Source organism: Rhodococcus sp. NPDC059179 (genome assembly GCF_042754885.1).
Taxonomy (GTDB): Bacteria; Actinomycetota; Actinomycetes; order Mycobacteriales; family Mycobacteriaceae; genus Rhodococcus_G.
The window spans coordinates 646,543-704,213 of record NZ_JBHZBV010000001.1 but is presented as its reverse complement, the minus strand read 5'-3'; the positions used below and the strand labels follow the sequence as shown (position 1 = coordinate 704,213).

The following is a 57,671-nucleotide window of genomic DNA, read 5'->3' as shown; positions in this document are numbered from 1 at the left end:
CGCGCCGCTTCCTGCCCCGGCACTGGCTGCGCTTCACCGCCGTCGACGGCCTGGTGGTCGGCACCCTCGCGCTGTGGCACTTCATCGGGGCGAACACCTCCGACGACGGCTACCTGCTGAACATGGCCAGGGTGTCGGAGAACGCCGGCTACATGGCCAACTACTTCCGCTGGTTCGGGGTCCCCGAGGCCCCGTTCGGCTGGTACTACGACGTGCTCGTGGCGATGGCAAAGATCGGCACCGCCAGTACCTGGATGCGGCTGCCCGCGCTGATCGCCGGAATCCTGTGCTGGATGGTGATCAGCCGCGAGGTGATCCCCCGCCTCGGGAACGCGGTGCGCCGCAACCGGATCGCGATCTGGACCGGCGCGCTGGTCTTCCTCGCGTTCTGGCTGCCCTACAACAACGGTCTGCGGCCCGAGCCGATCATCGCGCTCGGCGCGCTGCTGACCTGGTGCTCGATCGAACGCGCGATCGCCACCGGCCGGCTGCTGCCCGCCGCGGTCGGCGTGCTCATCGCGGCGTTCTCGCTGGCCGCCGGGCCGACCGGCGTCATCGCCGTCGCGGCGCTGATCGTCGGCACCCGTCCGATCGTGGCGATCCTGGTCACCCGGGCCCGCGAGGTGGGTTGGCTGCCGCTGCTGGCGCCGATCGCCGCCGCGGGCACCGTGGTGCTGGGCGTCGTCTTCGCCGACCAGACCCTCGCGACCGTGCTCGAGGCGACCCGGGTCCGCACCCTGGTCGGCCCGAACGTGAAGTGGTTCGACGAGTACCACCGCTACGACGCACTGATGAACGTCTCCCCCGACGGATCGCTGGCCCGCCGGTTCGGCGTGTTCACGATGATTCTCTGCCTGGTCGTCTGCGCGATGATCATGCTGCGCCGGGGCGGGAAGATCCCCGGCGCGGCCGCCGGGCCGTCGCGACGCATCCTCGGCATCGTGTTCGGCTCGCTGGTGCTGATGATGTTCACCCCCACCAAGTGGACGCACCACTTCGGCGTCTACGCGGGCCTGGCCGGCTCCATCGCCGCGCTGACCGCCGTCGCCGTCGCCGCGGCCACCCTCCGCTCGCGCCGCAATCGCACGCTGTTCGCGGCGGGTGTGCTGTTCCTGCTCGCGCTGGCCTTCACCGGCTCGAACGGCTGGTGGTACGTCTCCAGCTACGGCGTGCCGTGGTGGGACAAGCCGCCGTCCATCGGCGGCAACGCCTTCTCCACCGCCCTGCTCGGGCTGGCGGTGCTGGCGCTGCTGCTGGCGGGCTGGCAGCACGTGCGCGCGCCCTACCGACCGGAGGAGCCCGCGGCGCCGTCGCGCGGGCTGCGCGCGCTGCTCGACTCGCCGCTGACGCTGGCCGCCGCGTTCGTGGTGCTGTTCGAGGTGCTCTCCCTCGCCAAGGCCGCGGTCGCGCAGTACCCGGCCTACTCGGTGGCCCGCTCGAACTTCGAGACCCTCGCGGGCAACACCTGCGCGCTCGCCGACGACGTGCTGATCGAATCCGACGCGAACGCCGGGATGCTCACCCCGGTCAGTGCGTCGGACAACCCGCTCGGGGCGGACGCGGACGCCGGCTTCACCCCCAACGGGGTCGCCGCCGACCTGACCGCCGACGAGGAGAACAAGGCCGCGGGCGGCGCGAACACCACCGACAGCGACGCCACCACGACCACGTCGGGCACCGCATCGGGCACCGGTGGGGGCACCGGGAGCACCGGCGTCAACGGCAGCTCCGTCGCGCTGCCGTTCGGCCTCGACCCGGCCCGCACCCCCGTGCTCGGCAGCTACCAGACCGGCGAGCAGGCCACCGCCAGGCTCACCTCCGGGTGGTACGGGCTGCCGGATTCCGGCGCAGCCGGGACGTCGACAGAGCGAAGTGACGCGGCCCCCATCCTCGTCGTCACGGCGGCGGGCCGGATCAAGTCCGTCGACGCCGACGGTGTCGTCACCTACGGTCAGGACCTGGTCGTCGAGTACGGCGTCCCGGCCGCCGACGGCACCGTCGAGGCACGCGGCAGCCTGCTGCCCATCGACATCGGCCCGTCGCCGTCCTGGCGGAACCTGCGCATCCCGATGGCCGACATCCCCGCCGACGCCACCGCGGTGCGGCTGGTCGCGAACGACCACGACCTCAGCCAGGGGCAGTGGCTTGCCGTGACGCCGCCGCGGGTGCCGCAGCTGCGGACCCTGAACGACGTCGTCGGGTCCGCGGCGCCGGTGCTGCTGGACTGGTCCGTCGGCCTGTCCTTCCCCTGCCAGCGCCCGTTCGGCCACGAGTACGGCGTCGCCGAGGTGCCCGAGTACCGGATCCTGCCGGACCGGGTCGGCGCCGACGCCACCAACGGCTGGCAGGACAGCCTCGGCGGCGGCCCGCTCGGCTGGACCGACCTGCTGCTCACCGCGCAGACCATGCCCAGCTACCTCGACCGCGACTGGGACCGGGACTGGGGTTCGCTGGAGCGGTACACGCCGCTCGACGACTCCGCGGTGCCGTCGCGGGTGGACACCGCCACCGTCACCCGGTCCGGGCTGTGGACCCCGGGCCCGATCCCCGCGCGGTGACGGCGGTGGTGGGCCGGCTCACTTGCGCGGTGACCTCGGCCGATCTGCTCGGCCCGGCCGGCAGGCCGGGCTGCTGAGCTGGGGCTGCTGAGCTGGGCCGCGGCCGTCGGTGCCGCGGCCTCCGGAGATTATCCGGAGCGATGTGAACGCCGACCCGCCCTCGCCTACCATCGTGAACCGTGCCCGACGCCGTGACAGCCCCCGATCCAGTCATTCCCGCACCGCCCCCGGTCGACTTCCGAGCGAAGTACCGCACCGCGCGGCTGCTCGCGCTCGTCACCGGGCTGCTCGGTGCCCTGTTCGCGCTGGCGACACCGTTCCTGCCGGTGAACCAGACGACGTCCACCCTGAACTGGCCGCAGGCGGGCGTCACCGGCAACGTCGACGCGCCGCTGATGGCGCAGGTGCCGATCGATCTGCAGGCGACGGTGCCGTGCCGCCTCGTGCGCGAGCTGCCCGAACAGGGCGGCCTGCTGCTGGCCACCGCGCCGCCGCAGGGCACCGACGCCCCGCTCAACGCGATGTTCATGCGGGTCACCGCCGAGAGCGTCGACGTGCTCGACCGGAACGTCGTGGTCGCGTCCGCTCCGCGCGACCGCGTCGAGGCCGGCGGCTGCTCGGCCATCACGTTCAGCTCGGACATCGACAGCACCACCGCCACGTTCGAGGGCCTGTCCGTGGACGGCAACCCGGTCACCGGCACCCTCACCGGTGACCTGCGGCCGCAGGTGGTCGGCGTGTTCACCAGCCTGGACGGCCCCGCGCCCGCCGGGCTCTCGCTCACCGCGAACATCGACTCCCGGTTCACCTCCTCGCCCACCCTCGTCAAGAGCGCGGCGATGGTGCTGGCGGTCCTGCTGACGATCGCCTCGCTGGTCGCGCTCGCCCGCCTCGACGGCACCGACGGCCGCGGCCACCGCCGCTTCTTCCCCTCGCACTGGTGGCAGTTCAAGCCGGTGGACGCCGTGGTCGTCGGCATCCTCCTGCTGTGGCACTTCATCGGTGCGAACACCGCGGACGACGGCTACCTGCTGACGATGGCCCGGGTCTCCGAGCACGCCGGCTACATGGCGAACTACTTCCGCTGGTTCGGCGTCCCCGAGGCCCCGTTCGGCTGGTACTACGAGGTGCTGGCCACGATGGCCAAGATCTCCACCGCCAGCCCGTGGATGCGGCTGCCCGCGCTGCTCGCGGGCATCCTCTGCTGGCTGGTCATCAGCCGCGAGGTGATCCCCCGCCTCGGCCGCGCGGTCCGGCACAACTCCGCCGCCGTGTGGACCGGCGGGCTGGTGTTCCTCGCGTTCTGGCTGGCCTACAACAACGGCCTGCGCCCGGAGCCGATCGTCGCCCTCGGCGCGCTGCTCACCTGGTGCTCGGTCGAGCGCGCCATCGCCACCGGGCGACTGCTGCCCGCCGCGGTCGCGGTCCTGATCGCGGCGTTCTCCCTCGGCGCCGCACCGACCGGCCTGATGTGTGTGGCCGCGCTGCTGGCCGGCGCCCGGCCGATGGTCCGGATCCTGGTCCGCAGGCATCGCGATGTCGGTGCCTGGCCGCTGATCGCCCCGCTGACCGCGGCAGGCACCGTGGTGCTCGTCGCCGTGTTCGCCGACCAGACCTTCGCGGGCGTCCGCGAGGCCACCCGGGTGCGCACCCTGATCGGCCCGAACATGAACTGGTACGAGGAGTTCCTCCGGTACTACTACCTGTTCGTCCAGACGGTCGACGGTTCGGTGGCCCGACGGTTCGCGTTCCTGGTGATGATCCTGTGCCTGTTCACCACCCTGTTCGTGCTGTTGCGCCGCAAGAAGATCCCGGGCGCGGCGGTCGGTCCGTCCTGGCGTCTGCTCGGCGTGGTGTTCGGAACCATCTTCTTCATGATGTTCAACCCCACGAAGTGGACCCACCACTTCGGTGCGTACGCGGGCATCGCCGGCTCGCTGGCCGCGCTCACCGCGGTCGCGGTCTCCGCGTCCGCACTCCGCTCACGCCGTAACCGCACCATGTTCGCGGCGGGACTCCTTCTGGTGCTTGCCTTCTCGTTCTCCGGCATCAACGGCTGGTGGTATGTCTCCAGCTACGGCATCCCGTGGTTCGACAAGACCGTCTCGCTCGGCGGCAGGGAGCTCAACTCCGCGCTGCTCGCGCTCTTCGTCGTCGCCGTGCTGGTGGTCGGCTGGCAGTACTTCCGCGAGGACTTCATCGGCACCGAGGTGAAGGCGTCCAGCGAAAAGGGCAGGCGCATCAAGAAGTTCGCCGCCATGCCGCTGACCGTGGTGGCCGCGCTGATGGTGCTGTTCGAGGTGCTCTCCCTCGCGAAGGGCGCGGTCGCGCAGTACCCGGCGTACTCGCTGGCCCGCTCCAACATCGACGCCGTCACCGGGTCGCCGTGCGGGCTGGCCGACGACGTGCTCACCGAGGCGGACCCGAACGCGGGCCGACTGCAGCCGGTGATCGACCCGGCGAACCCGCCAGCCGACCCGAACGATCCACTGGCGGGCGGCGATCCGAGCGGGTTCAGCCCGAACGGTGTGCCCACCGACCTGTCCGCGGACTACACCGAGGTCAAGCCCGGCCAGTCGAACACCGACGGCCCATCGGTCGGCCCGAACTTCGCCACCGGCGCGGGCGCGGGCACCGAGGGCGGCACCGGCGCGGTCGGCGTCAACGGCAGCAACGTCAAGCTGCCGTTCGGGCTGAACCCCGCGACCACCCCGGTGCTCGGCAGCTACCAGACCGGCGTCCAGGAGCCGGCCACGCTCACCTCCAGCTGGTACGCGCTGCCCGCGCGCAGCGAGCAGTCGCCGCTGGTCGTCATCTCCGCGGCCGGGCGCATCTGGTCGGAGAGCAAGGACGGCGAGGTCACCTACGGGCAGTCGCTGCTGCTCGAGTACGGGCACCGAGAACCGAACGGCACCGTCACCGTCCAGGGCTCCTACCTGCCCAAGGACATCGGGCCCGCGCCGTCCTGGCGCAACCTGCGGGTGCCGCTCGACGAGCTGCCCGTGGACACCGACGTGGTGCGGATCCGAGCACACGACCCGAACCTGACCGGCGACCAGTGGCTGGCGTTCACCCCGCCGCGGGTGCCGCAGCTGCAGACGCTCAACGACTACATCGGCTCGAGCCAGCCGGTGCTGCTCGACTGGGCGGTCGGGCTGCAGTTCCCCTGCCAGCGACCGTTCGACCACAAGTACGGCGTCGCGGAGGTGCCCGGCTACCGCATCCTCCCGGACCGTCCGCTCGCGGTCAGCTCCACCGACACCTGGCAGTCCCACGAGAACGGTGGACCGCTCGGCTGGACGGAGATGCTCGCGGAGGCCTCCACGGTGCCGACCTACCTGGCGGACGACTGGGGCCGGGACTGGGGCGCGCTGGAGCGGTACACGCCGTTCTTCCCGGATGCTGAGGCCGCCGTCGTCGACACCGGCGAGGTGCGCCGCTCCGGGTTCTGGAGCCCCGGCATGATGCGGGTGTACGAGCGCTAGCCGCCTGGGGCGCCCCCCTCCCCTGATCTCCCCGTGATCTCCCCAATGTCACACCGGTTCGTCTGGGCCGACTAAATGTGACATTGGGGAGGTCGGGCGAGGTCTAAGACTCCCGCAGTCCCGGTTGTCCACAGGCCGACATCCATCCACAGGCGGATGCCGTCGGCACCGTTCGGCCTCCCGTGTCGGGCACTCTGAGCTTGTGAAGCGAGGAACCTGGGCATCCGACTACGACGCACTCGTTCGGCACGGGCTCAACGGGGTCATCCGCTCCAGCACCCTGAAGTCACTGGGAGCGGCCCCGTCGACCATCTCCAGCTGGTGCCTGCCCGGAGGCCCGTGGCAACGAATGCTTCCCGGCGTCGTGTTGCTGCACAACGGCTTCCCGACACAGTTGGAGCGTGCGACCGCCGCCCTGATGTACGGCGGACCCGCGAGCGTCCTCTCGGGGCACGCGGCGCTTGCGGCACACGGCTACCGTCATTCCTCCTCGATGAACGACGTGCTGCTGCTCATTCCACCCGAGCAGCACCGCGCATCGTGTGGCTTCGTACGGGTCGAGAGGACATGGCGCATGCCGGAGCCACCGGTCGTGCGCGGCACGCTCCGGTGCGCCCCGGTAACCCGCGCCACCCTCGACGCGGCTCGTCGTCTGCGTCGCAGGGACGACTGCCAGGCACTCCTCGCTGCCGCCATTCAACGGGGCGAGACCTCAGTGGAGGAACTGGCCATCGAACTGTCCGAGGGTTCGCGCCGGGGCACGGCGCTGCCCAGATCGGTTCTGCGCGACCTCGGTGGTGACGCACATTCCGTCGAGGAGATATTTGCCCAGAAGCTCTACGCCCGAAGTGGGCTGCCGCCCATGGTGCACAACCGCGAAATCGAAACGGCTGCAGGTGAGTTCATCGCCATGCCGGACGGCTGGATCGACGACGTCGCGATGGCATGGGAGATCGACTCACTCGACCACCACTTCACACCCCGCGACCACCAGGCAACCCTCGAACGGCGTGCCCGGATGCAGAGTCAGGGCATCGTCGTGCTCGCACACCTGCCGCGGACGTTGCACGACAACGAGAACCTGGTGATGGATCAACTGCGGCAGAACTACCGGCAGGCCGAACTGAGGCCGCGTCCGGACGTCCGCCTTCGTCCAGCGCCCTGATGCATCTCCCCAATGTCACACTCGGTCGCGTCAGTCGAACCGGTGTGACATTGGGGAGGTACGGGGGAAGTCAGAACGGGATCAGCGAGTGCTTCCGCGGGTTCTTGGGGAGCTCCTTGTCGCGGAGCAGGGTCAGCGCCTTGCGGATCTCGAGGCGGGTGGTCGCCGGCTCGATCACCGCGTCGATGTACCCACGCTCCGCGGCGACGTACGGGGTCGCGACGTGCTCGTTGTAGAAGTTGATCAGCTCCCGGCGGACGGCGGGGGCGTTCTCGCCTGCCGCCTCGATCTGCCTGCGTCCGATCACCGCGACCGCGCTCTCCGCGCCCATCACCGCGATCCGGGCGGTCGGCCAGGCGAAGTTCACGTCTGCGCCGAGCTGCTTGGAACCCATCACCGCGTACCCACCGCCGTACGACTTCCGCACCACGACGGTCACCTTCGGCACGGTGGCCGAGACGTAGGAGAACAGGAACCGGCCGCCGCGCTTGATGACACCGACCTTCTCCTGCTCGACGCCCGGCAGGAACCCCGGGGTGTCCACGACCAACACCAGCGGGATGTTGTACGCGTCGCAGACCTGCACGAAGTGCGCGGCCTTGTCGGAGGCCGCCGCGTCGAGCGCGCCGGACAGGTGCATCGGCTGGTTCGCGACCACGCCCACCGGACGGCCGTCGACCCGGGCGAACCCGGTGATGATGTTCTGCGCGGTCTGGCTGCGGACCTCGTGGAAATCGCCGTCGTCGAAGATCTTCAGCAGCACGTCGTGCATGTCGTAGCCGGCGTTGTCGGCGTCCGGCATGAAGGCGTCCAGCGAGAGGTCGTCCTCGGTGATCTCCGGCTCGAGGCCGGGGTTGACGATCGGGGGCCGCTCGGTGCAACTGGACGGCATGAAGCTCAGGTACTTGCGGGCCCACTCGAACGCGGCCTTCTCGTCAGCCGCGACGTGGTGCACGTTGCCGTACTCGGCCTGCTTGCGGGCGCCGCCCAGGTCGTCGAGGCTGACGTCCTCGCCTGTGACGGACTTGATCACGTCAGGCCCGGTGACGAACATGTACGACTCTTCGGTGGCGATCACGACGTCGGTGTTGATCGGCGCGTACACCGCTCCACCGGCGCACTTGCCGAGGATGATCGAGATCTGCGGGCACAGGCCGGACAGCGGCTCGTGCCGCCGACCCATCTCCGCGTACCAGGCCACCGACGCGACGGCGTCCTGAACGCGGGCGCCCGCGGACTCGTTAATCCCGATGACGGGACAGCCGATCTTGATCGCGAAGTCGAGGATCGCGGAGACCTTGCGGCCGAAGATCTCGCCCGCCGCCCCACCGAAGACGGTCTGGTCGTGCGCGAACACCGCGACCGGACGGCCCTCGACCGTGCCGTGCCCGGTGACGACGCCGTCGCCGTACGGGTTGGCGGGATCGCCCGCCATCCGGGCGAGCTGACCGACCTCGACGAAGCTGCCCGGATCGAGCAGCATGTCGATGCGCTCGCGCGGAGTCGGTAGACCCTTCTCCTTGCGCCTCGCGATCGCCTTCGGGTTACCCGGGGCCTTCGACAGCTCGAGCTTCTCGCGAAGGTCCGCCAGCTTCTCGGCCGTGGTGGTGCTCACTCAGTTGCTCCGCTTCTCGGCCTCGATATCGGCCAGCTTCTTGGTCAGGTCGGCCCCCACCTTGGCAATGTACGGCTCGTCCACGATCTGGATGTGGTCGCCACCGACATGGATGATCTCCAGGTTCGGGGCGGCCTCGCCCCAACCGCCGTCGGGCTTGCGCGTCTTGAACGCGGGCTCGAGGTCCATCACGTCGTCGTGATAGCGATCGGCCAGGTACAACACGACATCGCCCTCGTAGGTCTCGAGCTCCGCGGTCTGGATGGCCCGGTTGTCCAGCCACGAGGTGCGCTGGTGCTCGATGATCCCGCCGGGGATCTTGGTCCCGCTCATCTTGAGCAGGTCCATCAGGATCTTGATCTGGCCGTCGTCGTCGGTCGCGGCCAGCTTGTCGAGCGGAAGCGGAGCGTCGACATTGTACGTCTTCTTCGCGAACGCCGCGTACCGCTGCCAGCGCTTGCGGATCTCCTCCGGGGTGTCGTCCACCTTCTCGCCCGCCATGACGGTGTCGATCAGGCCGACGATCCGGACCTCCGCGCCCTCCTCGCGCAGCAGCTTGGCCACCGCGTACGCCAGCACGCCGCCGAGGGACCAGCCGTACAGCACGTACGGACCGTCACCCTGGATCTCGCGGACCAGCGGCACGTACGCCTTCGCGCGCTCGTCGATCGGACCCTCGGTGCGCTCGAGGCCGTACATCGGGGTGCCCGCGGGCAGCCGCTTGAGCAGCGGCTCGTAGGCCACCGTCGAGCCGCCCGCCGGATGGAACACGAACACCGGCACCGCGGTGGATCCCTCGGGACGGGTGCGCAGGGTGCGGACCAGCCCGTCGATGCGGACGGCGTCCTCGAGGTGCTCGCGCACCTTCTCCGCGAGCTGTTCGATGGTCTCCGAGTCGAGGATGTCGTCGAAGTTCACCTCGCCGCCCGCGCGTTCGGTCAACCGGGCCGCCAGCTTCTCGGCGGTGTCGTCGTCGAGCACCGGCAGGGTGTTGAAGATGCCCTTCGCGGACTTCCCGGTGATCACCGCCCAGGTGGCGAACGTCAGCCGCTCGGCGGCGTCGCGCGGCGGCACGTCGGTTCCGGTCGCCTCCGCCGTCGCCTGCTGGTCCAGCGGGCCCGGCGCCTCGGCCTGCACCGGCGCCGCGGCCGCGAGAATGGCCTCGGCCTCGGCGACGGGCGTGGTGTCCTCGTCGGCCAGCGCCGCGTCCTCCGCGGCGGCAGCGGCGGAGGCCTCCTTCTCGACGCGCTGCTTCTCGGCGAGCGCCGCGACCTCTTCGCGGTTGTCGATGGCGTAGCGCAGGTACTTCTCCACCTCGCGCAGGCTCGCGTCGCGGACCGCCTGCAGCTGGAGCTGCGGGATGTCGAACTCGTACTCGACGCGGTTCTTGATCCGCACCGCCATCAGCGAGTCCAGTCCGAGTTCGATGAGCGGGATCTCGGCCGGAAGGTCCTCGGGTGCGTAGCCCATGGACTCGGCGACGATCAGCCCCAGCCGCTCCTCCATGGACTGCGAGCTGGTCGGGTCCCAGCGGTCGCCGAACGACTCGACCACCTCGGGCAGCTCCTCCATCGGCGAGCTGGAGCGCGGCTCGGGCGCGGAGACGACCAGCTCGGGCAGCGGCTCGCCCGCGGTCACGACCGCGTCGAGCAGCAGCGCGAAGCCGTCCGCGCCCTTGGCGTGCACCTGCAGCGACGCGCCACCCGGGTGCGGATTCAGCGTCGTGGTCAGCGTGCCGGCGGCCGGGACCTCGCCGTGCGCGACGGCTGCGGTCAGCGCGACGTCCGAGAGCACCTGGGCGGCGGCGTCGGCGGCCAGCGCGTTCAGGTCGGTGACCGCGGCGGCCTCGACCTCCCACACGTGCCTGCCGTCGGGCAGCGAAACGTGCGCGCCGGGCACCCGGGCATTGCCGCCCGAGGAGATACGGATGTCGAGCCAGTGCTCCTTGCGCAGGAACGCGGTCCGCGGCAGGTCCGCGTAGCCGCCGTCGGAGAACAGCGACGGCAGGTTCACCGGGTGCCCGTTGACGTAGAGCTGGGCGAGGGCGCTGAGCACGCCGAGCTCCTCGTCCTCCTTGCGCTTGAGGGTCGGGATCAGCTGAGCGTCGTGCAGCCCGGCATCGAAGGCGGTGGCCGCGACCGACATCAGCGTCGCCGGGTTCGGGGCCAGCTCGACGAAGGTGGTGTGACCGGCGTCGACGGCCAGGCGAACGGCGTTGGTGAAGTACACGCTGTGCCGCAGGCCCTTGGTCCAGTACTCGACCTGGTGGACCGGGTCATGGCCCGCGCGGTAGAAGGTCTCCTTGTCCACCGAGGAGTACAGCCCGACCTTCAGCTTGCCCGGCTCGATGCCGGCCAGCTCGGCAGCCAGCTCGCCGAGCAGCGGGTCCACCTGGGAGGTGTGGCTGGCGCCCTTGGTCTGCAGCACCCGGCCGAGCTTCTCCTCGGCCTCGGCGCGGGCCACGATGGCCTCCACCTCGGGCTGCGGGCCGCCGATGACGGTGTGCGTCGGCGCGGCGTACACGCAGACCTCGAGGTGCGGGAAGTCCCCGAGCACACCCTCGATCTCGGCGGCGCTGTACTCGACTAGCGCCATCAGCCGGATGTCGTCGCCCTCGAGCGTCGACTCGGCCTCGCCCATCAGGCGGGAGCGGGCGCAGATCACGCGCACCGCGTCCTCGAGCGGGAGACCCCCGGTGACGTACGCGGCGGCCGCCTCACCCATCGAGTGACCGACCGCGGCCTCCGGCTCGGCGCCGTGATGGCGGAGCAGGGCGGCCAGCCCGACCTGGATCGCGAAGATGCCGACCTGCGCGGTCTCGACGTCGTAGTCCACCGCGTCGTCGACGAACTTCTCGGCCATCGAGTAGCCGGCCTCGTCCACGATCAGCGCGTCGACCTCGTCGATCGCCTGCTTGAACACCGGGTTGCCGAGGTAGAGCTGCTTGGCCATCTTGCGGTGTTGCGAGCCGAAGCCCGAGAACACCCAGACCGGACCGTTGGACGCGGGTGCGTCCGCGGACAGCACGCCCTGGCCGGGCTTGCCCGCGGCGACCGCGCGCAGGCCGGTGATGGCCTCGGCGCGGGTGCGCGCGAGCACCACGGCGCGGGACCGGCCGTGGTTGCGGCGGGCCAGCGTGCGGCCGACGTCCTCGAGCAGCGTCGTGCTGCCCGCCTCGGTCTCCAGCCAGTCGGCCAGGTCCGCGGCGGCGCGACGGCGTCGGGAGGGCATCGAGGCGGAGACCGCCAGCAGCACCGGCATCGGCTCCGCGTCGGTCTCGGCAGGCTCGGCGGCGACGGCGGGCTCGACGCCCATCGACTCGGCGGCGTCGGCGAGCACGCCCGCGGCCTCATCGAGCAGCTCCGCTGCCTGTGAGTCCTTCTGGTCCCCGTCCGGGCCAGAAGCGCTCACGGGCGGCGTAGCCGCATACTCGCGGACCACGACGTGCGCGTTGGTGCCGCCGAAGCCGAAGCCGGAGACGCCCGCGACGGCGCGGCCGGTGTACCGCGGCCAGTCGGTGGCCTCGGGGATCACCTGCAGGTGCGCCTTGGCGAAGTCGATGTACGGGTTCGGGCCCGCGTAGTTCAGCGACGGGGGGAGCTTGTCCTCCCGCATCGCGAGCACGACCTTGATCAGGCCGGCCGCGCCCGCGGCGGCCTCGAGGTGACCGAAGTTGGTCTTCGCGGAACCGAGCAGCGCCGGCTGGTCCGCCGAGCGGCCCCGGCCGACGACGCGGCCGAGCGCGTCGGCCTCGATCGGGTCGCCGAGGATGGTGCCGGTGCCGTGCGCCTCGATGTAGTCGACGCCGGACGGGGCGATGCCGGCGTCCCGGTAGGCCTGCCGCAGCACGGCAGCCTGGGCGTCGGGGTTCGGGGCAACAATGCCGTTGGAGCGGCCGTCCTGGTTGACGGCCGAGCCGGCGATCACCGCGAGGATGTCGTCACCGTCGCGCTCGGCGTCCTCGAGCCGCTTGAGCACGACCAGGCCGCCGCCCTCGGCGCGGACGATGCCGTTCGCGTCGGCGGAGAAGGCCTTGATCTTGCCGTCCTCGGCGAACATTCCGATCTCGTTGAAACCGAGGCTCGCGGCGGGCGCGACGAGCATGTTGACCCCGCCCGCGAGCGCGAGGTCCGACTCACCGCTACGCAGCGACCGCACGGCCTGGTGCACGGCCACCAGCGAAGACGAGCAGGCGGTGTCCATCGCGATGGACGGGCCGCGGAAGTCGAAGTAGTAGGAGACGCGGTTCGCGACGATGGCGGTCGAGGTGCCGGTGAGCGCGTAGGGGTGCGCGTGCACCGGGTCGCTGACCGCGAGCAGCTGGTAGTCGTTGGCGGAGCTGCCGATGAACACGCCGACCTGCTCGCCCTTGAGCTCGCTGGCCGGGATGCGGGCGTCCTCGAGCGCCTCCCAGGTGAGCTCCAGTGCCAACCGGTGCTGTGGGTCGACGTTGCGGACCTCGAGCGGCGACATCGCGAAGAACTCCGCGTCGAAGCCCTTGACGTCGTCGAGGTAGCCACCCTTGGTGTTGGCCTTCTCGATGGCCGCGGCGATCTGCGGATCGGCCGCGAACTCGGACCAGCGACCCTCGGGCAGCTCGGTGACGGCGTCGCGGCCCTCGATGAGCAGCCGCCACATCTCGTCGGGGGTGTGGCCGGTCCCGGGGAACCGGCTGGACATGCCGACGATCGCGACGTCGTGCGACTGCGAGGTGTCCCTCAACGCGTACAGCGCCGCGTCCTCGGGTTCGTCGGGGATCTCCGGCTCGCCCTCGATGACTAGGGTCGCCAGGGAGGCGATCGTGGGGTGCTGATAGACGACCGTGGCGGTCAGCGTGATGCCGACCAGCTCCTCGATCTCCCCGCTCAGAGCGACGGCGTCCCGGGACGAGAGCCCGAATTCCTCCATCGGACGGTCGTCCGAGATCTGGTCGACCGGTTGCCCGGTCGCCTCGGCAACCCAGTTGCGCAGCCATTCGCGCAGCTGCGCGACCGTCATCTCTGTCTCAGCCATCAACACACCACGCTACCCGTCATAAAGAACTGGTCGTTTTAGACGCTATCGGGGAACGCGGTCTGCGTGTAACCACCACGGAGCGTTCCCTCGATGTAGGCGGCCTTGCAGGCGCGCCGGGCGATCTTGCCGCTGGAGGTGCGCGGGATGGATCCCGCGGGCACCAGCAGAACGTCGCGGGCGGTCACGCCGTGCCGGGTGGAGATCGCCGCCCGGACCGCGTCCGCGATCGGGCCGGGATCGGCCTTGCCCGCACCCGGTGCGCGCTCGCCGACGAGCACGAGCTGCTCGGAGGCGTCGTCGGCGTCGAAGGTCAGCCCGGAGCCGGCCTCGAACACCTCCTTCGGCAGCTGGTTGGCTGGCACCGCGAACGCCGCGACGAAGCCGGGACGCAGCGCGGCGCTCGCCTCCTGCGAGGTCGCCTCGAGGTCCTGCGGGTAGTGGTTGCGACCGTCGACGATCACCAGGTCCTTGACCCGGCCGGTGATGTACAGCTCGCCGTCCACGTACACGCCGTAGTCGCCGGTGCGCATCCAGTTCGAGTCCTCGGGCGCGCCGTCCGCGTGGCTGCCCGAGGCGATCGTCGAGGCCAGCCGGTTGTGGAAGGTCTGCTCGGTCTCCTCGGGGCGACCCCAGTAGCCCTTGCCCATGTTGTTGCCGTGCAGCCAGATCTCGCCGACGTTCTCGTCCTCGAGCTCGGCGCCGGTGTCGGCGTCCACGATCACGGCCCACTGGCTGCGCGCGACGTAGCCGCAGGACACCTGCGGGATGGCCCCCTGCGCATCCTTGTCGACCTTGACCATCCGGCCGTCGCCCAGCTGGGCCCGGTCGACGTAGATGACCTTGGCCTCGTCGCTGTGCTTGGTGGACGAGACGAAGAGGGTCGCCTCGGCCATCCCGTACGACGGCTTGATCGCGGTCTTCGGCAGCCCGTACGGCGCGAAGGCTTCGTTGAACTTGCGCATCGACGACGTCGTGACCGGCTCGCTGCCGTTGATCAGTCCGATGACGTTGCTCAGGTCGAGGGTCTCGCCGTCCTTCGGCAGTCCGCGGGCGGCGGCATGCTCGAAGGCGAAGTTCGGCGCCGCCGCGAAGGTGCCGGCACCGTCGGTGATGGCGGCCAGCTCCTTGATCCAACGGTAGGGACGCGCCACGAACGCGCGCGGGCTCATGATGGTGATGTACTTGCCGCCGAGCGCAGGCAGGATCACGGTGAGCAGGCCCATGTCGTGGAACAGCGGCAGCCAGGTCACGCCGCGGGAGTCGGTCGTCAGCTCGATCGCGTCGACCATCTGCAGCGCGTTGGTGCCGACCGCGCGGTGGGTGATCTCCACGCCCGCGGGCACCCGGGTCGAGCCCGAGGTGTACTGCAGATAGGCGATGTCGTCCAGGCCGATGTCCGGGTAGACCCAGGTCTCGCCGACGGTGTCCGGGATCGCGTCAACCGCGATGATGCGGGGGCGCTCGGCTGCGGGCAGCGAACGGAAGAGCTGGCGGACGCCCGCAGCCGAGGTGGACGCGGTGAGGATCGCCGACGGCTTGCAGTCGCCGAGGACCGCGTGCAGGCGGTCGCCGTGGCCGGGCTCGTCCGGATCGAACAGCGGCACCGCGATGGTGCCCGCATGCATCGCGGCGAAGAAGGAGATCACGTAGTCCAGGCCCTGGGGCGCCAGGATCGCCACCCGCTGACCGGGCTCGGTCACCTGCTGCAGGCGGGCGGCGACGGCGCGCAGCCGGTTGCCGAACTGGTTCCAGGTGAGCTCGAACACCTCACCGTCCCGCTCACGCGAGTAGTCGATATAGCGGTATGCCAGCTCGTCCGCGTTCTCACGGGTGTGCTGTTCGACGTAGTCGACGAGGGTGCTGCCGGCCGTCAGCCTGATCTGGCCGGCTTCGTCGACGTAGTCATCGAAGTTCTTCATACCTTCTCCTCCAAGGCAAGCCCCCGGTGTGCGTGACGAACGCCGGTGAGCTTCATCCCCTGCAGCCGCGTGGGATCGTGCAAATAGTGACTAGTGGTGACAATGCGCGCAGGTCTCATATCGATAACGGCGGGCGCCGCATCCCAAACCAACAGCATGTTACAGACACCGCGGCTCTCATTCACCCTTGAGCAGGGTGATCACCGGAGCGAAGGCCTCCATCTGCGTCGGGAAGATCCCGACGTAGGACATCGAGGTCTTCTCCCGCACGCTGCGGATCTGGTCCGCGATCTCCTCGTAGGTGCCGAATGCGAGGTACGGCGACTCCAGGATCTGCTCCACCGTCAGCTTGACGTCCACCTCGATGTTCGGCGGGTACCCGTTGTCCAGGGCCGCCAGCGCCATCTCGGCCATCGCCTCCCGATCGTCGGTCGGCATGATCGTGGTGATCGTCCAGTTCAGCTCGATGTCGTCGAACCGGTCGCCCGCGGCCTCGCGGATCCGCTCGACCCGCGCGGCGGTCGCCTCCATCGTGATGCCGGACAGCAACATCTTGCCGTCCTTGTTGCTGGGCGGGGCCAGCGAGATGATGTCCGCGTACTTCGCCGCCAACGCCAACATCTTCGGGCCACCGCCGCCGACCACGATGGGCGGGCGCGGGCCCTGCCGAGGCCGCGGGCTGCCCTTGAGTCCGTTGATCTGGTAGTACTCGCCCTGGAAGTTGCACTCCTGGCCGCGCAGCAGCGTGTCCAGGATCTCGAGTGACTCCGCGAGCTTGGCGATGCGCACGCCCGGGCTGTCGTAGGTGATGCCGCCCTTGTCGAACTCTTCCTTCATCCAGCCGGCACCGATGCCGAGCTCGAGCCGTCCGCCGGAGAGCACGTCGATCGTCGCCGCGTCCTTGGCCAGCACGGCCGGATGACGGAATCCGTTGGCCAACACCGCGGTCCCGATCCGGATCTTGTCCGTCGCCACCGCGAGCGCGCCGAGCGCGGCGATCGGACCGACCTGATTACCGAGGTGGTCCGGAATCATGAAGCTGTCGTAGCCGAGCTCCTCGGCCTTCTGGGCCAACTTGACGAACCGGCGGGCACCGCCCTCTTCGGCGTTACCCTCTCCGCCGGCGGCGAACCGGAACTTGCGCGGCGCGGGTGCGTCGGCGGAACTCATCGATCATTTCTCCTGAAACTGGGCAGAACGGGGAACTGGGCGGCATGGGTGGGCCACATTTGGCCGGTGGGCCATTCTATCGGGAACGCACCACTTCCCCGCTATTCGTGAGCGGGTGCCGGGGCGGACCTCACCTTGTCGGCGGCCCAGTTTGTCATCCACTGCGTTGCCGTGGTGCCGTTTTGGTCCACTACGAACGAGTTGTACATGGCATGCACCGGATTGTTGATGTACTCGCCCATCCGGGCGAGGCTCGCGAGGAAGTTCGCCGGCCTGAACGCGTTCGGCGGCGCGTCGCAGATGCCATCCGACGGCGCGCAGATGTCGACCACCCGATCACCGAGCGAACCGAAGCCGCCCGGCCGGGCGCCGGTCATCGTCATCCCCGGTACCTTCAACCCGGCGAGCGACAGTTCCGCGCCCACCCCGGCCACCGGAGCACCGACGGACTGGGCCGCTCCGGGTTCGCGCCTGCCGTCCGCGATCAATCCGACCCCCAGCACCAGGTCCGCGGGCACCGGCCCGGTCCCGGCACCGATCGACGAGGCGAGGTCGCCGGCGATCACCGCACCCTGCGAGAAGCCCGCCAGCAGGAACGTCGTGAGCGGGCAGTCCGCGTGCATGGCCGACATGGCCTCGCTCGCCCGGGCCGTGCCCTCACCGCGACTCTTGTTGTACGACATCTGCCCGTCCGGCGGCAGCGCCACCGGGTTCGAGAACTGCGCCACGTACGGGACGGTGTAGACCTGCGCCCGCTGTCCGTCGAACTGCGCCTGCAGCGGCCGGGTGATGTTGAGCATCAGCGAGGCCGGGTTGGCGCCCGGGTTGAACGGGTCGTCGACCGCGCTCGATTCCCAGGTACCCGGGATCGCGACCACCTGGACGTCCGGGCAGCTCGCCGGCTGGGCGCTGGGCCGCTCCGGCTCGGGGCCGGGACCCGGCGGCGGCGTCGGCACCCGCCCGGCCAGCAGGTACCAGGCCACCAGCGCGACCAGCGCCAGGAGCAACACCACGATCAGCACGATGAGCAGGCGCAGCACCCTGCGCCCGAACGACTTGCGGCCCTTACGTCCGGCGGCATTCATGCGCGACTACTTGCAGTAATGCGAATTGGCGGCGTCGATGTACACCTTGGCGGCCGCGGCTGCCTGCTCCGCGGTCATCACCGCGCCGGTGATGCTGGCCTCCGCGCCCGCCATGCCGGTGACGTAGGCGGTGACCTCCTCGGCGTTCGCACCGCTGACCTTCGCGCCGCAGATGTAGTTCGCGGTCGAGATGGCGATGTCGCCGTTGTCGGCGACGGCGATTCCGCCCTCCTTCAGCGCCTCCAGGTACGCCTTGCCGCGGTCGTCGAGCGCGGGGGCCTCGGTGGGACCGGGGAAACCGCTCGGGACCGATTCGGGCGTCTCCGGGGGCGCGGTCGCCGCGGCGGCCGGGGTCGTGTACGGCGGTACCTCGATCGAGGTCTCGGGCGCGGGCGCGGACTTCGACCCGGTGGTGAGGGTGGGTGTGCTGCTCGCCGTGGAGTCGTCGCTGCCACACCCGGCGAGCACGCCGCCGGTGACCGCCACGAGCGCGCCGACCGTGAGTGCCCTGGCCAGAGTTTTACGAGTGGAAACAAGCATGGGGTTCAGTCCTCGGATTCGTGATCTACGGGTTCGGCACACTCGCGGCGTCCTACGGGCCACGCCTGGTGTCGATCAACAGGCTACCGACGCGAACGGGCCGGCCGCCGGGTTCACCCCGGCCACCGGCCCGTGTGCGAAGGAACTAACGGTTGTGGATGTCGGCCTTGCCGTTGCGGACCGTGATGTTTCCGCCCTGGAAGTCCTGCTGGATCCCGCCCGCGATGTCGCGCTGGTCACCGACAGGGAAGCCCAGCCTGCCGTTCTCGTAGTTCTGGCTCTTCCATGCGTCGAAGATCAGACCGTTGCGCACCGACCAGGCGCCGCTGGCGGGGCTCCAGTAGATGTTGCCGTTCTCGAACTCGTTGAAGCGGCCGTTGTCCTTGACCGGGATCTCGCTGGTCTTCGGGAAGCCGAGCCAGCCGCCCTCCCAGCCCAGTTCGCCGTACTTCTTCATGATCAGGCCCTGCACGGCGTGGGTCCCGTTCGGCGGGCTGTGGTACATCGCACCGATCTCGAAGCCCTGCACCGCACCGTCCTTGCCCGGCGCCTTCACCTCGTCGAGGACCGGGTAGCCCAGCGGGCCACGCTCCCAGCCCTGCTTCTTCCACTCGTCCAGGATGGCGCCGCGGACCGCGTGCGCACCGGTCTGCGGGGTCCAGTAGATGGAGCCGCGCTCGAAGTGGTTGAAGCGTCCGCGCCCGTCCGGGGTGCCGTGCTCGTCGGTGGTCGGCAGCCCGAGCGGGCCAGCGGGACCGCCGTTGGCCTGGTACGAGCCGCCGATCATGCCGGTCAGCACGTGCGCCCCGGTGCCAGGCGACCAGAAGATCCGGCCGTTGCGGAAGTCCTGCGCCCTGCCGCCCGCGACGTCGTACTCGCCGGTCACGCAGCCGCTGAGCCACGGGTTCGCGTTCGCGACCGCGGCGATCTCACCGCCGGAGCCGCAGCTCGGCGCGCTGGCGTCGACGCCGAGCGCGTTGGCCACCTGCGGCCAGGCCTGGTGCATCTCGAACTGCCAGTACGGCCAGGAGTGCGTGCCCGACGGGCGGTAGTTGACCTGCGCGGGGATGCCCAGCTTGTTCAGCTTGGTGGCAAAGCTCTGCGAGGTCAGCCGGGACAGGATCTCCAGACCCATGCCCGCGTAGTTGGTGGAGACGCCGGGGATCCCGGACGGCTGGTCGTACGGACCGGTCATGCCGCTGCCGCTGGAGATGTAAAGGCTGACGCCCCTGAGCTTCTCGGCGTTGGTGTACGGGTCGTGCGCGGCCCAGGCAGCGTTGCCCGGCGGGCCCCACATCTTCGAGACGTTGTAGCCGCCCGCGTCGGTCATCGCGTACTGCAGCGCCTGCGGCATGCCCAGCGAGGTGGTGGTCAGGTAGCCGGAGAAGGATCCGGCGAACTTGAAGAAGCCGGGGTTGCGCTGGGTGAGGAACATCGCCGAGGTGCCGCCCATGGACAGGCCGATGATGCCGCGCGTGGTGGTGGTCCGCAGCCCGTTCTCGAGCACCGGCGGGAGCTCCTTCATCAGGAAGGTCTCCAGCTGGTAGTTCTTGCCGTTGTCCGGCGCAAGCCAGTCGGCGTAGAAGCTGGACTCGCCGCCGACCGGCAGGATCACGTTGACGTTCTTGTCCGCGTAGAAGTTCGCGGCGTCGGTATCGATCGTCCAGCCGCTCTCGTCGTCGCGCGCGCGCAGTCCGTCGAGCATGTACAGCGCGGGGAACGACGCGTCCGGCCGCGAGTTCCAGTCCCTGGCCAGCAGGACCTGCACCTGGAACGGGGCGCCCATCGCCGCGGAGTCGACCCACAGGGCGACCCGCCGATCGGTGATCCACTCGACCTTGGAGACGCCGGGGAGCGAGAGCACCGGCGCGGCGGCGCGCGCGACCGACGGCGCGGCGTTCGCTGCCCTGGCGGCCGGGGCGGGCGCGGCCTCGGGCGTGGTGGTCTGCTCGACCGTCGTGGTCTGCGCCACCGTGGTCCGCGCGGGCGGCTCGGTGGTCGTCGGGACGACGTCCGGTGTCGTGGTGACCGGCTCTTGGGTCTCGGCCGCAGGCACCTTCGCCGTCGTGGTCGTCGTCGGCGCCGTGGTGGTGGTCGTCGTGGTGGTGGTGGTGGTCTCGTCGGCCTGCGCCCACGCGGTCGCGGTGGCGGTGGTCAGGCCGGCCGCGGTCGGCAGCACGAGGGCCGCCGCGAGCAGACGCAGTACCCTGCCGCGAGCGCCTCGTGCGGACGCATTCCCCCCGGGACGCGCTCCCGGATTCCTCAGTACTGATCGCATCGGACCGTGACACTCCTTCTGCTCTGTACCCCGGTGCTGACGCCTCGACCGACACCTACACTCGTGCTCTTTTTACACGCCGGGGGCCCGCGCCAAGGGGTGACGCGCTGTGGCGGGTGGTGCAATTGTTACTTCTGCGGGGTAAGGACCCCATGGTCGCGACACTGGTCCGGACCGGATACGGCGATGCCGCCCCGCGCTGCCTGAGTCGGCGCGTGGGGCGGCATCATCCGTCTACGCAATGATCTGGAAGTCGATCATCAGGCGTTGAGCGCGTCCAGGATCTGCGGGCGCGCCTTCCAGAGCTCGGCCTCCCAGTACTTCCACGAGTGGGTGCCCCTGGCCGGGAAGCTGTACGTCGCAGGGATACCGAGGGTGCCAAGGCGGACCTGGAACGCGCGGGTGTTCGCGAGCGAGAGCGCCTCGAGAGCCATGCCGTTCGCGGTGTTGTAGAAGTCGATCGCCGCGCGCGGGTTGTCGTGCCCACCGGGCAGGCCGCTGGCCGCCGAGACGTACATCGACAGGCCCTTGAGCTGCGGGGCGAACACGAACGGGTCGTTGCGCAGCCACTGCTTGTTCCACGGGGGTCCCCACATGGAATCGACGTTGTAGCGGCCGGCATCGAGCATCGCGACGCGGATGGCCTCACGCATGCCCGGCGCCGAGATGTTCAGGTAGCCCGACAGCGAGCCGGCGAACTTGAACTGGTCGCGGTGGTGTGCGGCCAGGGTCAGGGCGGCCGAGCCGCCCATCGACAGGCCGAGCACGCCGTTGTTGCTGCGCGAGACACCGCGGCCCGCGAGGTAGTCGGGGAGTTCCTTGGTCAGGAAGGTCTCCCACTTGTAGGCGCTCTTCTGCCCGTTGAAGTTCGAGGGGGCCATCCAGTCGGTGTAGAAGCTGGACTCGCCGCCGACCGGCATCACCAGGGTGACGTTGTCGTTGCTGAACTGCTGCAGCGCGTTGGTCTCGAAGGTCCAGGCGTTGCGGTCGTTGCGCGCACGCAGTCCGTCGAGCAGGTAGAGGGCGGCGTTGCCACCGTTCTTGGCCCACTGGATCTGGACCTTGATGTTGCCCATCGACGAGGGAACCCACACGTCTTCGAATCCGCCGGCGGGTGCGCGGTGCGCGACCGGGGCTGCGCCTGCGACGGCGGTACCGGCAATACCTGCGGCTATCGGCAGGACGAGCGCGGCGGCCGTAAGGCCGAGGGCGCGCTGCTTGAGGCGCTCAGAAATCCTCGGTCTGCCTATACGCATGAATACTGCTCTCTTTCTTCTCTGCGGTGCCCGCCGAAGCGGACCGACGATCCGGCGGGAGGCCATGCTCTGCCGCCCCCACACATGTGGAAGCGGCAGTGGAACTGATCAAGATCACACTGCGCTCGGTGGAGCGTATGTCACACAGCGAGCACTGACAAACGGTGCCCCGGCCGGTGCCCGAAGGCACACATGACACCTGTATCGACGGCCCGAAGGCCAGCGTTACACAACCGAGATAATTTCGCTCGCCGAAGTGAGCAAGGTCCAACTGGACGCCCACTCACCTGGGTTCGACCGGCGGAGGCGGTTCCAGATTGCACCGCTCGATCTCGTACGCCGGGACCCGGTCGAAACGGTACTTGGCGTAGTCGAAGGCGCGCTTGAGATTGCGAATGAAAAGTGGGCGGGTCAGTTCCGCCCGGCTAGACGCCAGCACCTCCTGGGTCTCGGGGCAGGTGAGCGCGACCTTGGCGTCGGCCACCCACTGCTCGTCCAGGTACCAGGGCATCCACGGGTGCAGGTCCACCATGCCGGTGTCTGCGACCACCCAGTCCGGGTAGAGGGCCTTGTCGTGGCCGATCCGGCCGTCGTCGAGCCGTTCGGTGTGCGCGGCCAACGGATAGGCGAGGCCCATCTGATCGATCACCTTCACGTCGAGGCCGACGTTCATGCTCGTCATGCCCAGGTTGAGGAAGAAGACCGTGTGCCCCGCGCCGCCCTCCGGAATCGGCAACGGCGGCGGCACCACGTCCCAGTACGTGTAGTAGCCGGCGGGGAGCAGCAGGCCACCGTCCGGGGTGTTGGCTATCGCCTCGACCATCGGGCGCATGCGCGGATAGTCCAGGTAGTCCTCGGCGCGGATCGGATGCGCGTGACCGGTGTTGAGGGCGTAGAAGTTCCGCTCGTCGACGATTCCGGACTTGCCGACGACGGTGCCGTTCGGCATGCCCGACGAGTTCGATACCGCGATCGCCCACACCACGATGGTCAGCCAGGCGACGGCGCCGACCGCGAAAAGGGCGGTGCCCCTGGTCCGGCCCCAGTCCCCGCGCCTGGGAACGCGGACCGGCAGCACGGCGACGGGGAGCATGAAGCAGAACAACACCGGCAGCAGCACCCGGCCGTGCATGAAGTCCCCGCCGACCCGCAGCGAATAGATCAGCAGCAGCAGCCCGGTGACCAGGATGACGGTGACCACCGCGCCCGGGGTGCGCAGCCGCGACTGCCACCGGGTGAGGGCGGTGCCGCCCAACTGTGGGGCGGGGGCGTCGGCGCGCGACCACGGTCGGGTCACCAGGATCGCGACGGCCAGCACGAGCAGCGGCAGCCACAGCCAGTACGGCCCCACCAGATTCCAGAGATAGGTGAAGCCCTGACCCCACTTGGCGCCGCCGGCATCCTTGGCGACCGCGGTGTTCGGGTAGGGCAGGCCGTAGTAGCCCATCCGCCAGATCTGGTACCCGACCGGGACCACACCGGCGACCGCGACGATCAGCGTTCGCAGCAGCCAGGTGCCGGGTGCCAGGAAGATCAGCAGCAGCGCGAGTCCGGCGAGGATGACCAGCTCGGGTCGCACCAGCGGTCCGAGACCGGCGATGAAGGCGAGGACCAGGACCGAGGCGGTGGTCGGCGGGCGCTGCACCCAGCGCACCAGCAGCAGCCAGAGCAGGGCGATCCAGAAGATGACCAGGCAGGACTCCAGCCCGGAGGTCGCGTAGTCGCGGGCGGGCGGCACCGCGATGTAGGCGAGCGCGCCTGCCGGGAGCAGCAGGGTCGAGCCAGAACCCGAGCGGCCCAGTCCGCGCCACAGGGCGCCGGTACCGAGCATCGCGAGCACGATCGCGGCGCCGGAGAGGACCAGCGCGACACCGAGCACCACGTACTCGAGGCGGGCCTGCGTCAGCCAACTGAACGCGTACACCAGGTAGGTCCAGACGGTGCTCGTGTTCGCCTCGACCCGCTCGCCCGCGTTGAAGACCGGACCGTTGCCCGCCAGCAGGTTGCGCACCGTGCGCAACACGATCAGCCCGTCGTCGGCGATCCAGCGGCGCTCCCAGCCACCCCACACGAAGAGGGCGGCGGTCAGCGCGAGCCCACCGAGAAACACCGACCGGGGCAGCCACGACGGCAACCGCGTCGCGGAGCCTGCCTCCTGGGGCGTCTCGGTGTCCTCCACGCGGGGCCTGTCAGACGAGATAGACAGCGACACCCACCGCTCCAATCCAGGCGATAGCGAGGAATTGGAGCACCCGGTCGCCGAGCGCGATCTCCTCCGGCTCCCCCGCCTCGCCGCCGTCGACGTCGACCGCGTACCGCAGGATCGCGATCGTGAACGGAACCATCGAGATCGCGAACCAGTTGGTGCCGTTCGCCTGGTCCCGCTCGAAGGCCCACAGTCCGTAGCAGATCACCACCGCTGTCGCCGAGAGCGTCCAGACAAACCGCAGGTAGGTCGCGGTGTAGTACTCGAGCGACTTGCGGATCTTCGCGCCGGTGCGCTCGGCCAGCTGCAGCTCCGCGTACCGCTTGCCCGCCGCCATGAACAGCGAACCGAACGCCATGATCAGCAGGAACCACTGCGACAGCGGGATCTCCGCGGCGACACCACCGGCGATCGCCCGCAGCAGGAACCCGGAGGACACGATGCAGATGTCGAGCACGGCCTGGTGCTTGAGCCCGAAGCAGTAGGCGAGCTGGATACCGATGTAGACGGCCATCACGACGGCGAGCTGCCAGTTCGCGAAGAACGACAGTCCGATCGCGCCCGCCAGCAGCACCACCGCCATCGCGTAAGCGAGGCGGACCGGCAGCACACCTGCCGCGATGGGGCGGAAGCGCTTGGTGGGGTGCGCCCGATCGGCCTCGACATCCATCGCGTCGTTGACCAGGTAGATGCCGGACGCGGCCATACAGAACACCACGAACGCCAGAGCCACCGGCAGCAGGACATCCGTCTCCGTGACCGACCCGGCGGCCAGCGGGGCGGCGAGCACGAGGACGTTCTTCACCCACTGCCGCGGGCGGAGCGCCTTGACGATCCCGGACGCCAGCGACTTCGGCGGTCCGACCAGGTCGGCGGGGTGCTCGCTCATTTCTCTCCAAACTTCCTTTCGGCGCGCAGCACCACTGCGGCCGAGGCTGCGCCAAGGGCGGATCCGGCAAGCACATCGGTCGGGTAGTGGACCCCGAGCACGAGCCGCGAGAGCAGCATCGGGGGCACCAGCACCGCGGGCAAGGGTAGCCCGGTCAGCCGGCCGAGGAGCACCGCGGCGGCCGTGGTGGACGTGGCGTGCGACGACGGGAAGCTCAGCTTGCTCGGGGTCGACACGTTGACGGCCACGGAGGGGTCGTTCGGCCGGGGTCGGCGGACCACCCGCTTGATGACGATGGAGGCGGCATGCGCGCCGACCGCACCGACCGCGACGCCCGCCCACTGACGGCGGCGGGAACGGTCAAGCGCGGCGCCGACGCCCGCGATCGCGACCCAGCCGAGCGCGTGCTCGCCGAAGTGGGACATGCCGCGGGCGGCCGTGATCACCGCCGGCTGCGCGCCGATGGTGGACTGGATGGCATTGAGGATCTTCACCTCGGCGGCGGACTCGGTGGTCCCGGCGCCGTCCAGCAGGGCGCCCTCTGGCTTACGCCGGGTAATGAAAGACACTCTCCCACCTCTCCTTGCTGGTCAGCGACGGAACCGCGTCGGCGTAGACGCGCTTGAGCTCGGGGAACCGGGTGGCCAGCTCGCGGCGCAGCCGCATGGCCTCCTTCAGCAGGCCCCAGGCCTGGCGCGGGTCGCGCTTGCGGTAGACCACGCCGCGACCGTCCGCGGTGGTGACGGTGACGCCGTCGACCTGCGAGAGCAGGAACCAACGGGCGTCGAGGGTCGGCACGTTGAGCTGCGGGCGCTCGTGGTGCTGCTCGTGCGCGGGCGTGACGTTGTGCACCAGGCCCTTGCCGAGACGGACGAGCTTCGCGAGCGGGTTGGTCGGCTCACCGACCGCGCCGACCTCCGCGCCGGACGGCAGCGGCAGCGAGGTGGACGAGGGCAGCACGACGGCGTCCGGGAAGTCCTCCCGCATCGCCCGGACGTCGCCGAGAGCGGTCGGCAGCAGCTCGAAGATGTGCTCCGGTCCCTGCAGGAAGTCGGCGATGGCCTTGTTCTGGATCGCGACGGTGGAGTACTCGAGGCAGAGCAGGTGCTTGAGCGTCGCCTTGACCGTGTTGACGACCAGCCCTCGACCGTTGCCCGGCATGTGCAGCGCGGCCACCACCAGGCGGTTGCGCAGGTGGAAATATGCCTGCCAGTCGATGGCGTCGTCCTTGTCGGACCACGCCATGTGCCAGATCGCGGCGCCGGGCATGGTGACCGTCGGATAGCCGGCCTCGCGTGCCCGCAGCCCGTATTCGACGTCGTCCCACTTGATGAACAGCGGCAGCGGCTGGCCGATCTCCTCCGCGACCTGGCGCGGGATCATGCACATCCACCAGCCGTTGAAGTCGACGTCGATGCGGCGGTGCAGCAGCTTCGAGTTCTCCCGATCCTTGAGCGGGAACTGGGAGAAGTCGTGGTCGTACTCGACGTTCGGGGCGGCCGACCACATGAAGATGCCGCGGTTGACGACCTCGCCCATCGAGTGCAGGTGGCTGCGTTCCTGCAGGTTCAGCATCTGACCGCCGACCAGCGTCGGCGACTTCGCGAACCGGGACAGCGCCAGCGCGCGCAGGATCGAGTCGGGCTCGATCTCGATGTCGTCGTCCATGAACAGGATCTGCTGGCAGTCGGTGGTCTTCAGCGCCTCGTACATGATCCGGCTGTAGCCGCCGGAGCCGCCGAGGTTCGCCTGGTCGTGCATCGCGAGCCGGTCGCCGAGCGCCGCGGCGGCCTCGGTGAAGCCGGGCTCGTCGCGGACCTTGCGGGTGCCCTGGTCCGGGATGATGACGGCCTTGACCACGTCCATCACCAGCGGGTCGGAGCCGAGGGCGGTGAGCGCCTTGACGCAGTCCGTCGGCCGGTTGAAGGTCGGGATGCCGACCGCGACGCTGGCCTCGCCTGGCGCCTCGACCGGGGCGTACCAGCCGGCGCTCTCGAGGACCACCTCGGTGTCCGAGGTGATGTCGAACCAGATCCAGCCGCCGTCCTCGAAGGGCGCCAACTCGACCGCGAACTCCAGTGCGGCGTCACCGTCCTGGAATTCCCTGCCCTCCACGTGAATTCGGGAGGAGTCGGCCTTCGAGCGGTAGACGTCGACCCGGCCGTGGCCGGACAGTTCCAGCCGCAGCACGACGGAGGTCAGGATCGACCAGCGGCGCCAGTAGCTGGCCGGGAACGCGTTGAAGTAGGTGCAGAACGAGGCCTCGGACTCGGCGCCGATCGACAGCGAGGTCCGCGAGGTCGCGTGTGCGCGCCTGGCGTTGGTCGGCGCCTCCTCGAGGTACAGCGTGCGCACGTCGAGGGGCTCACCGGGTCGGGGCAGGATGACCCGCTGCAGCAGGGCCTTGCCGAGCACCGCGACGTCGTCGCCGACGTGCTCGTCCGCCTCGATCAGGTGCCGGGGGCTCATGCGCCGTTCCCGTTGCCCAGCGGCGCGCCGGTCTCGAGGTGCGGACGCAGGGTGTTGTCGAACATGCTGAGCGCGCTCGCGATGGCCATGTGCATGTCCAGGTACTGGTAGGTGCCGAGGCGGCCGCCGAACAGCACCTTCCGGTCCGCGGTCTCCTGCTTGGCGCGGGCGCGATAGGCGTCGAGCTTCTCGCGGTCCTCGGGGGTGTTGATCGGGTAGTACGGCTCGTCCTCGCTCTCCGCGAAGCGGGAGAACTCGCGCATCACGACGGTCTTGTCGGCCGGGTACTCGCGCTCGGGATGGAAGTGCCGGAACTCGTGGATGCGGGTGAACGGCACGTCCGCGTCGTTGTAGTTCATCACCGGGGTGCCCTGGAAGTCGCCGGTCGGCAGCACCTCGGTCTCGAAATCGAGGGTGCGCCAGCCCAATTCGCCCTCCGAGTAGTCGAAGTAGCGGTCCAGCGGGCCGGTGTACACGACGGGGGCGTCGGGACTCGCGGCCCGCAGCTCGTCCCGCACGTCGAACCAGTCGGTGTTCAGCCGGACCTCGATCTTGTCGTCCTTGGCCATGTTCTCGAGCCACGCGGTGTAGCCGTCGACCGGCAGGCCCTCGTAGGTGTCGTTGAAGTACCGGTTGTCAAAGGTGTAGCGGACCGGCAGCCGGGTGATGTTGCCTGCGGGCAGGTTCTTCGGGTCGGTCTGCCACTGCTTCGCGGTGTAGTCGCGGACGAACGCCTCGTACAGCGGGCGACCGATCAGGGAGATCGCCTTCTCCTCGAGGTTGGTCGCGTCCTTGCTGTCGATCTCGGCGGACTGCTCCGCGATCAGCTTGCGCGCCTCGTCGGGGCTGAAATAGCGGCCGAAGAACTGGGAGACCAGGCCAAGCCCCATCGGGAACTGGTACGACTGCCCCTTGTGCATCGCGAAGACGCGGTGCTGGTAGCTGGTGAACTCCGTGAACTGGGTGACGTAGTCCCAGACCCGCTTGTTCGAGGTGTGGAACAGGTGCGCGCCGTACATGTGCACCTCGATACCGGTCTCCGGCTCCGCCTCCGAGTAGGCGTTGCCGCCGAGGTGGTGGCGACGGTCCAGCACGAGGACCCGCTTACCCAGCTCGGTCGCCGCGCGCTCGGCGATGGTCAGTCCAAAGAATCCCGAACCGACGATGATCAGGTCGTACTGTCCGGAGGTGGCGGGGCCTGGGGTTACGGAGGTCACGGGCAACCAGGGTATCGGACATGCGGGAGAGGTCCCGGGCAACCCGTTACAGCGGGGTGGTACGTCACAGCCGATCGGTGCCACCTCGCCGGGGCGCACTCCGTCTGCAGCCGGAGTACACGCCGTTGTCACCAGAGGTTGCTGTCCCCTACAGGTTGCGCTCGACGTACACCGCCAAGGCATCCCGCACGAAGGCCGCGCCCCGCGTTCCGCCGTAGTTGGCGGCGAAACGCTCGTCCGCGACGTACATCTCGCCCAGGCCCAGGATGTATCCCTTGACCGGCGCGGCACCGTACCCGGGCGTGCCCGGGGTTCCGCTGAGCCACTCGACATGGCGGCGGGCCAGCTCCTGCGCCTGCTCGCTGTCGGCAGACACTCCCGACTCCGCGGCCGCCGTCCAGTCCGCGCCCAGCTGCGCCACCAGTGCCTTCCAGTCCCTGCGCTGGGCGTCGGTCTTTCCGCGCCACCAGCGATCGCTGCTGTCGTAGGCGTCCTTGCCCCAGCGTTCGATCACCTCGTCCTTGTACTGGGTGTGATCGAAGCCGTCGAATGCTTCCTGTGCCATCAGTGGCTCTCCTCTCTCTGTTTTGAGCAAGGTCGTCCGTACCGACTCGATCTGCCGTTGCACCCTGTCCCGCTCCTGTTCGAGCAGGTCCAGGTGCGTGCGCAGCGCCGCGGCGGTATCCCGCTGGCCCTCGAGCACCTCCGCGATCGCGGGGAGTCCGAGGCCGAGCTCACGGAGCAGCAGGATCCGCTGCAACCGGACCAGTGCGTCCTGGTCGTAGTAGCGGTATCCGTTCGCCCCGGTGCGACTCGGCTCGAGCAGTCCGAGTTCGCCGTAATGCCGCAGGGTGCGGCTGGTGGTCCCGGCCGCCTTGGCCAGGTCCTGGATCGACCATTCGCTCATGAGAACCATGGTGCAGGTTGACGCAGCGTCAATGTCAAGGCGGCTGCGCACAGTGGCGGAGCCGCCTTCCCAGGGGCGGCGCCTAGGTTGGACGGCGTGACCTTCGACCTCGACGCCTATCTGTCCCGCATCGGCTTCGTCGGCGACCGCGCGCCGACGCGCACGACGCTCGACGCGCTCGCCGCCTGCCACACCCGCACCATCCCGTTCGAGAACCTCGACCCGTTCCTGGGCACTCCCAACCGGCTGGACCTGCCGTCGCTGCAGGCCAAGCTCGTCGACGGCGGACGCGGCGGCTACTGCTTCGAGCACGGCCTGCTGCTGCGGGCCGCGCTCCAGGCCCTCGGATTCGCAGTCACGCCGCTGGCCGCCCGAGTGCTGTGGGGGTCGGACGACCCGCGCGCGCTGACCGGCCGCACCCACATGCTGCTGCTGGTCGACCTCGACGACGAGCGACGCGTGATCGACACCGGATTCGGTGGGATGACGCTGACCGGGACCCTGCGCCTCGAGCACGACACCATCCAGCCGACACCCCTCGAACCGTTCCGGCTGGTCGACCTGGACGGGGACTGGGCGATGCAGGCCCGCATCGGCGACACGTGGCGCACGACGTACCGGTTCGACCTGCAGCCGCAGCTGCCGATCGACTACGAGCCGACCAACTGGTACCTGTCCACCTGGCCGGGCTCGCACTTCGTGACAAGGCTGATGGCCGCGCGCGCCACCGAGGACCGGCGGTATGCACTGGCCGGACGCCGGCTGACGGTCCACCACGCCTGCGGCGCAACGGAGCGCCGCGTGATCGACGATGCCACCGAGTTCCGCACGGTCCTGGAGCGGGACCTGCTGATCGACACCTCCGGCCTCACCGGACTGGACGCCGCGTTCACGCGGCTCGACTGACCGGATTCACGCCAGGTAAAGCGCTCGCGCGCGGGCGGTGTCGATGACGTTCGCCTCCGCGATCGGCAGGAAGTGGTCCAGTTGCCACGCCTGAGTGCTGCGGGCCTGTCGGCTGGTCGACACCGCCGACGGCGGGTACACGCGGATCGCCCGCTTCCCGCCCGCACCGTCGCGCGAGAGCACACCCCGATCGCCGAGCACCCCGCGCGGGAAGACGAACTGCCCCAGGTGATCGCCGTCGCGGACGCCGACGACGACCAGGTCGATCGGGTCGTCGACGTCGAAGGGCGCGATGGGTCCGTGCTCCGACCGCTTCCACAGGGTGACGAACTGGCCGACCTTCCTCGGTGTCGTCCTGGCGACCCGAAACCGGATCGGCCGACCCTCGACCGTGAACTCGTGCGCCCCGTAGGCCGCGCTCTCCGGCTCGGGAACCGGTCGCGAGCAGGCGAACCCGCACGGGTCGTACACCCGCGTCTTCGCCGCGAGCAGGTCGCCGGGGAGCGCGCAATCCTCCGACCAGGGTTCCGGATCGGCGGGCATGCGCACGAGTCTACGGCGACGCGCGACTTCGACCGGCCCCGCATTGCTGGTCGAATCACCTTGATGCCGATAGCGTTCGGCGCATGAGTCCTGACCCGGATCACCTCTCGACGCCGCACAAGTCGGAGCCGCACGGCCAGGGGCTATCCGCCAAACTGAACTGGCTGCGGGCGGGGGTCCTCGGCGCCAACGACGGCATCGTGTCCACCGCCGGGCTCGTCGTGGGCGTCGCCGCGGCCAGCACCGACCGCGGCCCGATCTTCACCGCCGGCATCGCCGGGCTGGCGGCGGGCGCGGTGTCCATGGCGCTTGGCGAGTACGTCTCGGTCAGCACCCAGCGCGACTCCGAGCGGGCGCTGCTGGCCAAGGAGCGCCAGGAACTGGCCGAGCTCCCCGAGGACGAGCTGGCCGAGCTGGCGTCCCTGTACGAGGCGAAGGGCCTGAGCCCGGCCACCGCAAGGACGGTGGCGCAGGAGCTGACCGAGCACGACGCCTTCGCCGCGCACGCGGACGCGGAGCTGGGCATCGACCCCGACGAGCTGACCAACCCGTGGCAGGCCGCGATCTCCTCGGCCATCTCGTTCACGGTCGGCGCACTGCTGCCGTTGATCGCGATCCTCGTCCCGCCTGCCACCTCGCGGGTACCGATCACGTTCGTCGCGGTGCTCGTCGCGCTGGCCCTCACCGGCAGCATCAGCGCCCGCCTCGGCGGATCCCCGCGGGGCAAGGCCGTGTTGCGAGTCGTTCTGGGCGGCGCGCTCGCGATGCTCGTCACCTACGGCATCGGACAGATCGTGGACACCGTGCAGGTCTGAGCCGCCGCGCCGCCGAGAATGCGTATCGTCCGCGGTCATGGCGAAAACCGTTCGGACCGTCTGGGATTCTCCGCCAGGCCTCGTGCTGCTGACACTGTTCTCGCTGGTATGTGCCGCGGCGCTGTGGGAGTTCAGCGGGCCGAGGCCGGATTCGCCTGCCGTCTACCTCGGGCTCCTGTTCATTCCTGCGGTGTGCTGGGCGACCAAGACCGCCGGGTATCTCGCGCGTGGCCGACGGTGGTCCTGGCGGGTGGCCGCGTTCCGGCGGTGGTGACGGCCTCGTTCGGGTTGATCTGGCTCGACGTTCCGGGTGAGCTGCGGTGGGATTTCGCGCAGCCGCGACTCGAGGCCGCCGTGCGCGAGATCGAGTCCGGCTCCGATCCAGCCGCGATCCGCAATCGCGAGGTCGGCAGCTTCACGATCGAGCAGGTCCTCACGCGCAACGACAACGTCTACTTCGTGTTCCCCGGCGGGGGCAAGACCACAAACGGCATCGCGTACTTGCCGCACGGTGTGCCCCGGACGGCGGACCGGATCGGGCAGTACGTGAACGTCGGCCACATACGCGGTGACTGGCACTGGGTCAGCATCACGCCCGCGATCGCGCCGTGATGCGCGCACCGAAAAGGAGTCGCCCGGTTGCGAGGTACCGCTGGACCACCTACGCAGTCTTGTGGCCGGTGGTGTGCGCCACGGCATTCGGTGCGGTCGTGACGTTCGGTGTCTCCAACCGCAATCTCGCCGCGTTTCCGCTCGGCGTGCTGGCGGCATTGCCGGCCGGGATCGTCCTCGGCGGGATCGCAATCGCTGCCGGTACCGCCGCATTGGGCGTGATCAGGCGGGGAATCCTGCGCGACCGCGCCGCGGGACAGATCGTGCTGTTCGCCCTGACGACGGCCGTCGCCGTGACCGCGGTCGCCGCCCTGCCCTTCCTGATCGGCGGTGGTGCCGCAGTCACCGTTGCGGTTGCGCCGCTGGCGATCCTCTTCGCGGTCGCGGTGATCGGCGCGTCCACCTACGCTCCGCTCGCGCTTCGAACGGACGCACTTCGGCGCTGAGCGTCATCGCAGCCACGCCGGGCTGATCGTGCCTGTCAGGCCCGGTCGGCGGGCGCCATCAGCACCGGGATCACGAACTGCTCGATCATCGCGCGCTCGTCGGCATCGTCGGCGCCGGGCACGGTCAGCAGCGAGACGATCACCCGCACCAACCACCGTGCGCGCCTGGCGATCTCGAGGTCGTCACTGGCGGGCGTGTTGGCGAGGAAGCTCACCCCCAGCACCTCGATCACCTCGGAGGTGCTCGCCAGTTCCGAGGCGATGCCCGCGTCGCCGAGCCCGAACCAGGCGGCCAACGTCGGCGTCGCGCGCACCTCCCGCACCGAGGCGAGGATCGCCGCGGTGATCCGTTCGCGCGGATCTTCGATGCCCGCCACCACGCGGGTCACCCGCTCGCCGAGCCGCCGCGCCTCGCGGTGCACGAAGGACAGGTGCAGGGCGCGGCGGTTCTCGAAGTAGCGGTACAGGGTCGCGCGCGAACACCCGGCGGCCTTCGCCACCTCAGCCATGCCGGTGGTCGCGACGCCACGCTCGACGAACAGCTCCGCGGCCGCGTCCAGGATGCGCTCTGCGGCGAGATCGGTGCGCTCGTCGCGCAGCCAGGTTCCGGAACTCATGGCCGGAACGGTACGTGCGTGGGCCGCCTGACGTAGTTGCCCGCCGCGTACTCGACACCGTCGACGTCGACAGTGAAGTCGGGGCACCGCGCCAACAGCTCCTCGAGCGCGACCCTGGCCTGCATCCGCGCGGCCGCCGCGCCGAGGCAGTGATGGCTGCCGTGGCTGAAGGACATGATCTGCCGCGGCTTGCGGAGCACGTCGAACTCCTCGGCGTCCGCGCCGTACGCCCGGTGATCGCGGTTGGCGGAGCCGTAGACCAGCAGCACCTTGCGGCCAGCCGGGACGGTCGTTCCCTCGATGGTGACGTCGCGGGTGGTGGTCCGGGCCAGCCCCTGCACCGGAGACGTCAGCCGGAGCAGCTCGTCGACGGCGTCGGGGATGCGGCTCGGATCCTCGAGCAGCAGGGCGCGCTGATCGGGGTGCTGGGTCAGCAATTGCACTGCGCCGCCGAGCATTCCGGTGGTGGTGTCGTTACCGCCGGTGACCATGGTGAAGGCGAACCCGAGGATGGACAGGATGCCGGCGAAGTCGCCGTCCGCGCCCATCCCGGCAGCGACGAGATGCGAGATGGTGTCGTCGGCCGGCTCGGTCCGCCTGCGCTCGATGAGCCCGGTGAAGTACATCATCAGGTCCCCGACCGCGGCGGCGGCCTCGAGGGGATCGCCGTTCGCGTTGGCCGCGACGATCGCCTCGGTCCAGCCGTCGAACTGCCCGCGGTCCTCCTCCGGGACCCCCAGGTAGTGCGCCACCACCATGCTCGGCAGCGGCTTGAACAGCTCGGTCACGATGTCGCCCCCGCCCGCCGAGCGCAACCCCTCGAGGCGCTCGACGACGAACTCGCGGACGGTCGGCTCCACCGCCTCCACCTGCCGCGGGGTGAATCCGCGGGCGACCAGTTTGCGAAAGTCGGTGTGCACCGGCGGGTCGAGCATGACCAGCGGTGGGTTGTCCTTGAGGCCGATCTTCTCGAGCTCGCCGTAACTCGTCGTCAGGCCGTCCGCGGAGGAGAAGGTCTCGTGGTCACGGGCGGCCGCGAAGACGTCGGCGTGCCGGGTCAGCACCCAGTAGTCGTCGGCGGGCGCTCCCGCGGGCACCACGTGGTGGACCGGGTCGTGCTCGCGCAGCTCCGCGTACATGCCCCAGGGCTCGCGCCAGGACTCAGCCGAGCGCGGAACGTAGGCGGCCTTGCCGGACATCGTTGTCGTCATGTGTCGAGAGTGAGACACATTGGCATATTTGTCAACGGCTATTCGCCGTCATATGCCCGCCGCAGTTCGTTCACGTCGAGCTTCTTCATCTGCAGCATCGCCTGCATGGCCCGCTGCGCCTTCTCGGGATCACCGCTGACCATCATTTCCTCGAACCCCGGGGGCACGATCTGCCAGGACAGTCCGTACTTGTCCTTGAGCCAGCCGCACTGGACCTCCTGCCCACCGTCCGCGGTGAGCCTGCCCCAGTACTCGTCGACCTCCTCCTGCGAGTCGCAGTTGACGAGCAGCGAGATCGCCTCGGTGAAGGTGAACTGCGGGCCGCCGTTGATCGCGTTGAACTGCTGGCCGTTCAGCTCGAAGTCCACGGTCATCACGCCGCCCTCCGGACCGGGCGAACCGGCCGGGTACCGCGCGATCGTCAGGATCCTCGAATTCTTGAAGATCGACACGTAGTAGTTGGCGGCGTCTTCGGCCTGGTCGTCGAACCAGAGCGAGGGGTTGATCTGCATCGTTGCCTCCCGGGTCGTCGTTTTCCCACCCTCACACGTACAGACCCGGGAGGCACTGCAAACTCATCGACAGACGGCGACCATTCGGCGAACGGCCTCGATCAGCTCCCCAGGCCGGGCAACTTGGCCGTCAGGACGCTGGCGTCGAGCACCTGCGCGCCGGTGGTCTTGGTCCAGACAATGGCACCGTGCGTGAACATCCGGAACCGACCCGCCTCGTCTGGCATCGACAGCTCCGGCCCGACCGGCGCGCCGAGCACGCCCAGGTGCCCGCCGAGCTCCGCATACTTGCGCTCGATGTCGGTCGGCTCCAGCTCCCCGGTCGGGTCGGCGTTGTCGACCCCCGGCGCGGCCAGCGCGGAAGCGGGCGGCGGCGCGGCGGGCCCGACCCCCTCGGCGATGGTGAACCAGTCGGACTTCAGCCCCAGCTTGGTGCGCGCCTCGTCGCCGGTCGCCTCCTTGGTGCCGGTCGACCCGGCCACCCTCAGCCCGGTGACCCGGCCGCCGTCGGCGCCGAGATTGTTGCGCGAGGTGACCTCGATCGAGTGCAGCTCACCGACGCCGAACGCGGTGGCGATCTCGCCCGCGGTCAGGGTCTGCGTCCACTTGTGGTTGGGCGACTCGGTGTCGCCGAGGTCCTCGACGGCCCCGAACGCGCCGCCCGCGCTGTACCCGCCGGTGGAGGCCGAGAACTCGGCGGATACCGGCTTGCCCTCCTTCATCAGCACCTTGCCGGTCGTGGACCGGACCGCGTCACTGGTCTTGGGATGCTCCTTGGACGAGCCGCCGTACACCTGGCAGTCCTGCGTGTCGCAGGTCTCCGCGTAGGCGTACCTCTTCTCCGCCGCCGCGTAGGAGCGCGCCGCGACGGCCTGCGCGCGCAGCGCCTCGGCGCCGCCGGTGTCCGCCCACTCGGCCTTCGATTCCGCAGGCACGACGCCGAGCAGGTAGTCCTCCATGTCGACATGGTTGACGACCCGGGGAGCTTCGCCCTCGAGCGCGACGCCGAGCGAGCCGCGGAACGGCACGCCGCCGCCGCACAGTTTCAGGTGCTCGTTCGCGGGGCGGTCGGGCGCGAGGTCGACGGGGTCCACCCACGGATGGGGCGTGGATTCCTGCCACAGCACGTCTCCGTCGCAGCCCCTGGTGACGACGACCGTCGCGCCGCCCCCGGGGTTCGCGGTCAGGTGCGCGGCCTCCCCCGGCGCCACCGTCCGGCCGGCCACGCCCATCGGCGAATCCGAGAACACGTCCAGGCCCTTGCCGTCGAGGCCCTGGAGTCGGACGCCGATTGCCTTGTCCCCCAACACATCGAGCGTGGTGCCGCCGTAGTAGTAGCCGAGGATGCGCTCGGCCGTCCAGCCCTGCTTGGCGTAGCCGTACGCGCCCCACTGCCCCATGCCACGGCCGTGACCGTGGCCGTAGCCGGTGATCGTGTACGGGGCGTCGGCGGCGACCGTCTCGGCGACGTCCGGGCCCGCCGACCGGGTCGCGACCACGACCCCGACGGTGCCTCCGACGAGCAGCGCGGGCGCCAACCCCAGGATCGCGGCCCGCATCGCGAGCGGTTTCCAGCCGCTCCGCATCGGTCGTCCCACGACGAATTTCTTCCTACGGGTCCTCGCCATACCCTGATCTCCTCATCGACGGAGTTGATCGTCAGCGCGCGACAACTGGGTGACGCGCGGTGGCGCGTGTATCCGGATCTCGAAAGCCTCAAGTTAAGGTTGAGCGTTGGAATAATTGTGACTAGTGTGGCAAGAGTGACTAGCGATGGCAACAACCGTCACGCCTGCATCACCAGTTACTGACCGGGCGACACCCGCGAACCACAACTGAGGGAGTCCGTTTTGCCGTATCGCCGACCAAAGCCGTCAATCGTTCTCGGCACGGTTGCCGCCTTGGCGATCGCGAGCCCGCTCGCGGTCTGGGGCGTAACCAGCACCACCGGCATCCGTTCCACCACCGACTCCGCACCCTCAGCGGTCCCGACGCAGATCGCCGAGGTCGTCCTCGCGCAGGTCCCGGACATCGTGATCCCGCTCAAGGACATCACCGGACTCGACCTGCCCGACCTCCGGCTCTCGGACCTGAAGAAGCTGCCGATCCCGGCCAACCTCCCCACCGAGATCCCGCTGCCGCAGAACCTGCCGCTGCCCCCCGGGATCGCGCTGCCGCCGTCGATCCAGATCCCGCCGCTGACCGCACCCGGCGACATCGCCGGTGGCGCACCGACTCCCGCGCCGGCACCGGAACCCGCGCCCGCGCCCGCCACGAGCGCCGAGGAGCAGTTCGGCACCGCGGTCAAGGAGATCACCCGCGACACCCCGTTCAGCATGATCGCGCTGACCTCGGAACTCGGCGCCACCGCCGCGAAGGTGCGCGCCAAGCTGGCCGACGGTTCGTGGGGCCCCTGGTTCGCCACCGAGCAGGTCGACTCGCGCAAGAACGACAAGACCACGGGCGGCAAGACGGGCACCGAACCGGTGTTCGTCGGCGCCACCAAGGCCGTCCAGGTGCTGGTCACCCAGGCCACGAACGCCGTTGCGGCGCTGCCCACCTCGGGAACCGCGGACGCCCCAGGCGTTCCGGCACCGGCGCCCGTGCTGCCGAACCAGCTGGTTCCCGGCGACCCCGCGCAGCAGCCGATGGGCTTCGCGCCCGCCGCACTGTCGAACCCGCTGCGCGCGCAGGAATCGGCGCCGGAACCCGGTCCGGCACCGCAGCCCGAAGCCGCACCGCAGCCCGAGCCGGCCGCGCAGCCGGCGGCGGTGTCGCAGGCCGAAACGGCGCAGCAGCTCGCCGACGCCGTCACCGCTGTGCTGATCGAGCCCGGAACCGCTGAATCGGACAGCACCCTCGGCGACATCGCCACTCCCCTCGGCAGTTCTTCCGGCCCGAAGGTGATCACCCGCGCGCAGTGGGGCGCCGACGAGTCCATCCGCTGCCAGGACCCGGTGTACGACGACTCCCTCGGCGGTGCGACCGTGCACCACACCGCGGGCAGCAACGACTACTCCAAGTCCGAGTCTGTCGAGATCGTTCGCGCGATCTACGCGTACCACGCCGCCACGCTCGGCTGGTGCGACGTCGGATACAACGTCCTGGTCGACAAGTACGGCCAGATCTTCGAGGGCCGCGCCGGTGGCCTTGACCGGAACGTCCAGGGCGCACATGCGGGCGGGTTCAACGAGAACACGATGGGCATCGCGATGATGGGCGACTTCTCCTCGGTCACCCCGCCGCAGGAGACCGTCAACGCGGTCGGCAAGTTCCTCGGCTGGCGACTCGCCAAGGCGGGCCTGGATCCCAAGGGCAACACCACGATGTACTCCGAGGGCACCGAGTTCACGCCGTACGCACAGGGTGAGGCCGTCGATCTGCCGATCATCTTCGCGCACCGCGACGTGGGCAACACCAGCTGCCCTGGCGACGCGGGCTACGCCAAGCTCGGCCAGATCCGCGACATCGCCGCCGCGAACCTGGGCGGCGGATCGTCCTCCGGCTCCGGCGTGCTCGCCGCCGCACCCAACACGTCCGGCACCGACAACGCGACGCCCGGCCAGACCGACACCGCCGCCCCGAGCGGCACCGGTTCGACGGCGGACGCCATCGGTGCACTGGTGGGCGAACTGCTCCGGCTGACCGACCCCTCCCCCATCGCGCAGAAGTGGATCGCGGAGGGTGGCGACACCGGACGCCTCGGCAACTCGCTGTCCGGCGAGATCCCGGTCAAGGGCGGCAACAAGGTCGTGAAGTTCACCAACGGCGCCATCGCCACCTCACCCAACGGCGGGGTGTGGACCGTGCTCGGCAAGATCTTCGAGACCTGGCAGACCTCCGGCCTCGACGCCGGCTCGCTCGGCCTGCCGACCAGCGACGAGTACCCGGTGCCGGATGGCAAGCGCACCGACTTCGAGGGCGGCTCGCTGATCTTCAACGAGCTGACCGGCATCGTCACCACGATCCTCAAGACCTACAACGACACCTACGCGAAGGCCTATGAGGAGGGCGCGGCAGCAGCGCCCGCCGCGGCACCCGCTCCGGCAGCAGCGGCTCCCGCTGCCGAGCCTGCACCCGCCGCGGTGCCCGAGGCCGCGCCGCCCGCCGTTGCCGAGCCGGCACCCGCGGGCTGATCACCCGGCAGGCGGCGAGGGCACACACCCCTTGCCGCCTGCACACCCGCGGTGCACGCTCAAGCCCTGTGTGCGGCCGTCAACGAGTGTGATGCGGACCCATCCGAATCCGACCGGACCGAACCCGCGCCGATCGCGGCGATCGCGGCGATCGGCGACAGCGTCAGTTCGCCCACCAGCGCTCGAGGATCCTGGCCACACCGTCCGCCGAGTTCGACGTCGTGACCTCGTCCGCGGCCGTGATCGCGTCGAGGTGCGCGTTGGCCATGGCCACGCCGTGCCTGGCCAGGGTGAGCATCGGCACGTCGTTGGGCATGTCGCCGAACGCGACGATGCCGGACACCGGGATACCCAACTGCTCGGCGACCACCGTCAGCCCGGACGCCTTGGTGATGCCGGGTGCGGAGACCTCGATCAGGCCGTTGTCGGTCGAGTACGTCAGGTCCGCTCGGTCGCCGATCAGCGGGGCGAGGGCGGCGGCCATCTCGGCGCTGCCTGCGCCGGGCAGCCGGATCAGCAGCTTCACCGCAGGGTGGGCCAGCACCTCGTCGCCGGACATCTCGGTGTTGTCCGGGTTGAGCCAGGCGTGCTCATAGCCCGGTGAGCTGACGAACTGCGGGGTGGCCGCGTCGTGCGCGCTGGCCCCGACCCGCTCGGCGGCGAGGCCGCAGCCGGGCAGCGCGTCCAGCGCCAGCTCGGCGAGCCAGGCCAGCGCGTCGGTGGACAGCGTGACGGCGCTCAGCACCTTGTCGGCATTGCTGTCGTAGACCACCGCACCGTTCGCGCAGACGGCAAGCGGCGCGAATCCGAGCTCGTCGACCACCGGCGCGATCCAGCGCGGCGGGCGACCGGTGGACAGCACGAAGGGCGTCCCGTCGGCCACTGCCGCCTGAACTGCGGCCCTGGTCCTGGCGCTGACCTTCTCCTCGTCGTCGATCAGGGTTCCGTCGACGTCACTGGCGATCAGCAGGGGCTTGGTGTGTCGGTTGTCCTGCACCGAACCCATCATGCCGCAATCAACTGACGACGCTGACTACAGCGAAGGCGACGGTGACGAGGCTTGCCAGCCGCGAGGCTGGTCGGCTGGGGGATGGTCATGGTGACCGGCGCGCCGGTTTCGGCGGCGGGTGGTGTGCCTGAGTTGGTGCCGAACCCGCCCCCGCCGACCAGACCTCGCCATCCCCAACCTGGTGGAACACGTTCCACAACAGAAGGGCCATCGAAGCCGAGGGCCCCGGCCACGCTGGCCTGATTGCGAGTTCAACGATTCGGGACACTAACGAACAAGTTCTCATCTATGGTCCAAATCACAGAATCTCTTTACTTCTGTTTAACTAACTTCTGACCCAGCAAGGAGCACTACATGTCCTTCACCCACGTTCGCAGGGGCGCGGTCCCCGTGGTGGCCGCGGCGGCGATGGCCGCAGGCGGCCTGCTGATGGCGGCCCCCGCCTCTGCGGCGCCCACGTCGATCGAGTTCCTGGGCGCCTGCCAGGCGAGGGCGGTCCTCACCCAGCACATGTCGCAGCCGCTGGGCATGACCATCGACGCCCCGGACGCCGTCAAGGTCGGCGAGCAGTTCAGCTACCGCCTCCAGCCGACGGTCAGCTCCCTGCCCGACAAGGAGTCCATCGCCACGACCACCGACATCCAGCGACTCAAGATCGACTGGGAGCTCCCGGAGAACACCGAGTTCGTCGGAGCGACTGTCGTGGCAGGCACCGGCAAGGGCCTGACCGGCGTCGCACCCTCGGTCATCCGCGTCAACGACGCGGGCGAGCCCGACGCGGCCGGCACGATCCTGCGCCTGTCCGGCGACAACGAGACCGTCGGCAACGGCCCGAAGTCCAGCCTGAACTCTCCCGGCGGCATCGCGGTCGAGAAGACGAAGACCGACATGGACGGCAACCCGACCACCGACGGGTCGACGAAGTTCCAGCTGCCCGCCGTCGAGGTCACCGTCAAGGCCGTCGCCGAGGGCGTCGTCACCCCGAAGGTGCGCGTCTCGGGCGAGGCCGCCAACTACAACAACGAGAAGAACTACGACACCTTCCTGGCGCGCGCCTTCGCACTGGGTTCGCAGCAGAACGCGCCGACCTTCTGCACCCCGAAGGACGGCAAGCGGCCCGCCAACGACGTCCCGGTGAACGCGGGCGGCCAGGCCCTCGCGACCATCCAGGTCGGCGCGGGTGGACCGGTCGACCCGGGTCCCGGCCCCGGCCCCGGCGACCCGGGCACCGGTTCCGTCGACCTCGGATCGGTCGGGTCCATCTTCGGATCCTGACAGGCAGCATCGCCGCGGTGGTGCGGTTACGGAGTGCTGCGTCCGTAACCGCACCACTGCGCGTCAGCGCCTCAACGCCCGCTCGAGCGAGTCGTCGGGGCCGGAGGTGACCTTCGGGTCCCGGCTGCTGAGCATGTCCGCGACGGCCTTCGGCCTGGCCAGCCATTCGCGGGCGGTGTTCCTGGCGACGGTGATGAATCGGCAGTCGCATTCGCCCTTGACGCCATCCGCGTCGATTCCCGCGTCGCGGCACAGCGCGACCGCCCGCGAGACGTGATTTCCCTGGCTGACGATCAGCGCCTTGCGCACGCCGAAGGTGTTCGCGGCGCGTGCGCAGGTGTCATAGGTATCCAGGCCGTAGTCATCGCCGACGATCAGCTTGCGATCGACGCCCTGCGCCACCAGGTAGTCGGTCATCGCGGCGATCTCGTCGCCGGAGGTGCCGTTGGCGTCGCCGGAGACCAGCACCGCGCGGGCCTTGCCCTCGCGCACCATCCGCGCGCCGACATCGAGGCGGCCGGCGAGGAAGGACATCGGCTGACCGTCCTGCACCTTGGCGCCGAGCACGATCACCACGGGTGCATCCGGCGCGTCGACCGGGTCGTACACGTGCCCGGCCGACGCGACGCCGATCCAGGCCATCGCGCCGAGCAGCACCACGACCAGCAGGACGACCAACGATGCCGCGACGCGCAGCAGGCGACGCCTCACCGCTGCGCCCGTCGGGCCGCCTTCTCCTCGGCCTCTTCGGCGTCCATCCGGTTGGCCTCTTCGAGCGTGGGGGCGCTCCCGCCCAGGCGCGCGGGCACCCAGTAGGCGCCGGTGGGATGCTCGTAGTTCTTCTGCAGCTCGTGCAGCATCGACTCCATCGTTTCGTGCAGCTTCGCCGTCAGCTCACTCGCCGGTTCGAACGGCTCGATCGGCTCGCCGACCGCGATGGAGATCGGGGTGTTGGTGCGGCCGAGCCGCTTCGGATGACCCTTGGTCCAGACCCGCTGGGCACCCCAGATCACCGTCGGGACGATCGGCACCCCGGCCTCGATGGCCATCCGCGCGGCGCCGGACTTGAACTCCTTGAGCTCGAAGCTCCTGCTGATGGTGGCCTCCGGGTAGACGCCGACCAGTTCCCCGCCGCGCAGGTCGTCGACGGCCGCCCGGTACGAGTCGGCGCCCGCGCCGCGGTCGACGGGGATGTGCTTGAGCGAGCGCATGATCGGCCCGGAGATCTTGTTGTCGAAGACCTCCTTCTTCGCCATGAACCGGATGTAGCGCTTCACGGTGCGCGCAGGCAACCCGGCGTAGGTGAAGTCCATGTATCCGGTGTGGTTGACGGCGATCACCGCCCCACCCCTCGCCGGGACGTGCTCGTCACCGGTGACGGTGAACTTCAGCCCTTGGGCGGTGAACACCGCGCGAGCGATGCCGATGATCGTTCTGTAGACGGGTTCCACGTCGGCCAGCGTAGCCCGACGGCCGTGATCCAGCCCACCGCGAGGGAGCGGTCCGCACGCGGTTCGCCGCCTACGGAGGCCACGCGGGGTGCTCACCGACCTGGGCGCCGCCTACCCTGGGAGGCGTTCAAAACCCCAGGAGGCAAACCAGTGCAGGTCACCAGCGTCGGACACGCCGGATTCCACATCCAGACCAAGGCCGGATCGATCCTGTGCGACCCCTGGGTGAACCCGGCATACTTCGCGTCCTGGTTCCCGTTCCCGGACAACACCGGCCTGGACTGGGACGCCATCGGCAACTGCGACTACCTCTACGTCTCGCACCTGCACAAGGACCACTTCGACCCCGAGACGCTCAGCAAGCACGTCAACAAGGACGCGACGGTGCTGCTGCCCGACTACCCGGTGCCGGACCTGCGGCGCGAGCTGGAGAAGCTGGGCTTCACCAAGTTCTTCGAGACCGAGGACTCCGTCAAGCACACCGTGAGCGGACCCCAGGGTGACCTGAACATCATGATCATCGCGCTGCGCGCCCCCGCCGACGGCCCGATCGGCGACTCCGGCCTGGTCGTCTCCGACGGCGAGACCACCTGCTTCAACATGAACGACGCGCGCCCGGTGGACATGGACGTGCTGCACGAGCAGTTCGGCAAGATCGACCTCCACCTGCTGCAGTACTCGGGCGCGATCTGGTACCCGATGGTCTACGACATCCCCTCGCGCACCAAGTCGAACTTCGGCAAGCAGAAGCGTCAGCGCGGCATGGACCGCTGCCGCAGCTACATCGAGCAGGTCGACGCCACCTGGGTGGTGCCGTCGGCCGGTCCGCCGGTGTTCCTCGACGAGGAGCTGCGCTACCTCAACGACGATCGTGGCGACGAGGGCAACATCTTCCCCGATCAGATCGTGTTCCTCGAGCAGATGAAACTGCACGGCAACGACGGCGGCGTCCTGATGATCCCCGGCTCGACGGTGGACGTCCGCGGTTCCGAACTGACCCTGACGCACCCCATCCCGGACGCCGAGGTCGACAAGATCTTCAGCGACAAGGCCGCCTACATCGAGGACATGGCGCAACGACTGGCGCCGGTGCTCGCGGCGGAGAAGGCGTCCTGGGCGTCGGCCGAGGGCGAACCGCTGCTGGAACCGCTGCGCGCGAAGTTCGAGCCGATCATGGCGCAGTCCGACCTGATCTGCGACGGCATCGGCTACCCGGTCGGCCTGGTGATGGGCGACGAGACCGTGGTGCTGGACTTCCCGCAGCGGGTCGTGCGCGCGCCGATCGAGGGCGAGGGCAAGTACCGCTACGGCTTCCGCATCGCCCCCGAGCTGGTGCGCACGGTGCTGCGCGACGACGAGCCCGACTGGGTGAACACCATCTTCCTGTCCACCCGGTTCCAGGCCTGGCGGGTCGGCGGCTACAACGAGTTCCTGTACACCTTCTTCAAGTGCCTCACCGACGAGCGGATCGCCTACGCCGACGGATGGTTCTCCGAGGCGCACGACGATTCGGCGTCAATCGAGCTGGGCGGCTACGAAATCCAGCGCCGCTGCCCGCACCTGAAGGCGGACCTGTCCAAGTTCGGTGTGGTCGACGGCACCAGTCTGACCTGCAACCTGCACGGCTGGCAGTGGGATCTCGAGACCGGCCGCTGCAAGACGTCGAAGGGCCACGAACTGCGCACGTCGAAGCTGTAGCCCACCGGGTCCCGCGGGCGATCTCGAATCGGATCCGTGTGTCGGGAATTACCCCGGGCGCCACGTGGTTACACAGGAACACGAGTATTCGAGGCACGCCATGTCCACGGCCACCCCTACGGTGGGCGAGCGGGCGATCGCGATGACCGATGGCACTGCCAGGTCGCGAACATGACGTAAGCCAACCGGAGGGTTGGGCGACGATCACAGGCGTTGTCGTCGACGGCGCGCTGCCCACGATCCACCATCCTTCCGGGATGGAAGGACAACGCAGTGAGACTCACGGCTATCACCTGGATTGCTGGGTTCCTTGCCACCGGCGCAGTGCTGTTCGGCGGCCTCGGCGACGATCGGGCCGGCTCGAGTTCGGCCGGTCAGACCGTGACCCCTGGCGTCGCGGCGGCCCTGCCCAGCGACAGAGACGGCGACCGGGATCGCGACCGTCGACAGCGGGAGCGAGAACTACTGCAGGAGCAACGCAGGGACGACCTTCGGGAGCGGAGGGAACAGGCGGTGCCACCCAGCCAGGCGCCCTCAGCCGAGGTCCCAATGTCGCAGTGGTTCAACGTCAGCGCTCCATGGTGATCTCCGGCTCCGCCGGCGGCCGATCGAGAACCGTTCCCGACCTGTCGCGCAGGAACTTGTCGAACATGGCCGCGACATAGGTGCGAACGAGAGTCGTCGAGCGCTCGGCCGCGATGGGCCCGATGTAGCGCGCGGCTGCCGGCCGTATCGCAGCGGGCACCAGCACGGACATGTCGGTGAAGTCATAGTGCGCCGAATCCCGCATCGTCACTTCACGTTTCCAGCCCGTGGCATGCTGCCAGAGTGCATCAAGGGACGGCTTGGCGTCGCCGACCTCCTTGATCTGCTGGCTCGTCATGACCAGCACTGGACGGTCCACACCCTCGGTGGCGGCGCGCCCGAAGTCCTCGTCGACACCGATCTGACCGTCGAGATCCACGGCGGCGTCAATACGTCGGTCGCCGTGCATCGATTCGACGGCGGTATACCCACCGGACGAGTGGCCCACCATCCCGACCTGGTCCAGATCGAGTGCGCGATCGAGACCTCGCGGTAGCTCGCGCTGTTCGGCGTCCGGGTTCACTCCCTGAGTGAGCTCGGTGAGCGAGTCGAGCACGAACCGGGTGTCGAGCAGCCTGGCCGCGACATACTTCTTCCGGAGGTCCTTCCCGAAGCCCTCCGGTGCGGGGGCGGGCTGAACGACCCTGCCGCCAGGGAATTCCACCGCAGGCGAGGCCTCGTAGGTGTGGTCGATGGTCACCACCACATAGCCTCGGCTGGCCAGATCCTCGGCCAGGCCGGTCCCCAGTACTCGCGAGACCCCGCCGCCCGGCGAATACAGAACGACCGGGTGTGCGGAATCGGCGAGGGCAGGCGCGTTCGTGTAGGAGTTGGTCAGCAGGCCGGGCAGCGCGACGCCGAGTCGCTGCTCCAGTCCCGGAACGAACTCGGTGGACGCGTAGTGCGCACGCGGATGCTTGCCGACGTCGGCCGCGGGGTAGAACACCGACACCATCAACTCACGTGACCGATCGGGCTGAAACGGATCCGGCCTGGCCTCATCGACCAGGTGCAGAACGGTGGTACCCACCGGCGACGGACCGGACAGGGGTGGAAGAACCGTCACCCCCGCTGGCGAAGCGCCTGCGGCACCCGCACTCCCCACCAGCAACGCGCACGCAGACATGGTCACAACGGCCATCCGACTGGACAACAGTCCCCCCCTCGGTGAATCACGCTCGACGACAAGCACCCCCGCGCCGACGCTAACAGAGTGAACGACTCCCGCGGGAGGTGCTTCGTCTGCCGTCCCGCGCGCCGTGGGGCGCACGGGACGGCAGAAGGCGCAGAGGGTCAGGCGGCCACTACCGCCCTCTCCGCCGAACTCACGGCCGGGCGGGTGCGCAACCCGAACGCGGTCACGACGGCCGCGACGGCGATCGCGATGACCGGAACCGCAAGGGCTGCACGGTAACTGTCGAGCATGCCGGCCTCCGACTGATCGCCGCCGAGCGTGGTGACCTGCACCGCGGTAACCACCGCCAGCCCGAGCGCCGAGCCGAGCTGCCACGAGGTGTAGAGCAACGCCCCGGCCAAACCCTGTTCCTGCTCGGCGATCCCGTCGGTCCCAGCGATCGTCAGCGGCCCGTACACCAGGGCGAACGCGACCCCGATCAGGATCAGCGCGGGCAGCATCGCCGCGTAGGCCGCGTCGGCGCCGATCCACAGGAAGGACGCGTAGGCCGCGCCCGCCACCAGCAGCCCCGCGAAGATCACCCGGACGTTCCCGAACCGGTTCACCAACAGCGGCGTCAGCGTGGGCGCCAGCACCGCGTCGCCCGCCACCGCGAGCATGGCAAGGCCGGTGGCCAGCGCCGACCATCCACGCAGTTCCTGCAGGTACAGGACCAGAATGAACTGGAATCCGACGAACGAGCCTGCAAACAGGATCGCCGCCAGGTTCGCCCGGACAAGCGGACCCGAACGCAGGATGCCCAGACGCACCAGCGGCGTGGGTACCCGGCGCTCCACCGCGACGAACAGTGCCAGCAGCGCGGCGCTGCCGGCCAGAGCCGCGACCGTCGAGCCGAGTCGGACGTCGGGCGCCCGCACCACGCCGTAGACCAGCAGCAACATCGCACCGGTGACGCTGAACGCGCCCGTCAGGTCGAAGTCGCGCAGCGACCGGGCGGCCGGACGTGCCTCGGACGGGATCAGCCGGATGCCGGCGAGCAGGATCAGCGCGGCGAGGATCACCGGAGCGAAAAAGACGCAACGCCAAGAGAACTCGGCAAGCACTCCCCCGACCACGAGGCCCAGCGAGAAGCCGGCCGCGCCGGTCCCCGCGTAGACCAGCAGCGCCTGGTTCCGTTTGCGACCCTCGGCGATCGTCGTGGTGATGATCGACAGCCCCGCAGGCGCCATGAAGCCGGCGGCCACCCCCGTCACGAAGCGCGCCGCGATCAGGACCCAGCCCTCCGACGCGAACCCGCCGAGGCCGGAGAAGGCGATGAACACCGCGAGCCACAGCAGGAACATCCGGCGCCTGCCGAGCAGGTCCGCGGCTCGGCCGCCGAGCAGCATGAAGCCCCCGTAGCCGAGCACGTAGGCGCTGATCACCCACTGCAGTTCCGCGGTGGACATCGACAGGTCGGCACGGATCGAGGGCAGCGCCACACCGAACATCGACACGTCGACGCCCTCGAGGAAGATCGCGCCGCACAGCACCAGGAGCATGGCCCATTCCCGCCCGGCGAAGCGGTCGGGATCTCGTTCGAGTAGGGGTGGTTGCGGTGATTCCAGCACTGATCGCTCCTTCGGTCGGCCGTCGGGAACCGTCGAACCCTTGGTTCCTTGCCGTTGGGTCGGTTCCCTCTTGTAACTGGCCCCATTCTTCGGCACCATTGGTAACCATGGAAGAAGGCACTTTGAAGGAACCGACTCACTGCGCCGATACCGGCGACGACCGGGACCCATACCAGTGGGACACCAGGGAGGACTGCGAGGTCCGGCAGATCCTGGACCGGATCGCCGACAAATGGTCGCTGCTGGTGATCGCGCTCCTCGACCGCCGAACCCTGCGCTTCACCGAGCTGCGCCGGGAGATCGACGGCATCAGCCAGCGGATGCTGACCGTCACGCTGCGACAACTCGAACGCGACGGCCTGGTCCGCCGCACCGTGTATCCGGTGGTGCCACCGCGGGTCGACTACGCGCTGACCCCGCTCGGCGAGACGCTGCACGAGACGATCCAGGCGTTGGTCAGCTGGACCGAAGTCCATCAGGACGAGGTCGCCAGGGCCCGCGCCGAGTACGACCTCCGTGCCGAGGCCGAAAAGGACCTCGTGGCCGGCTCCCGCTGACCGTCAGGCGTAGATCTCCTCGGCGTCGCCCGCGTGGCGGTCGGGGACGGTCTCCGGATCAGCACCGTCAAAAGGCGGATAGCTCTCGCCGCCGATTCGCTCGGCCGCGTCGATGTAGTCGGTGAGAGCGGCGCGGGATTGAGCGAGCCCGTCGATCTGATCGTCCAGTCGCTGCAGCCGAGACCGCATCGCGGCCAACAACTCTGGACATCCGGGCAGCTTCGGGGCCTCGCCGACCGCGCAGGGCAACAGATACGCGATGTCCTCGGAGGACAGACCGGCACCGAGCAGGTGCCGGATCTGTGTCACCCGCAGCACGGCATCCTCGTCGTACTCGCGGTAGCCGTTCGCGCCGCGGCCCGCCTCCAGCAATCCCTGCGCCTCGTAGTAGCGCAATTGATGGGCGTTGACGCCCGCCCGACGACTCAGTTCCCCGATCAACATCGATGCCTCCCTTGATCTTCACACCGGTATCAACGTTGATGATGCTGCCATGAACAACACAACCGAAACACCCGTGACAGTCATCGGACTCGGACTGATGGGCCAGGCACTCGCCGGCGCGTTCCTGAGGGCCGGGCACCCCACAACCGTGTGGAACCGCACGACCTCCAAGGCCGAGAAGTTGGTCGCCGAGGGTGCACTGCTGGCACCGACGGTTGCCGACGCGCTCGCGGCGAGCCCCCTGACGATCACCTGCCTCACCGACTACCAGGCCATACACGAGCTGCTCGACGCGAGCGACGTCGAGCTGGACGGCACGATGTTGATCAACCTGACCTCGGGCGACTCGGCCCAGGCACGGGAAGCCGCCCGATGGGCCGAGCAGCGCGGCGCCCGTTACCTGGACGGCGCCATCATGGCCGTCCCGCCGGCGATCGGGACGGCCGCGGCGGTGATTCTGCACAGCGGGCAGGAGTCGGACTTCGAGGCACACAGGTCAACACTCGACGCGCTCGGCACCGTCACCTACCTCGGTGCGGACCACGGGCTGGCGTCCCTGTACGACATGGCGGGCCTGACCATGATGTGGAGCGTCCTGAACGCCTGGCTCCACGGCACCGCCATGCTCAGGACGGCCGGCGTCGACGCCGCAGCGTTCGCGCCGTTCGCGCAGCAGATCGCTGCCGGTGTGGCCGAATGGCTGCCCGGATATGCCGAGCAGATCGACAGCGGCTCCTTCCCGGCCGAGGTGTCGGCCCTGGAGACCGACGCGCGGGCGATGGCTCACCTGGTCGAGGAGAGCGAGGCGGTGGGTGTCAACGCCGAACTGCCGAAGTTGATCAAGGCGATGGCTGACCGCTCGATCGCCGCCGGACACGGTGGGGAGCAGTATCCCGTCCTGATCGAAGAGTTCGGCAAACCCCGCGACATCTGACCGATCGTGCAGGTGCGGCGATTCGTTGACAGAAGTTTCCGCACGCTGGATCCTGCGAAGGTGGGATTCGGGTTCCTTGCCGGCGTGTCGACAGCACTTGCCTGCCGAGCCGTTCTGCTCCGGGCGTTGCTGTTCAAGTTCAACCGGGATGTTCGAGCGCTCAATGCTGGTGACTATCACCCTCTCCTGCGCTCCTACCATCGTGACGCAGTGCTCAGGTTCGCAGACGGCGACCACCGCTGGGCCGGCGTGCACAACGGCCGGGACGCGATCGAGCGATTTCTTCGGGATTTTGTCCATGCGGGCCTGCAAGGTGAAGTCTCCGAGGCATATTTCGGCGGCGTGCCGTGGCGCATGACCCTGGTCGCTCGCTTCAACGATCGCGCCGACGGACCGGATGGCTTGACCCTGTACAGGAACCGGACGGTGCTCTTGGTTCGCACAAGGTGGGGGAAGATCGTCGAGCAGGAGGACTTCTACGAAGACACCTCCCGCATCGAGGCATTCGAAACCCGACTACGCCAGATCGAGAACAGCGCTTCGCACAGTCAGTCCGGCAAACCGAACAGTTCCAGGTAGTCCTCCCGGCCGAACATCTTCGCCGAGTCGACCGCGGTCGGGTGGCCGGCATTCGGGTCGGCGCCTGCCGCGGCGAGCGCGCGCACCACGGCCTCCTCGCCCTTGAAGATGGCACCCGCGACCGGCGACTGGCCGCGGTCGTTGAGCCGGTCGACGTCTGCACCCCGATCGATCAGCAGCTGCACCGCCTGGGCGTGGCCGTGGTAGGCGGCGAGCATCAGCAGGGTGTCGCCGGTGCCGTTGGTGAGGTTCGCCGGGACGCCCGCGTCGAGGTAGGCCGCGAGGGTGGTGGCGTCACCGGCCCGGGCTGCGTCGAAGACGCGCTGCGCGATTTCCTGCAAGTGGGGGTCGATCGGTTCGTCCGTCATATCGCCCGAAGTTACCCGGACCGGCACCGCGGCACCCGGCGCCGGGCCGAGTCGCCGTCACCCCGACTGTCCGAATGTCACACTCGTTCACCTAGGTCGAACGAGTGTGACATTCGGACAATGCGGCGGGCAGGAATGCGGCGGGGCGTGGGTACAGATTCAGCGCAGGACGTCGGTCCCGACGAACGGCTGCAACGCGACGGGCACCGTGACGCTGCCGTCGGCCTGCTGATGGTTCTCCAGGATGGCGACGATCCAGCGGGTGGTCGCGAGCGTGCCGTTGAGGGTCGCCGCGGTCTGCGGCTTGCCGTTCTCGTCCCGGTAGCGGGTCCCGAGCCGTCGAGCCTGGAAGGTCGTGCAGTTCGAGGTCGACGAAAGCTCGCGGTAGGCCTGCTGGGTGGGAACCCAAGCCTCGCAGTCGAACTTGCGCGCCGCGGACGAACCGAGGTCGCCGCCCGCGACGTCGATCACCCGGTAGGGCACCTCGATGGCCGCGAGCATCTCCCGCTCCCATTCGAGCAGCCGCTGGTGCTCGGCATCGGCGTCCTCGGGCTTGCAGTAGACGAACATCTCGACCTTGTCGAACTGGTGCACGCGGATGATGCCGCGGGTGTCCTTGCCGTGGCTGCCCGCCTCACGGCGGAAGCACGACGACCATCCCGCGTACCGCTTCGGCCCCTCGCTCAGGTCGATGATCTCGCTGGAGTGGTACCCGGCGAGCGGGACCTCGGAGGTGCCGACGAGGTACAGGTCGTCCTGCTCCAGGTGGTACACCTCCTCGGAGTGCTGGCCGAGGAACCCTGTGCCCTGCATGATCTCCGGCCGCACCAGCACCGGCGGGATCATCAGGGTGAAGCCGTTCGCGGTCGCCTTCTGCGCGGCCAGCTGCAGCAGGCCGAGCTGCAGCATCGCGCCGTAACCGGTCATGAAGTAGAAGCGCGCGCCGGAAACCTTGGCGCCGCGCTCCATGTCGATCAGGCCGAGCGACTCGCTCAGCTCGAGGTGGTCCTTCGGCTCGAAGTCGAAGGACGGGATCTCGCCGACGGTGTCGAGGGTGATGAAGTCGTCCTCGCCGCCCGCCGGTGCGCCCTCCTGCACGATGTTCGAGATGGCACGGGCGGCGGCGTCGAGCGCGGCATCCGCCTCGTGCTGCGCGGCCTCGGCGTCCTTGACCTTCTGTGCGAGTTCCTTCGACCCGGCGAGCAGCGCGGGCCGCTCCTCCGCGGACGCCTGACCGACCTTCTTGCCGAGCGCCTTCTGCTCCGCCCGGAGGTTGTCGCCGGCGAGCACCGCGGCGCGGCGGGACTCGTCGGCCGCCAGCAGCGCGTCGACCAGGGCCGGGTCCTCGCCCCTGGTGCGCTGTGACTCGCGGACGACGTCGGGATTCTCGCGCAGGAACTTGAGGTCAATCACGACCACAAACCTTACTTGGTGCGCGACGACCGCCCCCAACGCGTGCAGGGGAAGGTTCGGCATCGGCTCGGCCAACGGGCATGATGGAGGCGATGTCCGACGAACACGCCAACGAACGCGACGCCTCCGGGCGCGGCGGCGACGCGCGCTCCGACGCCGAGGCGACCCACGGCGCGGGCTCACCGCCTGCCGACAAGCCCGGACACCACCTGTCCGCGACCATGACCAGGCGCGCCCTCGCGGCGATCGCGCTCGGTGCGGTCCTCGCCGCGATCGTGACCGCCGTCTTCTCCGGCGGCTTCAAGAGCGAGAGCGACCTCAGCACGCACGCGAACACCGGCGGCCCGATGTCGACCGGCGCCGTCGCGGGCAGCGCGTTCGGCTCCGCCCACGCAGGCGACTGCCTGACCTGGACCGAGGACGACGCCAGCGACCTGGAGAAGGTGGACTGCTCGCAGGAGCACCTGTTCGAGGTCGCCTCCGAGGTGGACCTCAGCAACTTCCCCGGCACCGAGTTCGGCCCCGGTTCGAAGTTCCCGGGGGTGCTCCGGTTCTCCCAATTCCGCGACGAGCACTGCACGCCCGCGGTCAACGAATACCTGGGCGCCAAGTTCGACCCGAACGGCAAGTTCAGCGTCGGCCTGATCAATCCCGGCGTGGCAGGCTGGGCCGCCGGGGAGCGCACGCTGCGCTGCGGCCTGCAGTACTCCGGCACCACCGGCAACCCGCAGCCGATCTTCGGGACGGTCGCCGGCCAGGACCAGTCCAAGACCTGGGACGCGGGCACCTGCATCGGCATCAACCAGAACGTTCCCTCGGACCCTGTGCCCTGCTCCGACCCGCACGCGTTCGAGGTGATCTCGGTGGTCGACCTCGGCGCCAAGTTCACCGGCGGCTTCCCGGAGATCCCCGACCAGGACAAATACCTGGAGGAGACGTGCACGCAGGCGTCCAACGAGTTCCTCGGTTCTCCGGACGCGCTCCGGAACAAGACCCTCACCCTGTTCTGGGACAACATCGACCTGACCAGCTGGCTGGCCGGCAGCCGGAAGGTCACCTGCTCGGTCGGCAAGGAGGTCGACACCGGCGGGTTCGCCGCGATCGTCAACTCGGCCAAGGGCGACATCCTGATCAACGGCGCGCCGCCGGTGCCGCCGCCTCCGGTCCCGGAGGGTCGTTCGCTGCCCGTTCCGCTGCCGGGCGCGGGCAATTGACCGTGGAGATGACCGAGGCCCGCTTCGAGGAGCTGGTCGGCGAGGCGCTGGACCTGATTCCCGCCGAGCTCGCCCGGGCAATCGACAACGTGGTGGTGCTGGTCGAGGACCGCGACCCCGAGGAGCCCGGCCTGCTCGGGCTGTATCAGGGCATCGCGCTGACCGAACGCGACAGCCACTACGGCGGCTCGTTGCCGGACACCATCACCATCTACCGCGAGGCCCTGCTCGAGGTCTGCGACTCCGAGGAGCAGGTGATCGAGGAGGTCGCGATCACCGTGATCCACGAGGTCGCGCACTATTTCGGCATCGAGGAAGACCGCCTGCACCAGCTCGGCTGGGGTTAGCGACACACTCGGCGAAATTGGTGGGAACCGGTCGGGCGCGCGCCGCGTCCAACCTCTTGACGACCAATCTCGGTGCCTGCGGGTCGCTCCGCAGGCTCCGCTCCGCCGAGCCCTCAAGGAGGCCGCGACCGTGTCAGGCCATGTGTTTGTCTCTCCCGAAGCCCTGATCTCCGCCGCCACCCAGCTCGAGGCCCTCGCGGCGCGCCTGGAGACCACGGTGAACGTCAACGCGTCCGCCCTGCACCTGGCGCCCGCGGGCAGCGAAGAGGTCTCGGTCATGGTCGCCTCGTCGTTCAACTCGGTCGCCGACAGCTTCCTGCCGTCCGCCGCGACCGGTATCGCCGAGCTGCGGGTCGCCGCCACAACCCTGCGCAAGCACGCGGCCGAGTACGAGAACCAGGACCACACCTTGAGCACCTCGCTCAACGCGGGCATGTGAGCAGCCGAGACCGGATCTGAGGAGACACCGAAATGACCATGGGATTCACCGGCGTCGTCTGGATGCCTCGCGGGGCGACCTGGAACTCGACCGCCCTCAACGCAGGCGTCGGACCCGTGCAGCTGTCCGCGGCAGGCGCCGCCTGGACGTCGATCGCAGCGGGCCTGACGGACGCGTCCGCGACCATGACCAAGGTGATGGCGGAACTGCGGGTCGGCTGGGAGGGCCTGGCCTCCGATGCCGCCCTCGCCAAGCTGATCCCGTTCACGGCCTGGACCGAAGAGTCCACCGCGATGGCGACGACGACGGCGGCCAAGGCGGCCGCCGCGGCGAGCACGCACTCCGTCGCGCGGATCACCATGCCGAGCCTGCCCGAGATCGCCGCGGTCAAGACCGCAAAGCTGGTGGCGCACACCGTCGGTGGTTCGCTCGCCGGTGCGGGCGCGGCCGCTGAGGCCGCCGACCGCGCGATGGATCTGCGGGCCGCGCTCGTCATGGAGTCCTACGAGGCCTCGTCCACCGTGGTCTCGGTGCCGCAGAGCTTCACGCCGCCGCCCCCGCTGGCCACCGGGGCGCAGGCCTCGGGCGCAGGGGTGCAGGAAGCGGTGCCCACCAACAAGGACGACGTCGACTGGCGGACCAACCCGGCGGGCGCCGCCATGGCGACCGTGATGGCGCACGCGCAGAACCCGGCCGTGGTGAGCGCAGCGTCGCAGGCGGGCTCGATCGCAGGCTCCGGATTCAGCACGGTCACCTCGACCGCGACTTCGTTCGCTCCTGCGGCGGTGTCCGCGATCACGGGCGGCCGCTCCGGTCAGTCGTTCGGCGGCTTCTCCGGCGCCTCGCCTGCCGACCGGTCCGGCGGCGCGGGCGGCGGTTCCGGCTCGGGTTCGGGCGCCACCCGCACCATGAGCTCGGCCGGCGGCATGAGTCGTGGCGGCGGGGCCGGCGGCTTCGGTGGCGGCGCGGGACGGGTCACGTTGCCCGAGGGCTGGGGCCGGGGCGCCGCGGGTGGCCTCGGCGGCGGGATCGCGGGCGCGCCCGGCGGCTCCGAGGTGTTCGCGTCCGGCGCGCGTGCGGAGGCGGCCGTCGCGGCGGGACCGCGCGGCGGTCAGCTGGGCGCCCCGATGATGGGCGGCGCCGCGGGCGGCCAGGACGACGAGGAACACCGGACCCCGGCCTACCTCAAGAACTTCGAGCACTTCAGCGACGGCAGGGTCGTGATTCCCGCGGTCATCGGTGCAGATCCGGCGGAGTACCAGCGGTGATCGAATCGGGCACCCTTTCCGCCCCGTCGCGGCTGGAGGCGGTGACGCTCGGTCTGGACGAGCTGGACCTGCTGGTGAATCTCCTGGGCATCGACGAGCTGCCGGTGGTCCTGAACGCCACGGCGCGGTTCGACTCGGTGACCGCCAGAGACGCCGCGTTCGACGCGGCCCGGCTCACCCTCGCCGATCGGGGGCTGGTCGACGCGGGCGCGGTGCACCCGGACGTCGCCGAGTGGCTGCAGGTGCTGGCGCGCCCGGAATGGGAAGTCGCGCTGCGCTGGTACGCGCCATCGGATGGGAACTCCGCAGGCTCCGCTCCTGTGCGGGACGGGAGCTCGGCAGGCTCCGCTCCTGTGCGGGATGGGAGCTCCGCAGGCTCCGCTCCTGTCGACGACATCTCCAGGCTCTGCCTCGTGCACGGCGCGACCGGCTCGGTGCTCGCGCTGCGCGGACCGGACTCGTACGTGCTCCAACGCGCGGAACACCCCGCCGGGGAACTGATGCTCGACGCCATCGGACGGCAGGCGCCGCTCGACTTCGGAGTGGTCAACGCACCGACCGAGCAGCTTGTCGCCGCTCTCGCGGACTGCGCCGACGCCGGGTCCACCGCACGCCGGCTCGCCGGGCTCGGGGTCGCCGATCAGGACGTCGTGGCGGTCTCCGCCGCGCTGGCCGGCTGTCGGGAACGTGCCGAGATCGTCGCGATCTGGCACGGCGACGGCAGGATCGAACCGGTCGGCGGACCTGTCGCGGTGTTCGACACCGACAGGGGCCGCATCGTCGCGACCTCGAGCGTCTCGGCGGACGGGGTCGCCTGGTCCACGCTGAGCCCGGGCAGCGACGCCCGATTCCGCCAGGCCATCGATGTCCTGGTCGGCGCCGTCAGCTGACGTTCAACGAACGCACCCAGCAACATCGGCTGGGTGCGTTCGCGTTTCGAGCGTCAAAGCGCGACCTACGCCGCGCAATCGCCTGTTCTGGGTCCGGCGACTAGTGGAGTCTGTCCGACCTCGGGGGGCAGCCACCAGCCATCACGAGATCCCCCATGATGACGACGGTTTTCAGACGGCGACGACGGCAGGGGCGTCGTCGCCGCGCCGGTACTGTCCGGGCGCGAGCCCGTACTCGCGTTTGAACGCCTTCGCGAAGGCGAACTCGCTCTGATAGCCGACTTTGCCTGCGACGCCGGCCAGCGGGGTATCGGTGTCGCGGAGCAGCCGGGCCGCGGTGAGCATCCGCCAGCGGGTGAGGTAGGACAGCGGCGGCGCACCGACCGTGGCGGCGAATCGGCGCGTCAGGGTCGCCCGGCTCACCCCGGCGACGGCGCTGAGATCGGGAACCGTCCAGGCTCGTTCGGGCGCATCGTGCATGGCGCGGAGCGCGGCAAGGACGCCCGGATCGGTGAGGGCTCCGGCCCAGCCGGTCGGGGTCGGGGCCTGATTCTCGAACCAGGCGCGCAGCGCGAACAGCAGCAGTGTTTCCAGCAGCGCTGGAACGGCGGCATCGGTTCCGGCGCGCGATTGCGCCAGCTCCACGGCCAAGATGTCGAGGAGCCCGCGCAGCCCCGGATCGGCGCCCTGCCGCGCGGGGATGTGCACGAACTCGGGCAACTCGGCGAGCAGCGGATGACTACGCTGCCGACCCAGTGCGTAGGCGCCGCACATCAATTCGCTACGCACACCGGGGCCGCTGATCTCGCGGGGTTCGCCGATGTGGGCCTGCTCGGTCACCACGCTGTCGAGGCTGTCCACGAGCACGTGGCCGGACCCGCG

General features: G+C 69.5%; 48 protein-coding genes (2 of these 48 only partly in view). 20 read left to right on the top strand and 28 right to left on the bottom strand.

From position 1 onward, the window contains the following. From ACFXMV_RS03190 to ACFXMV_RS03180, 3 genes are all read left to right on the top strand, one after another. Positions 1 to 2,558 carry the 3' portion of an arabinosyltransferase domain-containing protein gene (locus ACFXMV_RS03190; protein ID WP_378498499.1) on the top strand. Its footprint begins 733 nt before the window's first position, so only the last 2,558 of its 3,291 coding nucleotides appear in the window; its start codon lies beyond the left edge, outside the window; the stop codon is at positions 2,556 to 2,558. Positions 2,559 to 2,737: 179 nt separating this feature from the next. After that, a complete protein-coding gene (locus tag ACFXMV_RS03185; protein ID WP_378498500.1) occupies positions 2,738 to 6,043 on the top strand; it encodes an arabinosyltransferase domain-containing protein in 3,306 nt (1,101 codons plus the stop codon). Positions 6,044 to 6,245: 202 nt separating this feature from the next. Next, on the top strand, positions 6,246 to 7,208 hold the full coding sequence (locus ACFXMV_RS03180; RefSeq protein WP_378498501.1) for a hypothetical protein: 963 nt from the start codon (positions 6,246 to 6,248) through the stop codon (positions 7,206 to 7,208). A 70-nt stretch (positions 7,209 to 7,278) separates the two neighbouring features. Here ACFXMV_RS03180 and ACFXMV_RS03175 read toward each other — a convergent pair whose 3' ends face one another. From ACFXMV_RS03175 to ACFXMV_RS03110, 14 genes are all read right to left on the bottom strand, one after another. Beyond that, the gene (locus ACFXMV_RS03175; RefSeq protein ID WP_378498502.1) at positions 7,279 to 8,823 is read right to left on the bottom strand and encodes an acyl-CoA carboxylase subunit beta; all 1,545 of its coding nucleotides are present in this window, start codon (positions 8,821 to 8,823) and stop codon (positions 7,279 to 7,281) included. Next, the gene (gene pks13, locus ACFXMV_RS03170) at positions 8,824 to 13,821 is read right to left on the bottom strand and encodes a polyketide synthase Pks13 (protein WP_378498504.1); all 4,998 of its coding nucleotides are present in this window, start codon (positions 13,819 to 13,821) and stop codon (positions 8,824 to 8,826) included. Positions 13,822 to 13,874: 53 nt separating this feature from the next. Further along, a complete protein-coding gene (fadD32, locus tag ACFXMV_RS03165) occupies positions 13,875 to 15,758 on the bottom strand; it encodes a long-chain-fatty-acid--AMP ligase FadD32 (protein WP_378498503.1) in 1,884 nt (627 codons plus the stop codon). A gap of 177 nt (positions 15,759 to 15,935) precedes the next feature. After that, positions 15,936 to 16,928 carry an LLM class F420-dependent oxidoreductase gene (locus tag ACFXMV_RS03160; protein ID WP_378502583.1) on the bottom strand — a complete coding sequence of 331 codons (993 nt, stop codon included), beginning with the start codon at positions 16,926 to 16,928 and terminating at the stop codon, positions 15,936 to 15,938. 101 nt (positions 16,929 to 17,029) lie between these two features. Next, positions 17,030 to 18,013 (bottom strand): cutinase family protein, encoded by a 984-nt coding sequence (locus ACFXMV_RS03155; protein ID WP_378499081.1) that lies wholly within the window; start codon positions 18,011 to 18,013, stop codon positions 17,030 to 17,032. A gap of 6 nt (positions 18,014 to 18,019) precedes the next feature. Then, positions 18,020 to 18,553, bottom strand: coding sequence for a DUF732 domain-containing protein (locus ACFXMV_RS03150; protein WP_378499080.1), 534 nt, complete (start codon positions 18,551 to 18,553; stop codon positions 18,020 to 18,022). Between the two features lie 145 nt (positions 18,554 to 18,698). After that, positions 18,699 to 20,831, bottom strand: coding sequence for an alpha/beta hydrolase-fold protein (locus ACFXMV_RS03145; protein WP_378499079.1), 2,133 nt, complete (start codon positions 20,829 to 20,831; stop codon positions 18,699 to 18,701). A gap of 260 nt (positions 20,832 to 21,091) precedes the next feature. After that, complete coding sequence (locus ACFXMV_RS03140; RefSeq protein ID WP_378499078.1) at positions 21,092 to 22,087, bottom strand: alpha/beta hydrolase; 996 nt, start codon at positions 22,085 to 22,087, stop codon at positions 21,092 to 21,094. A gap of 283 nt (positions 22,088 to 22,370) precedes the next feature. Then, on the bottom strand, positions 22,371 to 24,299 hold the full coding sequence (gene zomB, locus ACFXMV_RS03135) for a flagellar motor control protein ZomB (RefSeq protein ID WP_378499077.1): 1,929 nt from the start codon (positions 24,297 to 24,299) through the stop codon (positions 22,371 to 22,373). Then, entirely contained in the window at positions 24,277 to 25,182 is a 906-nt protein-coding gene (locus tag ACFXMV_RS03130) for a decaprenyl-phosphate phosphoribosyltransferase (RefSeq protein ID WP_378499076.1), read from the bottom strand. The genes zomB and ACFXMV_RS03130 overlap by 23 nt, the downstream gene beginning before the upstream one ends. Further along, on the bottom strand, positions 25,179 to 25,712 hold the full coding sequence (locus ACFXMV_RS03125) for a phosphatase PAP2 family protein (protein WP_378499083.1): 534 nt from the start codon (positions 25,710 to 25,712) through the stop codon (positions 25,179 to 25,181). Before ACFXMV_RS03125 ends, ACFXMV_RS03130 begins: the two co-directional genes overlap by 4 nt. A 16-nt stretch (positions 25,713 to 25,728) precedes the next feature. Next, entirely contained in the window at positions 25,729 to 27,651 is a 1,923-nt protein-coding gene (locus ACFXMV_RS03120; protein ID WP_378502584.1) for a glycosyltransferase, read from the bottom strand. Next, on the bottom strand, positions 27,648 to 28,868 hold the full coding sequence (gene glf, locus ACFXMV_RS03115) for a UDP-galactopyranose mutase (RefSeq protein WP_378499074.1): 1,221 nt from the start codon (positions 28,866 to 28,868) through the stop codon (positions 27,648 to 27,650). Before glf ends, ACFXMV_RS03120 begins: the two co-directional genes overlap by 4 nt. Positions 28,869 to 29,016: 148 nt before the next feature. Continuing rightward, complete coding sequence (locus tag ACFXMV_RS03110; RefSeq protein ID WP_378499073.1) at positions 29,017 to 29,775, bottom strand: MerR family transcriptional regulator; 759 nt, start codon at positions 29,773 to 29,775, stop codon at positions 29,017 to 29,019. Between the two features lie 96 nt (positions 29,776 to 29,871). Here ACFXMV_RS03110 and ACFXMV_RS03105 point away from each other — a divergent pair, with 96 nt between their 5' ends. Continuing rightward, on the top strand, positions 29,872 to 30,681 hold the full coding sequence (locus tag ACFXMV_RS03105; protein WP_378499072.1) for an arylamine N-acetyltransferase: 810 nt from the start codon (positions 29,872 to 29,874) through the stop codon (positions 30,679 to 30,681). A gap of 6 nt (positions 30,682 to 30,687) precedes the next feature. On the opposite strand, the gene ACFXMV_RS03100 is transcribed toward ACFXMV_RS03105, so the two are convergent. Next, positions 30,688 to 31,224, bottom strand: coding sequence for a MepB family protein (locus ACFXMV_RS03100; protein WP_378502585.1), 537 nt, complete (start codon positions 31,222 to 31,224; stop codon positions 30,688 to 30,690). An 83-nt stretch (positions 31,225 to 31,307) separates the two neighbouring features. On the opposite strand from ACFXMV_RS03100, the gene ACFXMV_RS03095 reads away from it, so the two are divergent. The 4 genes from ACFXMV_RS03095 to ACFXMV_RS03080 all read left to right on the top strand — a co-directional run bounded on the left by ACFXMV_RS03095 (position 31,308) and on the right by ACFXMV_RS03080 (position 33,097). Beyond that, positions 31,308 to 32,039, top strand: a complete 732-nt coding sequence (locus ACFXMV_RS03095) for a VIT family protein (RefSeq protein ID WP_378500085.1) — start codon at positions 31,308 to 31,310, stop codon at positions 32,037 to 32,039. Between the two features lie 37 nt (positions 32,040 to 32,076). After that, entirely contained in the window at positions 32,077 to 32,313 is a 237-nt protein-coding gene (locus ACFXMV_RS03090; protein WP_378500084.1) for a hypothetical protein, read from the top strand. After that, on the top strand, positions 32,310 to 32,651 hold the full coding sequence (locus tag ACFXMV_RS03085) for a hypothetical protein (RefSeq protein ID WP_378614182.1): 342 nt from the start codon (positions 32,310 to 32,312) through the stop codon (positions 32,649 to 32,651). The genes ACFXMV_RS03090 and ACFXMV_RS03085 overlap by 4 nt, the downstream gene beginning before the upstream one ends. A 98-nt stretch (positions 32,652 to 32,749) precedes the next feature. Continuing rightward, positions 32,750 to 33,097 (top strand): hypothetical protein, encoded by a 348-nt coding sequence (locus ACFXMV_RS03080; RefSeq protein ID WP_378500082.1) that lies wholly within the window; start codon positions 32,750 to 32,752, stop codon positions 33,095 to 33,097. Positions 33,098 to 33,132: 35 nt separating this feature from the next. Here the strand turns inward: ACFXMV_RS03080 and ACFXMV_RS03075 are convergent, their stop codons facing one another. From ACFXMV_RS03075 to ACFXMV_RS03060, 4 genes are all read right to left on the bottom strand, one after another. Beyond that, a complete protein-coding gene (locus ACFXMV_RS03075; protein WP_378500081.1) occupies positions 33,133 to 33,714 on the bottom strand; it encodes a TetR/AcrR family transcriptional regulator in 582 nt (193 codons plus the stop codon). Then, the gene (locus ACFXMV_RS03070) at positions 33,711 to 34,925 is read right to left on the bottom strand and encodes a cytochrome P450 (protein WP_378500080.1); all 1,215 of its coding nucleotides are present in this window, start codon (positions 34,923 to 34,925) and stop codon (positions 33,711 to 33,713) included. The genes ACFXMV_RS03075 and ACFXMV_RS03070 overlap by 4 nt, the downstream gene beginning before the upstream one ends. Before the next feature lie 38 nt (positions 34,926 to 34,963). Continuing rightward, a complete protein-coding gene (locus tag ACFXMV_RS03065; protein WP_378500079.1) occupies positions 34,964 to 35,437 on the bottom strand; it encodes a VOC family protein in 474 nt (157 codons plus the stop codon). 101 nt (positions 35,438 to 35,538) lie between these two features. Continuing rightward, complete coding sequence (locus ACFXMV_RS03060; RefSeq protein WP_378500078.1) at positions 35,539 to 37,065, bottom strand: SpoIID/LytB domain-containing protein; 1,527 nt, start codon at positions 37,063 to 37,065, stop codon at positions 35,539 to 35,541. Between the two features lie 222 nt (positions 37,066 to 37,287). On the opposite strand from ACFXMV_RS03060, the gene ACFXMV_RS03055 reads away from it, so the two are divergent. Continuing rightward, positions 37,288 to 39,573: an N-acetylmuramoyl-L-alanine amidase gene (locus ACFXMV_RS03055; protein WP_378500077.1), complete on the top strand. Its 2,286-nt coding sequence runs from the start codon at positions 37,288 to 37,290 to the stop codon at positions 39,571 to 39,573. A gap of 163 nt (positions 39,574 to 39,736) precedes the next feature. On the opposite strand, the gene ACFXMV_RS03050 is transcribed toward ACFXMV_RS03055, so the two are convergent. After that, positions 39,737 to 40,570 carry an HAD family hydrolase gene (locus tag ACFXMV_RS03050; RefSeq protein WP_378502586.1) on the bottom strand — a complete coding sequence of 278 codons (834 nt, stop codon included), beginning with the start codon at positions 40,568 to 40,570 and terminating at the stop codon, positions 39,737 to 39,739. A gap of 366 nt (positions 40,571 to 40,936) precedes the next feature. Here ACFXMV_RS03050 and ACFXMV_RS03045 point away from each other — a divergent pair, with 366 nt between their 5' ends. Then, on the top strand, positions 40,937 to 41,857 hold the full coding sequence (locus tag ACFXMV_RS03045; RefSeq protein ID WP_378500490.1) for a hypothetical protein: 921 nt from the start codon (positions 40,937 to 40,939) through the stop codon (positions 41,855 to 41,857). Between the two features lie 63 nt (positions 41,858 to 41,920). Here the strand turns inward: ACFXMV_RS03045 and ACFXMV_RS03040 are convergent, their stop codons facing one another. Then, positions 41,921 to 42,568 (bottom strand): vancomycin high temperature exclusion protein, encoded by a 648-nt coding sequence (locus tag ACFXMV_RS03040; protein ID WP_378502587.1) that lies wholly within the window; start codon positions 42,566 to 42,568, stop codon positions 41,921 to 41,923. Then, positions 42,565 to 43,308, bottom strand: a complete 744-nt coding sequence (locus tag ACFXMV_RS03035) for a lysophospholipid acyltransferase family protein (protein WP_378502588.1) — start codon at positions 43,306 to 43,308, stop codon at positions 42,565 to 42,567. Before ACFXMV_RS03035 ends, ACFXMV_RS03040 begins: the two co-directional genes overlap by 4 nt. Before the next feature lie 150 nt (positions 43,309 to 43,458). On the opposite strand from ACFXMV_RS03035, the gene ACFXMV_RS03030 reads away from it, so the two are divergent. Next, positions 43,459 to 45,006: a Rieske 2Fe-2S domain-containing protein gene (locus ACFXMV_RS03030; protein WP_378500487.1), complete on the top strand. Its 1,548-nt coding sequence runs from the start codon at positions 43,459 to 43,461 to the stop codon at positions 45,004 to 45,006. 273 nt (positions 45,007 to 45,279) lie between these two features. Next, positions 45,280 to 45,591, top strand: a complete 312-nt coding sequence (locus ACFXMV_RS03025; RefSeq protein WP_378500486.1) for a hypothetical protein — start codon at positions 45,280 to 45,282, stop codon at positions 45,589 to 45,591. Here ACFXMV_RS03025 and ACFXMV_RS03020 read toward each other — a convergent pair. Together ACFXMV_RS03020 and ACFXMV_RS03015 are read right to left on the bottom strand one after the other, a co-directional pair. After that, positions 45,575 to 46,621, bottom strand: a complete 1,047-nt coding sequence (locus ACFXMV_RS03020) for an alpha/beta hydrolase family protein (protein ID WP_378500485.1) — start codon at positions 46,619 to 46,621, stop codon at positions 45,575 to 45,577. The two genes, ACFXMV_RS03025 and ACFXMV_RS03020, sit on opposite strands and share 17 nt — an antisense overlap. Before the next feature lie 263 nt (positions 46,622 to 46,884). Continuing rightward, positions 46,885 to 48,336: an MFS transporter gene (locus ACFXMV_RS03015; RefSeq protein WP_378502589.1), complete on the bottom strand. Its 1,452-nt coding sequence runs from the start codon at positions 48,334 to 48,336 to the stop codon at positions 46,885 to 46,887. A gap of 107 nt (positions 48,337 to 48,443) precedes the next feature. Between ACFXMV_RS03015 and ACFXMV_RS03010 the strand changes: the two genes are divergently transcribed. Further along, a complete protein-coding gene (locus ACFXMV_RS03010) occupies positions 48,444 to 48,893 on the top strand; it encodes a winged helix-turn-helix transcriptional regulator (protein WP_378501758.1) in 450 nt (149 codons plus the stop codon). Positions 48,894 to 48,896: 3 nt separating this feature from the next. On the opposite strand, the gene ACFXMV_RS03005 is transcribed toward ACFXMV_RS03010, so the two are convergent. Further along, positions 48,897 to 49,337 carry a MerR family transcriptional regulator gene (locus tag ACFXMV_RS03005; RefSeq protein WP_378501759.1) on the bottom strand — a complete coding sequence of 147 codons (441 nt, stop codon included), beginning with the start codon at positions 49,335 to 49,337 and terminating at the stop codon, positions 48,897 to 48,899. 49 nt (positions 49,338 to 49,386) lie between these two features. Between ACFXMV_RS03005 and ACFXMV_RS03000 the strand changes: the two genes are divergently transcribed. Together ACFXMV_RS03000 and ACFXMV_RS02995 are read left to right on the top strand one after the other, a co-directional pair. Beyond that, positions 49,387 to 50,271 carry an NAD(P)-dependent oxidoreductase gene (locus tag ACFXMV_RS03000; RefSeq protein ID WP_378502590.1) on the top strand — a complete coding sequence of 295 codons (885 nt, stop codon included), beginning with the start codon at positions 49,387 to 49,389 and terminating at the stop codon, positions 50,269 to 50,271. Positions 50,272 to 50,331: 60 nt separating this feature from the next. Further along, the gene (locus ACFXMV_RS02995) at positions 50,332 to 50,850 is read left to right on the top strand and encodes a nuclear transport factor 2 family protein (RefSeq protein ID WP_378501761.1); all 519 of its coding nucleotides are present in this window, start codon (positions 50,332 to 50,334) and stop codon (positions 50,848 to 50,850) included. On the opposite strand, the gene ACFXMV_RS02990 is transcribed toward ACFXMV_RS02995, so the two are convergent. Together ACFXMV_RS02990 and serS are read right to left on the bottom strand one after the other, a co-directional pair. Further along, positions 50,820 to 51,218 (bottom strand): ankyrin repeat domain-containing protein, encoded by a 399-nt coding sequence (locus tag ACFXMV_RS02990; RefSeq protein WP_378501762.1) that lies wholly within the window; start codon positions 51,216 to 51,218, stop codon positions 50,820 to 50,822. The genes ACFXMV_RS02995 and ACFXMV_RS02990 overlap by 31 nt on opposite strands. Positions 51,219 to 51,377: 159 nt before the next feature. Then, positions 51,378 to 52,631, bottom strand: a complete 1,254-nt coding sequence (gene serS, locus ACFXMV_RS02985) for a serine--tRNA ligase (protein WP_378500338.1) — start codon at positions 52,629 to 52,631, stop codon at positions 51,378 to 51,380. A gap of 221 nt (positions 52,632 to 52,852) precedes the next feature. On the opposite strand from serS, the gene ACFXMV_RS02980 reads away from it, so the two are divergent. The 5 genes from ACFXMV_RS02980 (at position 52,853) to ACFXMV_RS02960 (ending at position 56,789) form a co-directional block, all read left to right on the top strand. After that, a complete protein-coding gene (locus ACFXMV_RS02980; protein ID WP_378500345.1) occupies positions 52,853 to 53,845 on the top strand; it encodes a septum formation family protein in 993 nt (330 codons plus the stop codon). Further along, positions 53,842 to 54,192: a metallopeptidase family protein gene (locus ACFXMV_RS02975; protein WP_378500339.1), complete on the top strand. Its 351-nt coding sequence runs from the start codon at positions 53,842 to 53,844 to the stop codon at positions 54,190 to 54,192. Before ACFXMV_RS02980 ends, ACFXMV_RS02975 begins: the two co-directional genes overlap by 4 nt. A 130-nt stretch (positions 54,193 to 54,322) precedes the next feature. Then, positions 54,323 to 54,631, top strand: a complete 309-nt coding sequence (locus ACFXMV_RS02970) for a PE family protein (RefSeq protein ID WP_378500340.1) — start codon at positions 54,323 to 54,325, stop codon at positions 54,629 to 54,631. Positions 54,632 to 54,663: 32 nt separating this feature from the next. Next, complete coding sequence (locus ACFXMV_RS02965) at positions 54,664 to 55,899, top strand: PPE domain-containing protein (protein ID WP_378500341.1); 1,236 nt, start codon at positions 54,664 to 54,666, stop codon at positions 55,897 to 55,899. After that, on the top strand, positions 55,896 to 56,789 hold the full coding sequence (locus tag ACFXMV_RS02960; RefSeq protein WP_378500342.1) for an ESX secretion-associated protein EspG: 894 nt from the start codon (positions 55,896 to 55,898) through the stop codon (positions 56,787 to 56,789). The genes ACFXMV_RS02965 and ACFXMV_RS02960 overlap by 4 nt, the downstream gene beginning before the upstream one ends. Positions 56,790 to 56,960: 171 nt before the next feature. On the opposite strand, the gene ACFXMV_RS02955 is transcribed toward ACFXMV_RS02960, so the two are convergent. Then, a protein-coding gene (locus tag ACFXMV_RS02955) for an AraC family transcriptional regulator (RefSeq protein ID WP_378502591.1) crosses the window boundary here: on the bottom strand, positions 56,961 to 57,671 show its 3' portion. The gene runs 204 nt beyond the window's last position; the window shows 711 of its 915 coding nt (coding positions 205-915); its start codon lies off the right edge, out of view — the gene reads right to left on this strand; the stop codon is at positions 56,961 to 56,963.

What these genes read in the sequence shown, in the direction of transcription:
- ACFXMV_RS03120 (WP_378502584.1), bottom strand. Translation starts at nt 27,651, where the DNA reads ATGAGCCCCCGGCACCTGATCGAGGCGGACGAGCACGTCGGCGACGAC.
- ACFXMV_RS03130 (WP_378499076.1), bottom strand. Translation starts at nt 25,182, where the DNA reads ATGAGCGAGCACCCCGCCGACCTGGTCGGACCGCCGAAGTCGCTGGCG.
- ACFXMV_RS03075 (WP_378500081.1), bottom strand. Translation starts at nt 33,714, where the DNA reads ATGAGTTCCGGAACCTGGCTGCGCGACGAGCGCACCGATCTCGCCGCA.
- ACFXMV_RS02990 (WP_378501762.1), bottom strand. Translation starts at nt 51,218, where the DNA reads ATGACGGACGAACCGATCGACCCCCACTTGCAGGAAATCGCGCAGCGC.
- ACFXMV_RS03160 (WP_378502583.1), bottom strand. Translation starts at nt 16,928, where the DNA reads ATGAGTTCCGCCGACGCACCCGCGCCGCGCAAGTTCCGGTTCGCCGCC.
- ACFXMV_RS03090 (WP_378500084.1), top strand. Translation starts at nt 32,077, where the DNA reads ATGGCGAAAACCGTTCGGACCGTCTGGGATTCTCCGCCAGGCCTCGTG.
- fadD32 (WP_378498503.1), bottom strand. Translation starts at nt 15,758, where the DNA reads ATGAAGAACTTCGATGACTACGTCGACGAAGCCGGCCAGATCAGGCTG.
- ACFXMV_RS03110 (WP_378499073.1), bottom strand. Translation starts at nt 29,775, where the DNA reads ATGAGCGAATGGTCGATCCAGGACCTGGCCAAGGCGGCCGGGACCACC.
- ACFXMV_RS03095 (WP_378500085.1), top strand. Translation starts at nt 31,308, where the DNA reads ATGAGTCCTGACCCGGATCACCTCTCGACGCCGCACAAGTCGGAGCCG.
- pks13 (WP_378498504.1), bottom strand. Translation starts at nt 13,821, where the DNA reads ATGACGGTCGCGCAGCTGCGCGAATGGCTGCGCAACTGGGTTGCCGAG.
- ACFXMV_RS03010 (WP_378501758.1), top strand. Translation starts at nt 48,444, where the DNA reads ATGGAAGAAGGCACTTTGAAGGAACCGACTCACTGCGCCGATACCGGC.
- ACFXMV_RS03065 (WP_378500079.1), bottom strand. Translation starts at nt 35,437, where the DNA reads ATGCAGATCAACCCCTCGCTCTGGTTCGACGACCAGGCCGAAGACGCC.
- ACFXMV_RS03145 (WP_378499079.1), bottom strand. Translation starts at nt 20,831, where the DNA reads ATGCGATCAGTACTGAGGAATCCGGGAGCGCGTCCCGGGGGGAATGCG.
- ACFXMV_RS03140 (WP_378499078.1), bottom strand. Translation starts at nt 22,087, where the DNA reads ATGCGTATAGGCAGACCGAGGATTTCTGAGCGCCTCAAGCAGCGCGCC.
- ACFXMV_RS02965 (WP_378500341.1), top strand. Translation starts at nt 54,664, where the DNA reads ATGACCATGGGATTCACCGGCGTCGTCTGGATGCCTCGCGGGGCGACC.
- ACFXMV_RS03100 (WP_378502585.1), bottom strand. Translation starts at nt 31,224, where the DNA reads ATGCCCGCCGATCCGGAACCCTGGTCGGAGGATTGCGCGCTCCCCGGC.
- ACFXMV_RS03155 (WP_378499081.1), bottom strand. Translation starts at nt 18,013, where the DNA reads ATGAATGCCGCCGGACGTAAGGGCCGCAAGTCGTTCGGGCGCAGGGTG.
- ACFXMV_RS03045 (WP_378500490.1), top strand. Translation starts at nt 40,937, where the DNA reads ATGTCCTTCACCCACGTTCGCAGGGGCGCGGTCCCCGTGGTGGCCGCG.
- ACFXMV_RS02980 (WP_378500345.1), top strand. Translation starts at nt 52,853, where the DNA reads ATGACCAGGCGCGCCCTCGCGGCGATCGCGCTCGGTGCGGTCCTCGCC.
- ACFXMV_RS03070 (WP_378500080.1), bottom strand. Translation starts at nt 34,925, where the DNA reads ATGACGACAACGATGTCCGGCAAGGCCGCCTACGTTCCGCGCTCGGCT.
- ACFXMV_RS03005 (WP_378501759.1), bottom strand. Translation starts at nt 49,337, where the DNA reads ATGTTGATCGGGGAACTGAGTCGTCGGGCGGGCGTCAACGCCCATCAA.
- ACFXMV_RS03060 (WP_378500078.1), bottom strand. Translation starts at nt 37,065, where the DNA reads ATGGCGAGGACCCGTAGGAAGAAATTCGTCGTGGGACGACCGATGCGG.
- ACFXMV_RS03000 (WP_378502590.1), top strand. Translation starts at nt 49,387, where the DNA reads ATGAACAACACAACCGAAACACCCGTGACAGTCATCGGACTCGGACTG.
- ACFXMV_RS03150 (WP_378499080.1), bottom strand. Translation starts at nt 18,553, where the DNA reads ATGCTTGTTTCCACTCGTAAAACTCTGGCCAGGGCACTCACGGTCGGC.